Genomic DNA, 57,671 nt, shown 5'->3' on the forward strand with positions numbered 1-57,671 from the left:
TCCCAGCCTTGTGGTTTTAAATCATCATCAGCTAGATTTACGAAGCGAGAGAAACGGCCGTTTGTGCTTAGTGACACAGAATATGGGTCTGTAACAAGCAGCGTTTCTACATTCCCCGTAATAGGGTGATAGACGGTAACTTCATAACGGTAAAGCTGACGGTCAAGGGACATATCGCCTTCATGACGCCAGACACCAGACGTATCATCGCGAACCATATCAATACGTTGGCTTAATGTCTTGTTGTCGTTATAAATCAGAAGATCAACATTTGAAGCAGTAGGCGCCCACAATGCGGCAGTAATACCTGTATCAGAGTAGATACCACCAAGTTGAGCTTCGTCAGCATCGTCTTCACCGAGCGTATATAGTGCGTCTATTCCGTTAGCCAGTTGGATCCCGGTCGCAACAACAAGCGCACCGTCAGCATCGTAACCCCCTACTACGGCTTGTGTCGTCAACACGGTTTTAGCATCTTCAACCGACCAGTCGCCTTCCCAAGCCTGCATAGCAGATAAGTGCGGCGCACGGGCAGATTGCTCTTCGGTAAGTGTTGTACTCATTAACGTTACTTGAGTACCGTTAATACCCTCTTCCAGCGTACTCTCTAAGTCAGCCTCTGCTGAATAGTGAAGTTTCACCTCTGAAACGGTTTCAGGTACGTCCCATAAAATAGTGTTGGCATCTAACCAATGCGCGCCAAAACCCTCGATATCAACAGGCTGAGGACCAAGAGACATGATAGGAAACTCGAATATGGTTGCCTCGCCAGAGAGGGTAAAATTCATGCGTACAAATGTTTCATCATCTTGTACTAAAGAACCCTGGAAGTTTCCGCCCCCCATTTCTTTTCCGGCATCGTCAGTGCCTTTGTGGATGATGAAATTGTGACAGCTTCCATACCCTTCTTTAAGGTCTAGAATCCAATACGCACCATAGTTAGGATCGATACCGCTATGAATGCGACCGTTGGCCCAATCCGTGTCTGCGTCAGCATAAGCATCACACTCGTCATTGTTCCAAGTATGTAGTCTCCAGCCTTCATAAGCTGCATCGTTACTTGAGTTATCAGCGTCAACAGCAGCCCGATTATAATAAAGTACAGCTTGATTAGATGAAGGGGTAAATACAGGTGCAGGTAAACTTGGATCAGCACCGGCTTCACATGCATCGTTCGCTTCATTAGGTACGAGCGGCGCATCGCATTGAATAGGTGGTGGCGGTTCACAAGCCGTACCGGTTGAATTAGGTACATTTGGAACCTCACAGGTAAGCAGATCGTTCGTGCCCGACTCTACGCCCGAGCCACCGCAACCTGCAAGTGTATATGCGCCTACTACGAGTAACGCAGCGCGCACTACTCTTTTTTTAGTAAACATAGAATTCTCCTGAATTTTTTCGCTACTTTTGGCAACCGAATATTCCTTCGTGTTGCTAAATAAATTACCTAAGATGCTGTTTTTCATAGTTGATATGTCATCCCTAGGTAATATTGCGTACCAAAGTATTGGATAGTGCCGGTTTGCTCTTCTGATGAGAAATAGCTCTTCGTTGGCTCGTCTGTTAGGTTGTTAACTTGAAATAGTACGCTCCAATTGTCGTTAATCTCGTACGACGCTTGGTAATCAATAACCAATTCTTCATCAAAATTAACCACCTGATCGTTTACCGCTACTTGCTGCGAAACAAATGCGTCGCGATATCGGCTAGACAAGCGAGTTTCAAAACCTTCGTATTCCCAAAACACGGTTAGCGTAGCAACGTTTTCAGAAAGACCTGGTAAGTTAGCGGCATACACGTCATCACCTAGCGTGCGTTGAATTTCACTTTCGGTGTAAGAGTAACTTGCGCTAACGCCTAAGCCTGACCACATACCAGGCAGCATGCTATAAATTTGCGTATAGGCGATTTCTAAACCGCGAATATAGCCACCTTCGGCATTGTTTACGGCTGTGCTGTAGCTACCATTTTCAGTAGGGACGGTAATAAAGATAGGGTCGCCATTTTCATCAAGCGCTAGTTCGGCTTCCTGTCCTGCAAACTCTGGCGTCAAGTAAACCGGCACACTTACATTGTCAGGAATTACAATGCCGTTTGCTTCAAAATCATAAGGCTCTATTTCGATGTCTTCTACGAACGATTCAATGTCTTTATAAAAGCCAGCGACAACTAATGCGCCTTCCGTATCTGAGAAATAATACTCCCACGAAACGTCGTATTGAGTTGCATAGAATGGCTCTAAATACGGGCTGTTACGGGCGTTACCGCTAACCCTTGCCGTGGGGTTAGAAAGCGCAATTTCACCCGAGTCTCTGTCTTGGAAAGCGGTAACCGTTTCAATAGTGGTTGACGCATTTGCTGCAAAACGGTTTATTGGCGCTCTGCCCATCACCTTTGCAGCAGCTACACGAAGTTGCGTGTCATCTGAAAGTTTAAAGTTCAGGTTAATTGAAGGCAAAACGTCAGAATATTCATGACTTATCAAGGCTGGGCGATAAAAGTTATTAATCAACCCTACGTCGTCGATAATGTTTTGTGCACCAGCCGTAGGGTCACTAACTTCAACCGACGTTCCGGTCTCAAGGTCTTCAATTAACTGAGTAGCACGCTGTAGCGTCGTTGAACTTTGTTTACTTTTAACGTAACGAACACCAACATTACCTGTAACAGGAATACTGCCAATTTCTGTATTAATGTTTGCCATCAAGTAAGCAGAATTCACAGTTTCAAATACATCGCCACTTTCTTGTAGCGTCCACGCAGTAGCTGGCCCTGTACCTGGACCATTAATAACGCCGGCAGCGCCAGGTCCCCACGTTTGAACAGGGTGTGGCCTACCGTTTGGAAACCAAGCATTAAGTGCACTGTCTAGATCAACGGAAAGATAACTTGGAAAATAACCAAAATCACCGCTCCAATTTACCTCTTCGACCATATCAGAAGTTAACTGAAGTGGCGGTTCGCTGACTGAAAATGCACTGTCATTGCCGTATTCAAACACAGAGCGGTCATTGTTATATTCCCGGTCTGAATAACGATAGCCAAATTCAAAGCCTGAAATGATTGGCACATCGACATAATATTGGAAGTCTACGCGATAGGCGTCTAACTCATCTTTGTTTTCATACGGATAAATGCCGTATTTACTTACCATTACACGGTCTAAGTCTGTAAAAGCATCACTTTGATTAAAACCGATATCAGGTAAGTTTAGTCCGTTGAGCAAATAAGAAATTTGAACGTTTTCGTCGAACACGGGGTTTGCCGCTGTCGCGTCTTCGCCAACAAGCGACCACAGTAAGCCGTTTCTAAAGTCGCTTTCAGCACTTGAGCGGGAGACGTCAAACTGAACCGCTAAATCTGGCGATATCTCCCAACTAGCATTCACGCCCAAGTTGGTAACACTGTCGAAATCTTGATTGTCGTCGTTTACCAACTCAACACGGGTAAAGCTGTTGTCTGCACGAGAAAATGTGCCGCCAATTACGCTGTTGTTTACTACTACAGGATTAGTTATACCAGCGTTTATTCCACCTAGATTAACGCGAAACCCACGTGCAAAGGCTTCGGAGTCAAATTTCGAGATAAAAGCATCAGCTTTAAGTGTAAAGGTATCGATAGGTGCCCATTCAAACGCGGCAACGTAACCATCGCGAGTCTCTTCCCCGCCCTTGTGCTGCATTTCAAAGCCTTCTGAAATGAGTTCACAATTGGGGCAATCTGCTGGCCCGTCTATATCACCTTCAAGTCCGTCTACATCAACTTGACCGTTATAAGCTAAACCAATGAATTGAGTAGAAACGCTCGGTTGGAATAAACGAGCATAACCTAGTGATACACCTAGCGTATCGTCAAGGAATTTACCTTGATATGAAAAACTCAGTCTATGTCCATACTCTGTAGCATCACTCACCTCTGACGCTCTATCGTTGTACATGCCACGCATGTTGGCGCTGAATTTATGCTGCTCTTCAATGGCAAGTGGTGAGGCAGTTTTAAGTTCTACCGTACCCGCTATACCCCCCTCAATAAGCGATGCCTTGGGAGATTTATAAACCGCCGCCTCACTAATAAGCTCTGAAGGATACTGATCAAACTCAATTGCCCGGCTTCCGCTGGTCGATACCTGCTCTCTACCGTTTAATGTAGAAAACACAAAGTCACCGGATAGACCACGAATGTTTATCTGCGCGGCTTGCCCCCCGGTTCTTACCGCAGAGATACCCGGCAAGCGGGTCAGTGCATCCGCCATCGACACATCGGGAAGTCCGCCCAAATCGTCTGCAGATATTTGTTCAGAAACCGTATCGGAGAAGCGTTTCTGGTTTAGTGATTGGATCAAGCTGGTACTAAAACCACGTACTTCAATACGCTCTAGGGTATCTTCTTGTGGTCGTTCAACTTCGTCTAGTGAGGTGTCTGGTGACTCTTGGGCATAAAGAGGAGCTGCGCTAAACGCGACCCCACTACTTATCAAGGCCGCCATGATAGTGCTGGGTTTGAATGTTTTCATTGGTGTCCCATTCCTTGTTTATTATCGACACTTTTAGGACTACCACCCCCAAAAATGCCTCTTATGGTTCAACACCAAATACTACTGTTTTGTATAAAAAGGGAGCAATGCTATGCATACGTATTCATTTACATCGGCGCAACATATTTTTAATTTACCAGTAAAAAACCAGCATAATTGTAACAATTCATCCTTAAAAACGAATAAAGCAGCCTTTTGGCTGCTTTATCCTTTACCTGTTTAGTTAGCTAATGCGTTCGTTCGCAGCACTTCTAACCATATGAAATTATTCAACTCATTGCGCGTTTATACTTTGCAACCATCCCATTTATATACTCGTCATGTGTCGGCAGCTTAGCAATGGGCTCTTTTTTGATTTCCAATAACCTTGTTAACATTTGATTTAACTGAACTTCAGGCACACTGTCTACCAAACCGTGATAATCCTTAGGAGTGATCCCCTGACCGTACAATACCTGTAGCCATGAGCTTTCAAGGAATAGATCATTTTGTTCTCGTAGCAGATTTCCGCTTTCTTTAAACAACGCAATTTTATGTGCTAGGGAATCGGGCAAAGTAATATTTCGCATGTCATTGAAAAAGGCGCTATCGGTTCGCTCATTTACGGTGTAATGCAAAACAAGAAAATCTCTGATTTGTTCAAACTCTAATTCAGACTGCTTGTTATATTCCGTTTCCAAACTCGGTGCAAAGCCGTTGTGGGGAAACAACTGAATTAAGCGAACAATTGCAGATTGAATGAGGTGAATACTGGTAGATTCAAGTGGCTCTAAGAATCCACTTGATAGACCTACTGCTACTACGTTTTTGTACCACTGCTTACGTCGTCTGCCCGTCGTAAACTTTATCAGTTTAGGGTCGCCCAATGGTTTGGTATCTAAGTTTGACAACAAGGTGTCACAGGCCTGATCATCACTGATATAGCGTGAACTATATACGTGGCCATTACCATTTCTGTGTTGCAGTGGGATCCTCCATTGCCAACCCGCATCGTGGGCAATAGAGCGCGTGTAAGGCGCGGTTTTTTCATGTCGCTCAGACGGTACAGCAATGGCACTATCACAAGGAAGTAAGTGAGACCAATCGTCGTAGCCAGCGCCCAGCGCTTCCTCTATCAATAGCCCCTTAAAGCCCGTGCAATCAACAAATAAGTCCCCTTCAACCACGTCCCCCCTTTCTAAGTGAAGTGCTTGAATAAAACCGCTGTCGGTAAAACGTTGAACACGTGAAATTTTACCTTCTTTGCGTACAACCCCCATATTTTCACTCAGCTTTCGTAAATACTGAGCGTATAAACTGGCGTCAAAATGATAGGCGAAAGGTAGCTCAACGACTGGGTCTTTGGCATTTATCTGCGCAAATCGTCCCGATTCAGCGGCATGGTAATTTAGGTCAAAATCCCACAGGTCGTCTTTTAGGCCTTGCTGGCGCGCCTTTACCCAATAGTGATGAAAATGACAAAATGCCATGCTTTTGCCCGGCGCACCAAAGGTGTGATAGTAGCTTTCACCCTTCGTTTTCCAATTTTCGAACCGTATAGCAAGTTTTATCGTTGCTTTAGTATCATGAAGAAACTGTGCTTCGTCGATACCTAACACTTGGTTTACTAGGCGTATTGGGGGGATGGTAGCTTCGCCAACACCGACCGTACCAATCGCTTCAGATTCAACCAGAGTAATATCAACTGCTTTACCCAACACCTTTTTCATTAATGATGCAGCTAACCAACCAGCCGTTCCACCGCCGGCAATCACTACACGCTTTATCGGTTTATTATGAGGATCTTGCATAAACTTCTCGCAATTCGTACCAAAAATTTTGAAGGGTTCCTTTCATACAAAAAGAAAAGCCACCATTTGCTCTCTCTTTTAGCACAAGCTAAAACAAAAAGCAGCAGGTGGCTTTACACACACGAAGAAATTAGAACTTGTAGTTAAATCCTAGCAAGTAGTTCGTTCCATAAGTTTGGAACTGCGTGATTTGACGGCCGTCAGCCGCGGACGCTTGAATATCATCTTCATCGGTCAGGTTCTGTGCTTGTAAAGTAACACGTAGGCCTTCTAGATATTCGATACCAGACTCGCTAAAGTCATAGCCAATTTGTGCATCAACAAGCGTACCGCCTTGCTTTGTTGCATCAACAAGCGCAAGACTTGTACCTCTTTCCTCAGTCAGGAACTGATCGCGTTTTGTTGCAGCCAAACGGAACTCAAAGCCAGCATTTTCATAAAAGAAAGTCATACTGTACGACTCTTCAGACAAGCCAGGAATACGTGTTTCAGTTTGGCCAGGTGCCGCGTCAACTTCACCATCCATGAAGGTTGCACTCGCGAACAAGCCAAAACCTTCGAGTGAATTGTGGATCATGTCAAAGGGTAGTGAACCCTGAAGTTCGTAACCACGCACAAACCCCTCGAACCCATCCAATACTCGGTTAACTTGCCCCTCAAATAGCACTGGAGTTTGACCTTCAGAGCCTTTGTGCAAATCTGGAATATAAAATTCACTAAAATCTTCTACAATTGAAGTGTCGCGATGCCAGTTTTTTATATCCTTATAGAAGAAAGACACAGCCACATAGCCCGTATCCGCAAAGTAGTTTTCGTACGCCAAGTCAAATTGATTAGCCTCAAGTGGTCGCAGCTCAGGGTTGCCCGCACTACCACTCCATGGGCCATTTTCAAGTCTATCGCTAGTTATCTGTCCGTCATTGAAAGCAAATGTAACTTGTGTATTCGGACGCATATCATCCATACGAGGACGAGAAATTACTTTGCTTAAGCCCAAGCGTACAAATTGACCTTCAGCAACTTCTGCAGATAAATTAAGTGTTGGAAGCACATCTGTATAATCAGTGCCACCCGATATAGGGTTTGCAATCGTGTACCCTACTGTATCTGATGTAGTAGCAAAGCCTGTAGATTCTTGATCCGCACTTACTACTTGCAGGCCTACGTTACCGCGCACCCAAATATCACCAAATTCCATCTCTAGGTCTAGTTTGGTGTATAAAGTAAGTAGTTCTTCATCAACGGTGTAAGTATCACCTAGACGGTCATTTTGAACACGGCTCGCATCGTTTTCAATGTAATATCCACTTTCATATAACGCCAGTGAGTCATATGCAAGCACACCATTAATGCCGATAAAATTAAGGTTAGTTACACCAAGCACATCGGGAATTGCTGCATCATCTGGATAAGAAGGCGCTGTAAGATATGCACCATTGTTATCTTTAGATTTTGAGCGGTCAGAGTAAACAACACCTGCAGAAAGGCCTGTTACCACACCCCAATCTACATAACCCTTAACGTCGAAACGAAGGGTATCAAGCTCTTCTTCAAAAAACGGTTGGTTTACGAAGCCGTCTTGTCCGTCAGACTCTAGTAAAGGTGGTGCTCCCCAGGCTTGCGGACCTGCAAGGCTAATAAGTGTTGGGTCGGTAAGGTCAACCGGTGCAATGGTTGGGTGGTCAGAAAACAGTACGCCAGAAGACGTCATTTCCCAACTGCGTGCAGTAAGGGGACGTCCGTCAATACCGGCACGACCGACACCAGAATAGCTCTCTACCTCTATGATCTCTTTCTCTACTTTACCAGTGGAGTAGTCTAGCTCTACTGTCCATGAGTCATTAATTTGATACTCGACATTAACACCAACCGTTGTTAAGTCAGCATCTTGTTGACGCGCATCATTTCGAACGACACTATAAAAGCCATTTGTATAGCCACTCGTTACAAGCCCATTTTCAACACCGGTAATTACATACGGATTAGGGCCCCACTCAGGGCCACCTTCTTCAACGCCTCGGCGCACATCATTTTCAACAAAGTCGATGTAAAGAGCATCTAGCTGAATATTCAATTTATCAGTTGGAGCCCATTCAACTACTGCCGCTATTGAATCACGTTCAAGCATCGCTGAGCGCTGGAATGAGTCATGTCCACCAAGGACTACAGTTCCAGCAGGTACTTCCACTGAATCCAAATCACGTAGTTCACTATCAAAACCGACATCTGCATAACCCCAACCGCGGAAGTATTGCTCCTGGCGCGGCGACTCCATGCTCGCAACAGTTAACGCTAAACCAATGGTATCGTCGGCAAATTGATCGACAAAGTTTACAGAAATGCGGTGACCGTCGTTGTCAAAATCTGGGTTTGGAGAGTCTTCAGCATTCTTTTCGAACGTGCCGTTTACGGTAAACGTGCTTTCTGCCGTTAGAGGCTTAACCGTTTGAAGGTCAATTGAACCACCGATATTTTGGGTAGTCATGCCCGCTTCTGGTGTTTTGTATACCAGAATGTTTGAAATGATTTCCGTTGGATAAAGGTCAAACTCAACCCCACGGTTATCACCCATACCTAGAAGTTCACGACCGTTTAGTGACGTACCAACGTAGTTCTCGTTAAAACCACGAACAGAGATACCACTTGTACGACCGTTACGACGTTCACCAGTTACACCAGGAAGACGTGCGATTGATTCTGCAATACTGGTATCTGGTAGCTTACCAATATCTTCTGCTGATAACGCTTCAACAATTGAGGTGTTATCCATTTTGATTGCTTGAGCACGCTGTAAGCTGCCGCGAATACCGCTCACTTGAATTACTTCAAGATTTGCTTCATCAACAGCATCAGTGTTTGCATCTTGTGCAAATGCTGGTGCACTACCAAACGCCATACCGCCTGAAATAAGCGCAGCTTTAATTAGGTTGGGTTTAAATTGTTTCATAAAACGGGTGTCCCATACGGTTATAGTTGTTGTCTTTTTGTTGTTCTTATGACAATTAAATGACAATACATCTCGTCGGCATAATGCTATAGAGGACCTAGGGTTTACACAATTGCCTGCATACGTATTCAATAAAATTTGTGCAACACGCCGTTAACAAAGGATGCGCAGGCCTTTATGTAATTTAACAACACAATGTGGATTGACCGGGGCTTTTACGGCAGATAGTTGTAATTTTGTTACATGCATTTCTGCAGAGTTGTTAATAAGCGCGCACAAAAAAGCCCGCTTAAAGCGGGCTTTTATCACAAAATTGTTAAGCGTTAGCTTACCAACCTGTAGTCTCGCGAAGCGCCTTACCGATTTCAGCAAGTGAACGTACAGTTTTAACGCCAGCGTCTTCTAGTGCTTTGAATTTCTCATCAGCAGTACCTTTACCGCCTGCGATGATTGCACCAGCGTGACCCATACGCTTACCTGGAGGAGCAGTAACACCAGCAATGTAAGAAACAACAGGCTTTGTTACATTCGCTTTGATGAACGCCGCAGCTTCTTCTTCAGCAGTACCGCCGATCTCACCGATCATTACGATAGCTTCAGTTTGTGGATCGTCTTGGAACATCTGAAGGATGTCGATGAAGTTAGAACCAGGAATTGGGTCACCACCGATACCAACACAAGTAGACTGGCCGAAACCTTCGTCTGTAGTTTGCTTAACCGCTTCGTACGTAAGTGTACCAGAGCGAGAAACAATACCTACTTTACCAGGCTTGTGGATGTGACCAGGCATGATACCAATTTTACACTCTCCAGGAGTGATAACACCTGGGCAGTTTGGACCAATCATGCGTACGCCTTTAGCTTCAACGTATTCTTTAACGTAAAGCATGTCTAGCGTTGGAATACCTTCAGTGATACATACGATTAGCTCGATACCCGCATCTGCAGCTTCAACAATTGAATCTTTACAGAATGGCGCTGGTACGTAGATTACTGTTGCAGTTGCACCAGTTGCTTCTACCGCTTCACGTACAGTATTGAATACTGGAAGACCTAAGTGCTCAGTACCGCCTTTGCCTGGTGTTACACCACCAACCATTTGCGTACCGTAAGCAATTGCTTGCTCAGAGTGGAATGTACCCTGACCGCCAGTGAAACCCTGGCAAATTACTTTAGTATCTTTATTAATTAATACAGACATTATTTGCCCTCCGCTGCAGCAACAACTTTCTGTGCTGCATCAGTTAGCGATTCAGCAGCAATGATATCAAGACCTGAGTTCGCTAGAACTTCACGGCCAAGCTCTGCATTGGTACCTTCAAGACGTACAACTACTGGTACTTCTACGCCAACTTCTTTAACCGCACCGATAATACCTTCTGCGATCATGTCACAGCGTACGATACCACCGAAGATGTTAACCAATACCGCTTTAACATTGTCATCAGAAAGGATGATTTTGAATGCTTCAGCTACACGCTCTTTAGTCGCGCCGCCACCAACGTCTAGGAAGTTAGCTGGCTTGCCGCCGTGTAGGTTTACGATGTCCATAGTACCCATTGCAAGGCCAGCACCGTTAACCATACAACCTACGTTACCGTCTAGTGCAACATAGTTTAGTTCCCACTGAGCTGCGTGAGCTTCACGGGCGTCTTCTTGCGAAGGATCTTGCATATCTTTCAGCTTAGGCTGACGATATAGCGCGTTACCATCGATACCTACTTTTGCGTCTAGGCAGTGTAGGTTACCGTCAGTTTTGATAACTAACGGGTTAATTTCGATAAGTGCAACGTCAAGCTCTTCAAACATCTTAGCTAGGCCAAGGAAGATTTGAGTGAATTGCTTAATTTGAACGCCAGAAAGACCAAGAGCAAACGCCATTTCGCGTGCTTGGTAAGGCTGAGGACCTACGATTGGGTCGATTTCAGCTTTAAGGATCTTCTCTGGGGTTTCTTCTGCAACAGTTTCAATCTCAACGCCACCTTCAGTAGATGCCATAAATACAACGCGACGGGTTGTACGGTCAACTACTGCACCAAGGTAAAGCTCGTTAGCGATATCTGTGCAAGATTCAACTAGGATTTTGCTCACAGGCTGACCGTTTTCGTCAGTCTGGAAAGTCACCAAATTTCTGCCAAGCCAGTTTTCAGCGAAAGCGCGAATGTCGTCTTTGTTTTTAACTAGCTTTACACCGCCAGCTTTACCGCGACCGCCCGCGTGTACCTGACACTTAACTACCCACTCTTCTCCGCCGATTCGGTCAGCGGCTTCTACAGCACCTTGAGCAGTGTCTGCTGCGTATCCTTCAGAAACAGGCAAGCCGTATTCTTTGAATAGCTGCTTACCTTGGTATTCATGCAAATTCATGGTGTTTCTATCCGATTTTTAGTAAGACAAAAGCCGCAAATGCGACTTGATTAGTTTGACTGATATTATAGGGCAAATATCAGCGTTGCGTTAGGTGCTAAGCAAACTTACGCATGCGAAGCACCCAACCACAATTCCGCGAGATGAAAACCTTAAACGTCTAGTAATAGACGTGTTGGATCTTCTAGCATCTCTTTAACGGTTACCAAGAACCCTACCGATTCTTTACCATCGATAATACGGTGGTCATAAGAAAGCGCTAGGTACATCATTGGTAGAATTTCTACTTTGCCATTAACTGCCATTGGGCGATCTTGGATTTTGTGCATACCAAGAATTGCGCTTTGTGGCGGGTTAATGATTGGTGTAGACATTAGTGAACCAAACACACCACCGTTGGTGATTGTGAAATTACCACCTTGTAGTTCAGCGAGTGACAGCTTACCGTCACGGCCTTTAAGTGCTAGTTCCTTAATTCCTTTTTCAACACCCGCCATACCCAGTGTGTCAGTATCTTTAAGTACTGGTGTCACAAGGCCACGCGGTGTAGAAACAGCAATCGATACATCGAAATAGTTGTGATAAACAATATCATCACCGTCGATAGACGCGTTAACTTCAGGAAAACGCTTAAGCGCTTCAGTTACGGCTTTCACGTAGAAAGACATAAAGCCAAGACGAATACCGTGACGCTTCTCGAAGCTTTCTTGATACTGCTTACGAAGGTCCATAATAGGCTTCATGTTGACTTCGTTAAACGTAGTCAACATTGCTGTTGAGTTTTTCGCTTCAAGAAGACGATTAGCAATTGTTTTACGAAGACGCGTCATAGGTACACGCTTCTCAGTGCGGTTGCCCGTTGGCAATTCCGCTGGCGCTGACTCGGTTGATGCAGGCGCTGATTTTTGAGCACTGTCACCACCTTTTAGGTACTTTTCAACGTCTTCTTTAGTGATACGGCCATTTTTGCCCGTACCCTTAACTTTAGACGCATCTACGCCTTTCTCAGCTAGAAGACGACGTACAGATGGGCTAAGCGCATCGCTGCTTTCGTCGTTGTCATCGCTCTCTTCTGAAGCCGCTGGTGCTGATGCACCGCCTGCAGCGCCTTCAACAAACTTGGCAATAACTTCTTCAGCTGTCACTGTTGCGCCTTCTTCAGCGATGATTTCTGCAAGAGAACCATCTGCAGGCGCTACCACTTCAAGTACGACCTTGTCAGTTTCAATGTCAACCAAGTTTTGGTCACGAGACACCGCTTCGCCTACCGCAACATGCCAAGTAGCAATGGTTGCATCAGCAACAGATTCTGGAAGAACAGGTACTTTCACGTCAGATGCTTTGCCAGAAGCCGCTGGAGCAGCTTCTTCTTTAGACTCTTCTTTAGACTCACTCTTAGCTTTCGGCTCAGAAGCTGCAGCTGCGCCGCCCTTCTCTAGCTTTGCGATTACTTGCTCGCCTAAAACTGTTGCACCCTCTTCGTTTAGGATCTCACCAATTGTACCGTCCGCTGGCGCCACAACTTCTAAAACCACTTTATCAGTTTCAATATCAACCAGGTTCTGGTCTCGTTTAACTGCGTCACCGGCCTTAACGTGCCAGGTTGCAATGGTGGCATCGGCAACTGACTCAGGTAGAACCGGAACTTTTATCTCAATTGTCATTACTGTTCCTTATTTAATTGTGAGTGCGTTTTCAACCAGGGCTTTCTGTTGCTGGTTGTGAACGGATACATAACCTACTGCAGGTGACGAGGATGCATCACGGCCTGCATATGTTAATTTCGCACCATCTGGAATTGCTTGCCAGAAATGGTGTTGGCTACAGTACCAAGCGCCTTGGTTTTGAGGCTCTTCTTGACACCAAACCCAATCTTTGACATGGCTGTATTGTGCCACAACTTTAGCGCATTCTTCTTGTGGGAATGGATAAAGTTGCTCTAAACGGATGATTGCAACGTCTGTTTGCTCATTTTTACGGCGCTGGTCTAACAAATCGTAGTAAACCTTGCCCGAACACATAACAACACGCTTCACGTTCTTCGGATCAATGTCGTCAATTTCATCTATCACGTTGTGGAATTTACCTTCCGCTAGCTCTTCTAACGAAGATACCGCCATTGGGTGACGTAATAATGACTTAGGCGACATGACGATAAGCGGTTTACGCATTGGGCGAACCACTTGGCGACGAAGCATGTTGTATACCTGTGCAGGTGTAGACGGCACACACACTTGCCAGTTGTGATCAGCACACATCTGAAGGAAACGTTCAAGGCGTGCAGAACTATGCTCTGGGCCTTGACCTTCATAACCATGTGGAAGTAAAACGGTTAGACCACACAAACGGCCCCACTTTGCTTCACCTGAACTTAAGAATTGGTCGAATACAACCTGTGCGCCGTTAGCGAAGTCACCAAACTGGGCTTCCCAAATGGTCAGGCACGTTGGCTCTGCCGTCGCATAGCCGTATTCAAATGCCATTACTGCTTCTTCCGAAAGCACAGAGTCGTAAATTTCAATTTCACCCTGACCTTCGCGAATATGCTGCAGAGGCATATACGTCGATGCGTCTTTTTGATTGTGTAATACCGCGTGACGGTGGAAGAAAGTACCACGGCCAGAATCCTGACCCGTAATGCGAATATCTTCGCCGGCGTCAACGATAGTGGCATAGGCTAAGTTTTCAGCCATCCCCCAATCTAACTTCTTCTCGCCTGCAACCATAGCCTTACGGTCTTGGTACAGCTTATTTACACGAGACTGAAGCTTATGATCTTCAGGAATAGTAGTGATTGACTCACCTAGCTCTTTAAGCTTCTCAACTGAAAGTGCGCCATCGTAAGGCGTATCCCAGTCGTGTCCAAGATACGGAGACCAGTCAACACTGTGCTCGGTCATTGGACGCCACTCTTCTACAACACAAGCGCCGTGATCCAACGCTTCACGATACTCTTCAAGGTAGCGGTCTGCATCCCGTTGCTCAATTACGCCTTCAGCTATAAGTTGGTCAGCATATAGCACACGCGGTACAGGGTGTCTTTTTAAATTTTTGGTACATCAACGGCTGCGTTGCATTCGGCTCATCCGCTTCGTTGTGACCATGACGACGGTAACAAACAAGGTCAATTACCACGTCTTTCTTAAACTTGTTGCGATACTCAAGCGCAAGCTGTGTAACAAAGGCAACCGCTTCTGGGTCATCTGAGTTAACATGGAAAATTGGCGCCTGCACCATTTTCGCGATGTCGGTACAGTATTGCGTTGAACGGGTATCTTCTGTTTTCGACGTGGTAAAGCCAACTTGGTTGTTTACCACAATGCGAACGGTGCCACCCACAGCAAAACCGCGAGTTTGTGACATATTAAAGGTTTCTTGAACTACACCCTGACCCGCAATAGCAGAGTCACCGTGGATAGTTATTGGCAACACTGTGTTAGTGTCGTTATCACGACGTGCTAAACGAGCGCGTACCGACCCCATAACTACCGGGTTAACAATTTCAAGGTGAGACGGGTTAAACGCTAGCGCTAGGTGAACATTGCCACCTGGCGTTGCAAAGTCTGAAGAGAAACCGGCGTGGTATTTCACGTCACCCGCACCTAGCGAGTCGTCGTGTTTACCAGAGAATTCGTCAAACAGTACTGACGGGTTTTTACCCAGTACGTTTACCAATACGTTCAATCGACCACGGTGAGCCATGCCGATAACCACTTCTTTGGTACCCGCAGTGCCCGCTTTTGTGATCAAGCCTTTAAGCATAGGAATTAGCGCATCGCCGCCTTCTAGAGAGAAACGCTTTGCACCTGGGAATTTAGAACCCAAGTATTTTTCCATGCCGTCGGCCGCAGTAAGGCCTTTAAGAATACCTAACTTCTCATCACGAGAAATTTCAGGCTTGGCCTGAACAGATTCTATCTTTTGCTGTAACCAACGCTTTTGTTCAGTGTCGGTAATGTGCATGTACTCTGCACCGATAGACCCGCAGTAAGTTCTGTTAAGCGATTTAAACAGTTCTCCAAGTGGCATTGACTCTTTGCCGATAGCATAAGAACCCACGTTGAAAACCGAATCGAAATCTTGCTCAGATAGGCTGTGGTGAGAAAGTTCTAAGTCGCGCACACGCTCTTGCTGCCATAGACCAAGTGGGTCTAAGTTTGCGTGTTGGTGACCGCGGAAGCGGAACGCGTTAATTAACTGAAGGACTTTAACTTGCCTGTCGTCTGAGACATTAGCAGAAGGAGAAGACGGACTAGACATGCGGGCGGTTGGCCCTAACGCAGCAAGTTGCCTAAATTGATTCTTAATAGTTGTATGATTGGTTTCTAACTCTACGCCATCGACTTTGGGGAGGTTATCGAAGATTTGTCGCCAATTTTCATAGACACTTTGCGGGTCTTCTAAATAGGTTTCATACAACTCTTCAACATAGGCAGCGTTGGCACCTGCCATGTGCGAGGAATCCCACCACGCTTTCATCACGCTTTCTTGCATTTAATTTGCCTTGCTACGTTTTATAAAATCTAGTTAACAATCAAGATGTATTATAAGGTTATTCTCAGCATAACCAAGTGTTATAACGGAGAATATATAAAAAAATAGCCATCCTTATTGGATGGCTATTTAGCGTATCGCATCTATAACTTAGGAAGTTATCAGACTATAGTACTAAACAGCCCGTTGTAAAAGCATTGACTTGATTTGGCCAATAGCTTTTGTTGGGTTCAATCCTTTAGGACATACACTTACACAGTTCATGATACCGTGACAGCGGAATACGCTGAATGCATCGTCAAGCTCGTTAAGACGCTCTTCTGTCGCAGTGTCACGGCTATCAATTAAGAATCGATAAGCGTGAAGTAGACCGGCCGGACCGATAAACTTGTCAGGGTTCCACCAAAATGATGGGCAAGACGTCGAACAGCATGCACATAAGATACACTCATATAAACCATCTAACTTAGCGCGCTCTTCAGGTGACTGAAGGTGCTCACGAGCCGGCGGCTGCTTGCTGTCGTTAATTAAGAAAGGCTTAATCTTTTCGTACTGTGTATAGAACTGCGTCATATCAACAACAAGGTCACGTACAACAGGTAGACCTGGAAGTGGACGAACGACTATTTTGCCTTTGCCCAGCGCAGAAAGTGGAGTAATACATGCTAGGCCGTTTTTGCCGTTCATGTTTACACCGTCAGAACCACATACACCTTCGCGGCATGAGCGACGGAAAGAAAGCGTCGGATCCTGCTCTTTAAGTGCAAGTAGCGCATCTAGCACCATCATGTCTTGACCTTCCTCTACTTCTAGAGTGTAGTCTTGCATGCGAGGCTTCGCATCTACTTCTGGGTTATAACGATAAATCGAAAAAGTTAATTGCATGATCGTTGCCTCTCTTAATATGAACGCACTTTAGGCGGGAATGCTTCCCTAAGCTTAGGCGCCATATTCACTTCACGTTTAATCATTTTATCCGTGTTCGGATCATAAATGCTGTGACATAGCCAGTTATCATCATCTCGGTCCGGGAAGTCGAAGCGGCTGTGTGCACCACGGCTTTCCGTTCTGAAGTTCGCTGCTACTGCCGTGCTGTACGCGGTTTCCATAAGGTTATCAAGTTCTAAACACTCTATACGTTGGGTATTGAAGTCTGAACTCTTGTCGTCAAGGCGAGCATTCTTGAGGCGCTCACGAATTTCGCTAAGCTCTTTAAGTCCTTCCGCCATTGCGTCACCTTCACGGAATACCGAGAAGTTAAGCTGCATACATTCTTGCAAATCTTTCTTAATTTGGACTGGGTCTTCGCCCTTGCCTTTTTCTGAATTTTCCCAACGATTGAAACGAGCCATTGACGCTTCAAGATCAGATTCTGACGCGTCGCGCGTTGGGGCCATATCAGATAATGTCTTACCAAGGTGTAAGCCAGTCGCACGACCGAATACAACAAGGTCAAGTAGCGAGTTACCGCCAAGGCGGTTAGCGCCGTGTACCGATACACAAGCAATCTCACCACAAGCAAATAGACCATTAACAACCTTGTCGTTACCGTTTTCATCAACCGTTAGACATTGGCCATCAACGTTAGTTGGAATACCACCCATCATATAGTGACAAGTAGGAATTACTGGAATTGGCTCTTTTACTGGGTCAACGTGTGCAAACGTACGGGATAGCTCAAGGATACCAGGTAGACGCGATTCAAGAACGTCTTTACCAAGGTGATCAAGCTTAAGCTTAATGTGTGTACCCCATGGGCCTTCACAACCGCGACCTTCGCGAATCTCCGTCATCATTGAACGAGCAACAACGTCACGACCAGCAAGGTCTTTCGCGTTTGGCGCATAACGTTCCATGAAGCGCTCGCCGTCTTTGTTTAGAAGGTAACCACCTTCACCGCGACAACCTTCGGTAACCAATGTACCTGCGCCAGCAATACCCGTTGGGTGGAACTGCCACATTTCCATATCCTGAACTGCAACACCTGCACGAAGCGCCATACCCACACCGTCACCGGTATTGATGTGTGCGTTTGTGGTAGACGCATAGATACGCCCTGCACCACCCGTTGCAAGTACAACAGCGCGCGACTTGAAGTAAACTACTTCGCCAGATTCGATGTCGATTGCTGTACAACCTACTACGTCACCGTCTTGGTTTTTCACTAAATCTAGCGCGTACCACTCAGAAAATACTTTTGTTTTATTCTTTACGTTTTGTTGGTAAAGAAGGTGAAGAAGTGCGTGACCGGTACGGTCAGCCGCTGCTGCCGTACGAGCACCCTGCTCGCCACCAAAGTTCTTAGACTGACCACCAAAAGGACGCTGGTAAATTTTACCGTTTTCGAAGCGAGAGAAAGGAAGACCCATGTTCTCCATCTCAATGATTGCTTCAGGTCCTGTCTTACACATGTATTCGATAGCGTCTTGGTCACCGATATAATCTGACCCCTTTACGGTGTCATACATGTGCCATTCCCAGTTGTCTTCGTGTGAATTACCCAATGCTACGGTAATACCACCTTGTGCAGACACAGTGTGAGAACGGGTTGGAAATACTTTTGAAAGCAGAGCGCAAGATTTACCAGACTCTGAAATCTGGAGTGCTGCGCGCATACCTGCACCGCCGGCACCAATTACTACTGCATCAAACTCGTGAACGGGTAAACTCATTTTACACTCCCCACAATACGAATAGGCCCACAGCTACGTAGCCGAACGCGATGATATTTAATATATATTGTAGTACCGCACGTAGACCTGTCGCTTTAACATAGTCTGTAAGTACCTGCCAAAGGCCGATACGCACGTGGATCATCACTGCTACTAGTGCTGCCAATGTGAAAACTTTCATAGCTAGGCCAGAGAACAAACCTCGCCATTCGATAAACGTTAAGTTATCGGTGGTAATAAAAAACCACGCCATGAAAACCGAGTACGCGAAAATTATCGCTGCTGTTGCGCGAAGAGATACGTAGTCTTGTACGCCGTCACGCTTTATGCTTGCTTGGTTGGTTACCATAATGCAACTCCCAATACTACGGTCAGTACAACCCAAAGTGCGATAACTGCTTTAGCACTTGTATTGCCCGACTCTAGTTCTTCCCAGTGACCTAAATCCATAACAACGTGTCTTAGGCCGCCTAGAATGTGATACGTCAGCGCTGAGGCTGTGCCAATTGCGACAAATTTTCCAAGGAAACCGTCCATGATTGCTTGTACGTTCGCGAAACCTTCAGCCGAGTGAACAGAAACTGCCCAAGCCCAAATAACGAAAAGAAGCGCGAAGAACATTGCAACACCGGTTACACGGTGGAGAATTGACGAAATAGCAGAGGGCGGAAATTTAATAGTATTGAGTTCTAAATTTACTGGTCTTTGCTTTTTCACAATGTATGCCTGTTTAATCCGTAGGGGATAATGAATTTCTTACCTTTATTATGTCCTGAGTAAGTGAATTCGATTTTTAACCTGTTAATTGCCTCATCCATTGAGTTGTTAACAATTTGTGAATTATTCTTTAATGCTTGTAACAGAATGATTATTCCGATTCCAAAGCACCGCTGAGTATATCCAGCGTAGTATATAATTACAATTTTTTGTGCCGTAGTAAGACTTTAGTCTTTATCTGTACTTTTATAGTCATTATTTTGATTAAAAAGAGTTCAAAATTGAGCGCAACACGTCGAAACGCGCGCAATTACAGCGTTTTGAAGTTTACCAGCAGGCACTGGGAATAACTATGCATATCAATAAGAAATTAAGCACTTTTAATCTGTATGGGTAATTATTCCTCATCAAAAGGTTACTTTTTAAACTAACCTGTTAATATATTTATCGATCGGTGGTTTACCTTTGTCGAAAAGCCATTGATAATTGCACCGTATCGGGCAAAGTGAATTCCCAGCAAGTTAATTAATCGTTATCCGATTGCTAGTATTTTTTTAAGCAATTTGGAATATTTATTGTTCAAATATGCAATTAAATTGACTTGTTGGTGCATAATAAAGTACAAATACGCCCACTTTTCCCAACGAAGCGGATATTTTCGTCCGTTTTCGCTGCAAACAGAACCATTCTGAGGAGAGCATTTTATGGCAGATCAGAAAGCCATTCTTAAAGCCGGCGGTAAGGAAATCGAGCTTCCTATCTTGTCTGGCACTGAAGGACAAGATGTAATCGACGTCCGTACGGTAGGCCAACACGGTTATTTCACGTACGACCCAGGTTTTATGGCGACAGGATCTTGCGAGTCTTCAATTACCTACATTGATGGCGCTCAAGGTGTATTATTACACCGCGGTTTCCCTATTGAAGAACTAGCGCGTGACGCAGACTATCTTGAAGTTTGTCACATGCTTCTTCACGGTGATGCACCAACAAAAGAACAGTACGAAGAATTCAAAGAGACAATTACTCGTCACACCATGGTACATGAACAAATTAACATGTTCTTCCACGGTTTCCGCAACGACGCGCACCCTATGGCAATGCTATGTGGTACCGTTGGCGCTATGTCTTCGTTCTATCACAGTGATTTAGACGTTTCTAACGAAGAGCAGCGTATTCGCAGCGCTCACCGTCTAATTGCGAAAATGCCTACCCTTGTTGCTATGTGTTATAAATACAACATCGGTCAGCCTTTCGTATATCCACGTAACGACCTAAGCTATGCAGCTAACTTCCTGAACATGATGTTCTCTGTACCTGCAGAAGAATTTCAAATCAGCCCTGCTGTAGAGCGTGCGATGGACCGTATCTTTACTCTTCACGCTGACCACGAGCAAAACGCGTCTACCTCAACGGTACGTCTTGCTGGTTCGTCTGGCGCTAACCCTTACGCGTGTATTGCGGCAGGTGTTGCGTCACTTTGGGGGCCTGCTCACGGTGGTGCAAACGAAGCATGTCTTAACATGCTAGAAGAAATCGGTACAGTTGACCGCATTCCTGAGTTTATCGCTCGTGCTAAAGACAAGAACGACCCGTTCCGTCTGATGGGCTTCGGTCACCGTGTTTATAAAAACCACGACCCACGTGCTACAGTAATGCGTGAAAGCTGCCACGAAGTATTGAGCGAACTTAACGTGAAAGACCCGCTGCTAGAAGTAGCAATGGAACTTGAAAAAATTGCGTTGAGCGACCCTTACTTCGCAGAGAAGAAACTGTTCCCGAACGTAGACTTCTACTCAGGTATCGTACTAAAAGCTATTGGTATTCCTACAAACATGTTTACCTGTATCTTCGCCCTGTCTCGTACAGTAGGCTGGATTTCTCACTGGCATGAAATGATGAGCGACCCTAAGCAAAAAATTGGTCGTCCTCGTCAGTTATACACTGGTCACAGCCAGCGTAAGTACACGCCAATCAAGTAATACGGAACTAAGTATTACTCTTGATAGTAAAAATAGCGCCTCTATGGCGCTATTTTTGTTTTAGAAAATTGTATTAAAGGAACATCAATGCCCTATTCTGCCGTTTTGCTAGGTATTGCAGGTCTTATCCCCTTTGTCGCTATGCCATTAGCATACCAATTCAATTTATTGCCCCTTACTCAAAGTGCGGTTTATTTTGTACAGTACTCTGCCGTATTGTTGTCTTTTTTCGGTGGTATTCATTGGTGGGATGCAATTAGTAATCAGCGTTATGACAAACAGATGTTCATTGCCATGTTGCCTACCATTATCGGCTGGCTGTGCTTGGTATTTTCAAATGATGTCAAAGTGTTTGGTGTATTGTCATTAAGCTATGTGGCTGTGCTCATGTATGACAAGTTCACCCTTAGCCTACCTAAAGAGCAAGTGGTAAGCTACATTAGCCTTCGTATGGGGCTAACCAGCGTTGTGGTAATTTGCCACGCGTGGATGATTTATTTAATCGCTTAAAAAAGCCAACACGTTACGTGAATTATTTTCGCGTTAGACATCTTAAAAAAAATCACCTTGGTTACACGTAACCAGTGTAACTGTTTGAAGTTTTGCGTTTTTTTCAATTTAAAAAAAGGCGACAAACTTTTTAAAGTATTGTCGCCCTATCGCTTTTACATGACTTAAATGAACAGACTGCCGTTAATCGCGTTGATTACTCTTCGCGAATAAGTGTAAGCAGTGCTTCTGTCTTCTCTTCCATCAAGGCAATGTCGCCTTTACTTTCAACATTTAGACGAATAACTGGCTCAGTGTTCGATTTGCGCAAATTAAAGCGCCAGTTTCCAAATTCTAAACCTAAGCCATCCGTTTTATCTATAACGCTAGCCTGAGGTTTATATTTACTCGTTACACGCTCAAGTGCTGCGTCAGCATCTTTAAGCTTGCTATTGATTTCACCTGATGATGGAAACGCTTCAATACGCGCTTTTACCATGCTTGCTAGCGTTTGTTTTTTCACGCAAACAAGTTCAGCAATGAGTAGCCAAGGGATCATACCTGAATCACAGTACGCAAAATCTCTGAAATAGTGGTGCGCACTCATTTCTCCGCCATACACCGCATCTTCTTTGCGCATACGTTCTTTAATAAACGCATGACCGGTTTTTGATTTGATGGGGGTACCGCCGGCGTTCGCTACGATATCTTCTGTATTCCAATACACGCGTGGGTCGTAAATAATTTTGCTGTCGGTATTTTTCTCGATAAACGCTTCAGCCAGCAAGCCAACAATGTAGTATCCCTCAATAAATTCACCGTCTGCATCAAACAAGAAACAGCGGTCGAAGTCGCCATCCCACGCGATACCAAAATCAGCACCCGACGCTTTAACCGCATCAGCAGTATCGGCACGATTTTCTGGTAGTAATGGGTTAGGAATACCGTTTGGAAATGTACCATCCGCGTCGTGGTGTACTTTTATAAATTCAATGGGTACGCCCTGCGACTTCATTTCTTTCTCGATAGCGTCTAGTGCTGGGCCTGCGGCGCCATTACCAGCGTTCACCACAACTTTTAGCGGCGTAAAATTACTTAAATTCACATAAGACAGCATGTGAGAAACATAGTCAGACATACACGACTTAACCGCGTATTTACCAGTGTTAGAAAGCTTAACTTCGTTTACATGAGCAGTACCGTTAAAGAACGCGTCGGCATCGATCGTTACACCGTTAGTGTAGTGCGCTAACCGTTCTGACACGTAATCGTCGCCTAACGCTTCCGCTTTCTCTTTTATTGCGTTTAAGCCTGTGTCACCGCTAATAGGAACAGAACCCGCTTTTACCAGCTTCATGCCGTTGTAATTGATGGGGTTGTGGCTTGCTGTTACTTCAATACCGCCGTCCACACCAAGGTGCTTTGTAGCGAAATAAATTTCTTCGGTTCCTGCCATGCCAATGTCAGTAACTGTTGCACCAGCGTCTATGAGGCCTGCGCTTAACGCTAGTTTTAATGGCGTGGACGTAAGACGCACATCACTGCCAACGACAACGGTTTTCGCATTTAATTCTTGAGCAAAAGCATAGCCAATTCGGTACGCTACCTCTTCGGTTAGCTGTGAGTTAAGTTCGCCACGAATATCGTATGCTTTAAAGCAGGTAATTGGGGTTGCCATTTGGATCGAAATTCCCTGTGTTTTAACTATTTATGATTACTTTAATGCTTTTTACGACCTTAAAGCGCTAAGCGCCTTTTTGATGACATCGTAAAAGAGAAGAAAACATGTATTTAAACATAGTGATATTAAATCATTAGGGGGAGTGAATTACTATTTCAATTTGTGAAAAGGCAGCAATTGCCCACATACGGGCTCAAATGCGCGTACTTAGCGCGTTAACTCATAGTACACGCGGTTTTAAGAGGCACGTTAATGATGATTATTTTGAATAATAGGAAAGTGCCTGTTGTAAGCCAAGCGGTTCTAAAGTAAAAAAGCTTATGCCCTTACTTTGCTAATACACCGCTTTGATAATCATTAAACGCCTGAACAATTTCTTGCTGAGAGTTCATCACAAAAGGGCCATATTGAACCACAGGCTCGTTAATAGGCTTACCCGATACTACTATAAACTTACATTCCGTATCAGTCGAAACACAAAGCTGCGTTCCCTTCTGTGATAAAACGCCAAGCTCTCCTTGTTCCAGAATAGTTTCGTTGCCCTGATCACCTTTATTAATAACGACATCACCTTCGTAAACATAGATAAATGCAGATTCATCTGAACTCATGGTAATTTCAGAAGGCCCGCTTTTCAATGCCACGTCTAAAAAGGTGGGCGATACGGCGGTTGTCTTAACAGGCCCTTGTACTCCTTCAATCGCTCCTGCTAATACTTTTACGTCTGCATTTTGAATGTGCGCCATTGGAACACTATCCGGCTGAATATCTTGATAGTTGGGCGCTGACATCTTCTCAATTGCGGGTAGGTTTACCCACAACTGAAAGCCTTGCAATAAACCCTCTTCTTGCTCCGGCATTTCCTCATGAATAATGCCTCTGCCTGCGTTCATCCATTGAATTCCCCCTGCATCAATCACGCCCTCATTACCCACAGAGTCCTTGTGACGCATTTTACCTGCAAGCATATAGGTAACGGTCTGAAACCCTCGATGAGGATGAGGTGGAAAACCCGCTATATACTCACCAGGGTTATCTGAACCAAAAAAATCTAGCATGAGAAATGGATCTAATCGAGGCAGATCGGGTTGGCCGATGATACGTGTGAGTGACACGCCTGCACCGTCGCTGGTTGGCATACCCGTGACGACTTTTTCTATCGTTTTTTGCGCGTTAACTGTGAACGACATAGCTTGTACCTACCTTAAATTCTTACTAAAAAGCCATTACTCGATACTTTCGCGGCCATGGGCCGACATAAGGTCTTGCTCGGGCCCTACCGGGATGACTTGCGTTGGGTTTATCATGGTATGGCTGTAATAATAATGTCTCTTGATATGATCAAAATTCACCGTATCAGCAACACCCGGCACCTGATAGAGTTCTTTCATATAGCCGAATATATTCGGATAATCTGCAATTTGCTTCTTATTACATTTGAAGTGACCGTGATAAACCGCGTCAAAGCGAATTAGCGTGGTAAATAAACGCCAATCGGCTTCGGTGATTTGACTGCCAACCAAATAGCGTTGTTTACTCAGTCTTTCTTCAACCATATCTAAAGCATGGAACAAAGCATTCACCGCCTCTTCGTAAGCCTCTTGTGTTGTAGCAAACCCCGCCTTATACACACCATTATTGATGTCGTGATATACCATGTTGTTAATGGTATCGATTTCTTCGCGAAGGGCTTCAGGGTAATAGTCATCGTGGTTGTTAGTAAGTGCGTCAAATCCACTGTTGAAAATGCGAATGATCTCGGCCGATTCATTATTAACGATGGTTTCGGTTTGTTTGTCCCATAAAACGGGAACGGTAACACGACTCGTTATTTCGGGTTCGGCTTTCGTGTAGATCTGGTGGGCATAATCAAACCCGTAAAGCTTGTCTTCAGTTGACCCTGGATAGTCTTTAAACTCCCATCCGTTATCAAGCATTTCAGGGTGAACAACAGAGACATCTATATGCGCTTCCAGCCCCTTTAGCTTTCTAAAAATGAGTGCTCTATGCGCCCATGGACAGGCTAAAGATACGTATAGGTGATAACGGCCTGATTCAACTGTGAATGTCCCGTTGTCATCGCTGTTGACTGTGTCACGAAATTTGGATGCCTGGCGTTCAAATTTCCCACCGCTTTTACTGGTATCGTACCACTTATCTTGCCATTTTCCGTCAACGAGTAAGCCCATTTCCCTGCCCCTTTTTTCTATCTCATTAAAAAATGAGTTTATTAAAACATGTATTGTGTAGAACGTATGTTGCTTAAAATCGGATTTATTATTCGAAAAAACTGGAGTGTATTGATCTTTGGTATTCACTTTTGAGATGATGCGCGCCCTGCTAGTGTGTTTACGCGTTTTATCGCTAACCCACGTCCGTATTGTTTAATTGTTAAGTGAAGTAAAGCATGTCTGATGATCCTCGTTTAGGTGGTATTGTGCGTTTGTACGGCGCGCAACAAACCAATAATTTAGCCAATAGCCACGTCGCCGTTGTCGGTATTGGTGGCGTAGGAAGTTGGACTGCCGAAGCGCTAGCCCGTTCGGGCGTTGGCACAATCACACTTATTGATTTAGACGATGTCTGCGTTACTAACACAAACCGTCAGATTCACGCACTTTCAAATACGATAGGCGAACCAAAGGTCGAGGCCATTGCGTCGCGTATTGCGCTAATAAACCCTAATTGCAAAGTAAACTGTGTTGAAGATTTTGTCACGCCTGACAATACAGCTACGCTTTTGACCAAAGAAATGGATACAGTGGTTGATGCTACTGACAGCATACGTGCAAAAGCCGCTATGATTGCTCACTGTAAACGCAACAAAATCCCTATTGTTACGGTAGGTGGCGCTGGCGGCCAGATAGACCCCACACAGGTGACCAAAGGCGACCTAGCTAAGACGACGCAAGACCCGCTAGCTGCCAAATTGCGCAGTGAACTTCGCAGAAACTACAATTTTAGCAAGAACCCTAAGCGCCGCTTTGGTGTGGAATGCATTTATTCTACTGAGCAGTTGCGTTACCCGCAACCAGATGGCTCAGTGTGCTATAACAAGTCGGCAATGGAGGGAGGAACTCGACTCGATTGTGCAGGCGGTTTTGGGGCTGTTGTTACTGTTACTGCGACATTTGGTATGTTCGCAGCGGCGAGTGTGATTAACAGATTAACTGGACAAAAATAGACTTTGGCCGATAACTTACGCACAATAGCTACCAAACAGTAAGGGCTTGCTTAGTGCGCGTTTGCTCGATGTAGCGCGTTTTCTGTTAATGAAAACAAAACGCTTTCTATCAGCTAATTTTATGCGCAAGTTAATGTAATTTTGACTAGCAACCAGGTTTACTTATTCAATTATTGGTTACAATACCAATGCCATTCTCGTTGAGAAGGAGAACAAGATGTCACCAGATGAACTCAATAAATTAATGTCAGACTGCGCTAAAGACGCAGCAGTAACCGCAGCCGATGAGTTCAATATAGTACTCGACAACTCACCAGAGAGTGTTGCTTTAGTTGATGACGTTCTGCTTAGCTTTGTTGATAAATACCACGACTTAGCTCTAGAAGACGAAGCGGTCTTTACCATCTGCAATATTTTTGGCGCGTATATAGGTGAGATTTTGAAAGCGCAATTAGATGGTGAGTGGATTTACGATCAATCTAACCCTAAAGCGCCTTCAGTATTTTTAAAAGTGGGCGATAATACGTATGCACTCGCTGGAATCTGTTACGAGCGCCTTGTTAACGATAGTCAAATTAGTGTGTTTGCTTATTATGAACAGGCCCTTGCCAACCACAAAGCGCATCACTAAGGGCCAGCCCCTTTCATCTCGTTAAGCGCCTTTACCTTTAAGGGTTAGGCGCTTTCCAATCTTCTACCATCCACTTCAAGTGACGGCTTTTTGATATGGTATAAAGCGCAATGCTATAGAATGCCATTTTAACACCGGTAATGTATTCAAACCCCCAATGATGATGCATAGCATAATAGAGTTGTACACACAGCAATAATACCACGCCAATTTGTGCTAGCGGAATTACCCAACGGCGCCAGTTGAGGTAGCCTTTTTTCCACAGTCTCTCTCGCTGACTGACTAACACCAGTGCCAGAAAAACCGGTAGGCTTGCCAAAAGCCCAAGACCTAAACTTTCTTTTTGTGGGTAGAAAAACGCAAGTAACTCACTGGTTTGTGTTCGAGACGCTAAGGAAAAGATAAACGCTAGCCAATCGATGCATAAAAGAATAAATACGCTATACAGCCAACGAGGAGGAAGGATGCGCCCAGATTCGTCGTAATAAGAAAGTGGGAGTTTTAACATGGGTTCACTTTTTTCATTTCCACTTTTGAACAGCGCTTAATACGCTTCTTTATTGAAGTTTTGTATCAGGAAGATACTAAAGTGGGGATAACTTCAAAATTTTAAACAGGCAGGGTTTTAGTATTTCTTCTCATAGCCCTTTATTTAAAAGGTCGCAAAATGTCAGACCGTGCCTCTACCGCGCCGCGTTACCTTTTTTCATGAATAATAATGGCTTTTTTAAAAATATAGCGCTTAGCCTTTAATTAACGCGGTAACGTTGGTTGTACACCTGCTGAACTTTGTCTAGCTAAAAGCGCATTTGTAACCTAAAACTACTGCGCATTGGTATGACTTCCTGTATAATCCGCGGCCATTTTAAGCACAGTCATTTTTCGGGTGATATTTTAGATGACAGTAGAAACGTTTGATCCAAACAAAGTCGCAAACAAAACCACAACGCTTGAAACACCGGTCAAAGTACTGAGTGACAATCAATCTTCACAACAAGGTGTAGGTAGCAGAATTGGTTTTGTCAGCTTAGGGTGCCCTAAGAATTTGGTTGATTCTGAACGTATTCTTACTCAACTTCGCACCGAAGGTTATGACGTAGTGCCTACCTACAACGATGCTGATCTCGTTATCGTCAACACTTGTGGGTTCATTGACGCCGCAGTTGAAGAATCGTTAGATACCATTGGTGAAGCATTAAAAGAAAATGGCAAAGTTATTGTAACGGGTTGCTTAGGGGTAAAAGAAGACGAAATTCGAGAGCTACACCCAAATGTCTTGGCTATTACCGGCCCTCATGCATACGAGACGGTAGTAGAGCAAGTACACGAGCATTTACCGAAGCCTCAGCATAATCCGTTTGCAGATCTTATTCCTGATCACGGTGTGAAACTAACGCCCCGCCATTACGCATATTTAAAAATTTCAGAAGGCTGCAACCACCGCTGCACATTCTGCATTATCCCCTCAATGCGTGGAGATTTAGTTAGCCGCCCTGTAGGCAACGTGCTTGATGAGGCCAAACGATTAAAAGAGGCGGGCGTGAAAGAGCTATTGGTTATCTCTCAAGATACCAGTGCGTACGGTGTAGATGTAAAACACAGAACAGGGTTCTGGAACGGCATGCCGGTGAAGACTCACATGCAACAGCTTTGCGAGCAACTGGGTGAAATGGGAATTTGGGTACGCCTTCACTACGTTTACCCCTACCCCCATGTTGATGACCTCATTCCAGTGATGAATGATGGTAAAATTCTGCCTTATCTTGATATTCCATTCCAGCACGCCAATAAGCGCATTCTTAGACTTATGAAGCGCCCAGGTAGTGCAGAAAGAGTACTAGAGCGCGTTAAAAAATGGCGTGAACAATGCCCGTCATTGGTAATTCGCTCTACGTTTATCGTTGGATTTCCAGGAGAAACAGAAGAAGAGTTTGAAGAACTTTTAGACTTTCTACGGGAAGCCCAGCTTGATCGCGTTGGTGCATTCGCTTATTCACCTGTTGAAGGGGCAAGAGCAAACGACCTACCCGACCCAGTACCAGAAAATATAAAACAAGAACGCCTTGCGCGCTTCATGGAAGTTCAGGGTGAAATAAGCGCTGCGCGATTAAAAGCCAGAATTGGTAATGAGTATCAAGTGGTTATTGATAGCGTTGACGCCGAAGGTGCGGTAGGGCGAACGTATGCCGATGCGCCTGAAGTGGACGGCCTCGTTCATTTAAACGGGGTTTACGATGTAAAACCAGGCGATCGTGTATGGGCTGAAGTCATTCACGCTAACGAACACGATGTATGGGCTGTACTATCTGAAGACCAAGACGATGAAGAAGCGCATGCAACGGAGGGCGCAGAGTAGCCATACACTTTGCACTAGAGCCTAACAGCTAAAGCTAGTCTAGAAACCCTATCGATGGCGTATTCACGATAGGGTTTTATTTTATCTACTCTTTATACCTGATACCTCGGTTTTTATACCTCGGTTACTGGGTCATCAACGTGAAAACTACCAAGGTAGCTCGTCACCATTTGAATGGATAAAGCGCCCTGCATTATCCACGTTAAGCTCATCGATACGCTGCGACAAACGTTCGGCACACGTATCAGCATCAATATCGCCTGCACCATTAACCATTTCAGTTTGCACGAACCCAGGGTGAAAAATACCTACAGCAATCCCTTTTGGCTTTAGATCGTTTGCCAAAGATACGGAGGCTGCATTCAACGCAGCTTTAGACATGCGATAGCCATAATAACCACCAGAGCCATTATCAGCCATCGAGCCCATACGACTTGTGATCATCGCAATTTTACTGTTGTCTGCCATCGCTGGTAAGAGAGTCTGGGAAACAAGAAGCGGCCCCATGGCATTAACACGGAACTGATAATCTATGGTGTTTGGGTCCCAGTCATCTAGGCTTTCTTTGCCCAGAACCCCAGCGTTATTAATGAGCAAATCAATTTTCACATCCATTAAAGGTGCGAGTTTTTCTGCCAGCATTTCAGGTTGAGAGACATCAACGCCTTTGATGATGGTAACGCCTGCAGAGTTCAACTCATCACAACTATTGCGACACGTGGCATAGACTTTTGCGCCACGTGCTTTAAATTGCTTGGTAAGCGCAAGCCCTATACCGCGATTACCGCCCGTAATAACTACGTTCATAACGATTCCCTTGTTACTGTGTATATGCGTTATTTAGATTTCTTGCCTGTTCGGCAGGCTTGATTCTAGCGTTTTTTTATGGCGCCTTTTATGGCTTTTAACCGACAATACGCCGTGGTAAACCATTTTCCAAAAGCCATCTGGTTTTTATATAGTCTCTAAAAGGCGTTCCAGATCTTCCGGTGTATCAATTCCAACAGGTGGTGGCGCTACCGCTACTTCGCAGTGAATTTTATCACCGTACCAAATAGCCCGAAGTTGCTCGAGTGACTCGATTTGTTCTAAAGCACTGGGCGCGTAGTTAACGTACTGGTTTACATAGTTGGCGCGATACGCGTAAATACCTATATGACGATTATATAGGGCCGTATTCGCTTTGTTTGGGTTCGCCATCATGTAGTCTCGTTCAAATGGAATGGGCGAGCGTGAAAAGTAGATAGACTCCCCTTTTTCATTCACCAACACTTTCACTATGTTTGGGTTGAATACATCCTCGACATTCACAATAGGAGTGGAAAGCGTGGCCATTTGACACTGAGGCGCGTTAGCTAAATTAGTTGCAACCTGTTTAATATTTTCAGCGGGAATAAATGGCTCGTCCCCTTGGACGTTCACTACAATGGTATCCCCAGAGATATTCTGCGTTTGAATAACTTCTGCTATGCGCTCTGTGCCCGACTGGTGATCCACAGACGTCATGCATACTTGGGCAAACCCTTCGACAACGTTTTGAATACGTTCATCGTCTGTTGCCACTATTATGTTTTCCGCGCCCGCCTCTTTAGCCCGTTCTACTACGTGCTGAATCATGGGCTTTCCATCAATAAGCGCTAATGGCTTACCTGGAAAGCGGCTTGAACCGAAACGTGCGGGAATAACAACGGTGAATGACATATCTTTCCTGCCTTTAATCAAAGCTTTTAACTGACGCTGAAGACAAATACTGAATTAACGTGTAGCGTCGACTTCATCTAAAGATAAAGCGGTTGCTTTACTCTCAATAAGAACAGGTATGCCGTCCTTAATATCAAATGCTAAGCGGTCAAACCGACATACCAATTGCGTCATATCTTCGTTTAGTACTAACTTTCCCTTGCATACGGGGCAAGCCAAGACTTCTAAAAGCTTTTTATCAAATGCCATTGTTATTATTCCTGTCCGTTTTGTTAAACGTTAAACCCGCTTTTGCAAGTTTTACGTCTATTAAATTAAAAAAGTCTGGGGCGAGATGAGCGCTGACGGGTAAAAACCAACATGCTTCATGAGCGAATGACGCCGCCTTTACTGCATCTTTTTCGGTCATCAAGACTGTACCTTGAGGAATATCAGAAGGTGTCATCGCGTGATGATCGGCCAAAGGCTGCGTATGTGATAACGTTATTTGCATATCCCTTAGCTGATTAAAAAAGCGTTGGGGAGACCCAATTCCAGCAATCGCACTACACGGTACCTGTTTTCTTATTTCTTCAACCGTACAAGTTTTTACTCGGTTAGATACCGATGTAAAATCGCCAGGCACCAGTGTCATTAAAAATTGCGGGGCGACGGCGTGGTCAAACGTCGGCATGGAGCGGCTATTGTGAATTAACGCATCCACGGTGCTTAAACGCCATTGCCCCTCTCGCAAAGGGCCCATAGGAAGCAAATAACCGCTCCCTACTTTCCTATCGTCCATAACAACAAGCTCAATGTCTCGATGTAATGCATAGTGCTGCAGTCCGTCGTCGCAAATAATCAATTCACATTGTAATTCTTCAGTTAAATAGGCGGCGCCGCGAGCGCGATTTGGGTCAATAACCACATCACACTGGCTTCTAATAGCCAGTAGTCTAGGCTCATCCCCCACCTCTGCGGCATTGTCGTCGCCGTTTACTCGTCGGGGGTAAACCGCTGATTTAGCGCCATAACCTCGACTAAGAATGCCTACTTTTATGCCGTGACTTTGGTAATAATCGGCTAAAGCTAACACAACGGGTGTCTTGCCGTTTCCCCCCACCGAAATATTACCCACTACAATAACGGGTACTTCGGCTTTGAAAACTTTTTTCACACCCACTTTAAACAGTAAACGTCGAATTGCCGAAACAAAGTAAAATAGCAGAGCAAAAGGTGCGAGCAGCCATACTAATCCATGGCCAAAATACCAATTGTCGTGCAGGGTTTTACTTTGTGGTTGGCTCACTTAGTCTCACCAAATTGAAGTGCGTGGAGCTGCGCATAATGACCGCCTTTTTCAAGCAATTCATCATGCTTACCTTTTTCAATAATACGCCCCTGCTCAACTACCATAATACAGTCTGCATTCTCGATAGTTGAAAGACGGTGTGCCACCACAATACTAGTACAACGCTTTTGTAGCTTTTCCAAGGCATCTTGAATTAAGCGTTCCGACTCGGTGTCTAGCGCCGAGGTTGCTTCATCTAAAATAAGTATGGGCGCTTCTGCCAAAATAGCCCTTGCAATGGCAATACGCTGGCGCTGACCGCCGGAAAGCATTAGACCATTTTCACCAATCACCGTGTCTAACCCATCCGGTAAATTTGCAAGAAACTCTTCTACGTGGGCCATTCTAGCCGCATTTTCAATTTCTTTGCGAGACACGTTTTGGCGTGCACCGTACGCAATATTATTAGCAATGGTATCGTTAAACAGCGTGACATTTTGCGATACCACGGCGAATTGAGCGCGCAATGCTTTTAAGTCTACGTCGTTAAGCGGCATGTCGTCTAAACGTATCTGCCCCTCTTGCGGCACATAAAAACGCGTAAGCAGCGATGAAATTGTTGATTTTCCGCTTCCTGAACGCCCAACCAGTGCAACCGATTGTCCTGGGTTTGCCGTAAAGCTAACATTAGATAGTGCCGGCGTATGCTTGCCGGGGTATGAAAAGGTAACGTCATCAAATTCTATCTTGCCAGTTGCTCGCTCTATTTTTGTGCGGCCACTGTCCTCTTCGTCAGCTTCATCGAGTATTTCGAAGATGCTGGCGCAGGCAGCCATGCCCTTTTGAAATTGATTGTTAATGGTGGTGAGCTGTTTTAATGGTTTCAACAGCATTACCATACAAAACACCACATTGATAAACACACCCGCGGTTAATTTTTCGAGCATGCCCGGCGTACTGGCAATGTATAACACTACCGCCAGCGCTATCGACGCAATAACTTGAATAGACGAGACACTTAGGATTGATGTGACGGAAAGCTTCATGGTTTGCTGTCGATTGTGGTTGTTTTTCTGTTTAAAACGGTTTTGCTCTATTTCCTGACCGCCAAACATGATCACTACCTTATGCCCTTTCACCGCCTGCTCGACCGACGAGGTAAGGTTACCCATAGAGTGCTGTATGTTTTTGCTCACAACACGAAAACGCTTGCTAACGAAAGAGACAATAACAGCAACCACAGGGCCAATTAAAAGAAAAATTAACGACAATTGCCATGAGTAATAAAACATTACGCAAAGCAGACCGATAACAAGAGCGCCCTCTCGGACAAGGGTAAGCAACGCTTTGCCCGACGCATTAGCTACCTGCTCGGTATCGTAAGTAACCTTACTAATTAACCCACCCACAGAATGATTGTCGTGAAAAGACACAGGTAAATGAATATATTTGTCGAACAGCTGTTGTCGCATGCGCATGACAACCTGCGCACCAATCCAGCTAAGCGTGTAACTGCCCATAAAATTAAACGTACCGCGAAGCAAAAACAGCGGCACAATGGCGTAGGCAGCTAAACGAAGGTAATCGTGATCGTTCTTGCCTAGCGATTCATCAATCATTGGCTGGAGCTGAGCGAATACAAAGGTATCAACAGCGGAATAACCAATCATTCCGATAATGGCAAATACGAACGGGACTTTGTACGCTTTGAGATAATTCAAAAAGCGCTTTATTTGAAAATCCGAGTTGTCGGCTTGTTGCATGTAGTTTTTTTAACCTGTTTGAAACGTTAACTAAAACGCGTTACGGATATTGTACTCGTTCTCTCTCTAATTCACTAATATAGCGGCAAAATTGATTAATCTGCCAGCTAAGTGATTAATGTGTGGTCACTCATTTGCTATTTAAAGGCTAACGATAAAACCAACACAATGTTGTTATTTGGTCAGTGTTTCAATTAAGGATGAGCGGCATTGCAAAAATTACGGCTCAACGTACGTTTGCGTTAGAACACGCTAGCGGAACGAGGGTAAATGACGAGGCGGTCTGCCCTTTAAATACCAACGGCGTTTGTAATTACCGCGCTGGGTGTTAACTGTAACCCCTTTATCTTCAAAGGTAGCGCTGATATATCCATGAAAACTGCTTAGATAAGTTGCTACGCCGTTTTCTTGGTAACGTGCGAACACCACTGGAGCCGGAAACTGCCAGCGGTTTTCATACCCCTGCGTAAAAATAACAGCCGAAGGCGATACCTGTTCAATAAAAACGTTCGTAGAAGACGTTTTACTTCCGTGGTGCGGCGCAACCAGCACATCTGCGTGCAATGCGTTAGTTTGACTCTCTAGTTCACGCGTTATCAACGCATATTCGCTCTCTTTCTCAATATCCCCTGGTATAAGCACACTTCCTGCAATGTTAGCTATTCTCACTACGCAAGAAGTGGCGTTCGTATTTTGCTTATTTCCTTTAAGCGGCCAAAGAAAGGCGACGTGCAAACCCTGCCAGTTAAAGGTTTTGCCGCGCTCGCAGCCACGCGTAGGTGAGTACCATTTAGCGTGTTGCGCGTTAGGATGAGTATTAAAAGTATCTGCGCCTCCTGCGTGGTCGTTATCACTGTGTGTATGAATAATATGGTCAATATGACTTATGTGAAGCTTATCTAGCAAAGGCAGCATAGCGTGTGTGGCGGTAACGGCCTTACCGTTGTATTTCGCACCTGAATCAATAATTATAGCTCTATTGCCATTAGTCACCATTAGCGCGGTCGCTTGCCCTGCGTCGAGTACATGCAACGTCCAGGCACTATCATTTGGCGATACCCACCAACAGACTTCTACAATTAGAGGCAACGACAGTAACACAGCGCACACGTTTTTATAGCGCCACGTTGGCAAGAAAGTCACGACAATAGCCGTTAAAAAACATAGCGCTGTGCCACTTTCTATAGGCGCATATACAAGGCTGAGTTCATACTCGCTTAAATAGGCTAAAAATTCGAGTAAATAGCCAAACAAATAGTCACTTTGTTTAAGTATGAGCGATCCTAAGAACGCCACAACAGTGTTGTCATAAAAGTGAATCGCCAATAACGAGAGGAGGCCTATGGGAAGTATAAGTGTCACAAAAGGAAGGGCAATTAAGTTGGCGACAAGGGCGATGAAGCTAGCGCTACCGAACCAAATGAGCGTTAACGGCATCATAATGAAGGTAAGCGCCAGCTGAAGTTTTATCAAAACAACATACCAAGCATTACGCTGTAACCCAAAAACGGTGATAAGAAACCATATACACCCCACTGCCCCAACGCTAAGGTAAAAGCTAGCGCTTAACATGGATAAAGGAAATATCAACAGACTAAGGGCAAGCATAGCGACACCAATGTTCAACGGCCGCCATGCCAATTGGCAAACAGATAACAAGCAGCCTAAGGCTAGTAATATGAAAGCCCGCACCACAGGAAGCGCGTTACCGCTTAACCCTGCATACAACAAACACGCTAAGACAGTGCAGGATAATACTATTAACCTTACCGGTGCGATGAGTACTTGCCCCCCAATACGCGTGCTATCATTGCCTGTATTGTTTAGCAAGGCTGCCCTTTGTGGCGGGCTAAACAGGCTTAAAACACGCAATTTAAAGATTGCGCGAATGTTCCCTAACGCGCTAGCGACCATTGCTAGGGTAAGCACTATGGGGTTAATGATCAGCAGACAAACACCAGCAATAATCGATAAGTGCATGCCAGAAATGCTAAACAAGTGCCCAGTACCTGTGCGTTGTAATTGCTCCCAGTCGGTATCAGTTAATTCGGTTTTATTGCCAAGTAATAAGGCAAGCCACCACCTTTGATAATCAAGGCCTAAACCCACGAGGGTTTTCCCTAAACCAAATCGCTCATCATGACTATGCTGTGTTTTTTTATTATCTAATGATTTGATGTACCCGGTAACATGGATGAATTTACTCGCGAATTGTTGCTGCCTATTAAACCCAACCGGGTTAGCCGTGCCGTAAGCGGGCTTAAGCTTAACTACCGCAGTAAACCTGTCACCATTGTGCAAACAGGTAGCCGGTTTTTTTAGCGCCTTAATGTTATTTCTGCCCTTTTCACCGGCAACCGTTTTTATATCGTGCTGCAGGTTACCTTGGTCGTTCGAACGCAGATTTATCGACGCTCTTCCCTGTGGGTAGATGTAGCTTGGTTTTTGGTTTTGCGCGCCTGAATATACGGTATGCGAGAGCCGCGCGTTAAAACTCGTGTATTGACTAAAAAACGCTGAAAACGGAACCCTATTTAAAAACGCAGCGGTGCGCTCATTGTTAAGTAATTCAATGGTAACAAAGTATTGATAGTGAGCTTGAACCGCGTCTGTGTTCGAAGAAACACAGCCTCCTGACACAACTTGGCCTGAAATTGTGACATCTTGTTGAATTTTCCCTTCGGGCAGTTGCCAAGCGTAGTAAAAATGCCCTACACTCGCCACCCAAAGTACACCTGTAAGCAGACCACTTATAATCCAACACAGCAGTTCTTCGAAAGCGGTGTGTTGGCACGCACGACTTTTACGTCGATAAAGCATAGGGATGGTGCTTGCTACAACGTTTATGGCAATCATCACTGCCATGGTGTTTGCGCTGGGAAGTCGGTACCAAAAAACCGCACTTATTGCGCCAGCGCAAAAACAGCTTAACCAAATTGTGATACGATTGACCATGTTATCACGTAGCAATTGACAATTAGTGAACGTGACATGTGCACAAAGCACGTTGCAATAACCCACGTTTTGTCATTTTTGATTTTATTTTCGAGATGCATTGATATTTATGCCTAAGAAATTTATTCGACGTTTTTTGCCAGACCACCAAAGTATTAAGCAAAACAAAGCTTTAAAGATATTCGGTAGCGTTCTGCACGAACCAAATTTGTGGCATTTAAACCGTCGTTCAGCATCTGGTGCTTTTGGTATTGGCTTATTTTTCGCTTTTTGGCCTGTGCCGTTTCAAATGTGGTTATCTGCCGGTTTAGCCATTCCCTTTCGGGCTAATTTACCTTTATCAGTGGCCACCGTTTGGGTAACAAACCCTTTCACCATTCCTCCTATATTCTATGGGGCGTACAAGGTCGGCACTACTGTACTTGGGACCAAACCTGAGCATTTTGAGTTTCAATTTAGTTGGCAATGGGTGGTTGAAAGCATAAACACCATAGGCCCAGCGTTCCTTGTCGGCTGTGGTATTTGCTCGGTGGTCTTCGGCTTAGCGGGTTACTTTTCGCTAAATTGGGTATGGCGCTTTCAAGTCAAAAAAGCGTGGGAGAGACGTCGTCAGTTGCGTAACCAACAAGCCTAAAGGCGATATGTTACAAGCGTGCGGAATGCACTTTTTTAAATGTAACCGAGTGCTTTTTCTTTAATGTCATTCGTAAAAATAAAAACGCCACTTTTGAAGTGGCGTTTTTTGATTCATGGTGCTTTTTAGTTCTTGGTGCTAGCTAAGACACGTCATTTCTCATTTTCTGCGAGAAAAGCAATAAGTTTGGCTTCATCCCACACCTCAACGTCTAACTCTTGGGCCTTCGTCAATTTAGAGCCTGCCTTTTCTCCAGCAACCAGAAAATCGGTATTTTTACTTACCGAACCCGCCACTTTAGCCCCTAAGAGTTGTAAGCGCGCTTTAGCATCCGAGCGGCCCATTTCGCTAAGCGTTCCGGTGATCACACAGGTTTTACCCTCAAGCGGTAAGTTATCCGCGTCAGGTTTTTCAATCGCAGGCCAGTTAATGCCTTCTTTTAACAACGCATCAATCACATCAGTATTGTGTGACTCATTAAAGAAGTTAAATATATGTGTTGCTACTATCTCGCCCACATCCTGTACTTCAACCAGCGCCTCTATCGACGCGTGGCGAATTGCATCGAGGGTTTCAAAGTGCGTCGCTAAATTAGCTGCTGTCGCTTCCCCTACTTCTCGAATACCAAGTGCGTATAGAAACTTCGCTAAGGTAGTTTGTTTAGATGCCTCTAAAGAGGATAACAACTTACTCGCTGATTTTTCAGCCATGCGTTCTAAACCAACCACATCACCAAGTGATAGAGTAAAGAAGTCAGCAGGGCTATGTACTAAATCGGCATCAACTAGCTGATCGACCAATTTATCCCCTAAACCGTCAATATCAAATGCCTTTCGAGAAGCAAAATGTTTAAGCGCCTGTTTGCGCTGCGCTGCACAGATTAACCCACCCGTACAACGAGCAACTGCCTCATCTTCAAGCTTTTCTACTTGTGAGCCGCACACAGGGCACTGACTGGGAAAAGCTATGTCGGTTTCGCTGCCTGTACGTTTTGTGTCAACCACAGATACCACCTGCGGAATAACATCACCCGCACGACGGATAACCACAGTGTCACCCACCTTAACGCCTAAACGAGTAATCTCATCTTGGTTGTGCAAGGTCGCATTTGACACGGTTACACCGCCTACAAAAACGGGCTCAAGCCTTGCGACAGGGGTAATTGCACCGGTACGGCCAACCTGAAACTCTACATCAAGCAGTTTGGTCACTTCTTCTTGGGCAGGAAACTTTTGTGCAATTGCCCACCTTGGGGCACGTGCTACAAACCCTAGCGCAGCCTGTAAATCAATACGGTTAACTTTAAAGACAACGCCGTCTATGTCGTAAGGTAAGCTGTCACGCTTTTCTAATATATGATGATAGTAATCGAGACAGCCTCGCCCATCTTCAGCTGTATCAATATCGGGGCACAAGGGCAGCCCCCATTTACCTAATTGTGAGAGACGTTCGCTATGGGTGCTAGGTAGCGTAAAGTTATCAGGTTGTACTACGCCTAGCGAGTATGCATAAAACATCAACGGGCGTTTAGCGGTTATTTTTGAATCAAGCTGACGTAAACTTCCCGCTGCGGCATTCCGTGGATTGGCAAACACCTTACCACCGACGTTTTTCTGATGTTCGTTTAACTTGGCAAAGCCCTCGCGAGGCATAAATACTTCACCGCGAACTTCTACGCGATCGGGGTGAGCTTCTCCTCGCAACGTTAACGGCACGTTAGAAATAGTGCGTACATTCGCCGTAATATTCTCACCGACTTGACCGTCACCTCGTGTGGCTGCACGAACAAGTTCACCGTTCTCATAAAGGATACTTACGGCAAGGCCATCTAACTTAGGCTCGCAGCTGAAATGCAAACTTGATGTGTCTTTTAATCTATCTTTGAGACGCTTTTCAAAAGCAAGAAGGGATTCCTCATCGAAAGCATTATCAAGCGAAAGCATAGGCACGTCGTGGGTGACTTGCTCAAATGCCGATAATGCCTCCCCCCCTACTTTTTGACTTGGGGAATTAGGGCTTTGTAAAGAAGGATACTGTTTTTCAAGCGCAATAAGTGATTGCATATCCCTATCGTATACCGCGTCGGGTATTGAGGGATCGTCCAATACATAATACTGGTAGTTATATTCGTTTAAGGTGTTGCGCAGTTCGGCAACTTTTTTTCGAGCTTGTTCTAAAGTGTCAGACATGGAATTGTGGTCACGCCATTTAAATAATTAAAAGTTTAACAATGTATAGCAAAGGTCAACAAACCAATGGTTACTGTATACTGAACGTGGCTTTAAAGTACTCAGCCAAAATGCCCATTGATAAGCATGTCCAAACTTCGCTTATTAACAGAAAAGGACTTGGGTATAAGCCAAGTCCTTTATAACAACGCTGCCAACTATTAAAGCCAAAGAAGGCTAAACGCGTTTAGCTGCTTAATGGTGGCTAGCTACGCGCAATCATGCGTTTGCGTTCAAATTCGCGAATTTTCTCAACATATTGCTGCAGGCCCTGTTTGGTTAATACGCTTCTACGCCCATCTAAAACCTGAGCGCCGAATTCATCAGCCAGTTTTCGCGCTGCATTGTGCATCATGTTAAACACTTGATGCGGGTCACCCTCTATGGGCAATATCATAAACAGTGAGATACCTTGTGTTTCAAAATTCTCAAGGTTGTCGATATCAAAAACACCGGGCTTAAACATGTTAGCAAGGCTGAATAATACCGGGCCTTTGCCGTTAGAGTTGACGTGTCGATGGAATATATCCTGATCGCCAAACTTGAAGCCAAGAGTAAGCAACATAGGCAGTAGCGCGGCACCTAAAATTGGTTCACCTTCTGGCGTTCTTACGTTCAACACTAACACTTCCTGTTCAGGTTGAGGTGTATTCGCCTCGCCTTTAGCACTTGATCGCTCAGTATTTTGCGAACGGCTTGCATCATGATCTGCGCTAAAGCTTTCACGTTCATAATCAGATGCACTTGCCTCACTGGTGTCAAAATCAATGCGCATTTGATCATCACCAAAATTTGGCTCTTCTCGCTTTTTAATACCTGGTTTGTTTCGCTTTGAACGAGAAAAACGCTTAGGCTGTCTGCTTTCTTCTTGCTTGTTGTTTGAGGCAAAAGACTCTTGCGGCGCGTCTAAACTAAAGTCGGCAACGTCGCGCTGACTACTCGATTCAGCGTGGGGTTGGTGTTCTTCCTCTTCTTGCGTGGGATCTACGTAGAATTTTTGCGCCGCGCGTTTTGTTTCTGTACGCGGCGGCTCATCGGCAGCCGTTACTCGAGTAGTGTTTTGCGCTTCAGATGAAACGGCTTGTTCATTATCCGAATGCACGCTTTCCCCAGAGTGCGCCGAATCAGTTCTACTACTTTCATGTATGTGCGCTGACTGTGTATTCTCGGAATGCCCTTCACCCGCAGCGTCATCACTCTCTCCTTCACGAAGCAGAAAACCCGGTGGTTCAGGGAAGTCATTATCTCCAGCCTTTTTAGACCCGCTCTGTGCAGGCGTCTCATGGGCGCGAGCTTGCCCTGACATATGCGGTTTCGGGTTGGTAACCACTGAACCGTAAAGCTTTGGCTCTTCTGGTTGCGCTTCTGGCGCATCGAGCTCTTCATTGGTATCACTACTACTAGCTTTAGATAAGCCCGAGGTGTCTACTTCACTGTCTTGACTATTAGCGTTTATATGGTGAGCAGCAGCAATATCGTCTTCCTTAGTATCAAACACATTATCAGTCTCTTCTATAGCGCGCTTGTCACGAGGCGTAGCCGGCTCGTCGGAAGCGCTTTTAGCATGACTAACCACTCTTACAGCGCCTACCCCTAACTCGTCGAAGCCTTCTTGTTCGTTATTCAATTCATTTTCAACGTCATCGTCCATGTCGCTCCACTGGCGTGGCTCAACACGCGCTTTTTCTGAAGGCTTGCTGTTCTTACGAATTTTCCAAATACCATGTGCTAACACGGCAATAATGAAAACCGTGCCCCCAAGGAGTAAAAATAGACGTAATTGATCTTCCATTTAATTTCTTTCGCCCTTTGTTATGCTTCTGCGAAGGCTACTGCCTCGTCTACATCTACCGCTACCATACGTGAAACCCCAGGTTCCGCCATGGTAACACCGGTAAGGTGACTGGCCATTTCCATCGCTATTTTATTGTGGGTGATATAAATAAACTGCACTGTTTGTGACATTTCTGACACTAAATTACAAAAGCGCCCTACATTTGCATCATCCAATGGTGCATCTACTTCATCCAGCAAACAAAATGGTGCTGGATTCAATCTGAAAATAGCAAACACCAATGATAAAGCGGTTAATGCTTTTTCTCCACCGCTTAAGAGGTGAATCGTACTATTTTTCTTGCCAGGAGGACGAGCCATAATCGTCACCCCTGTTTCTAACAAATCATCGTCGGTAAGTGCAAGGTACGCTGAACCGCCCCCAAAGACTTTAGGGAATAGCATTTTTAAATCTTCGTTAACTTGCTCGAAGGTATTTGAGAATCGCGTGCGCGTTTCTTTATCAATTTTTCTTATGGCACTTTGCAGTGTCTCTAGCGCGTCCGTTAAGTCCTGATGCTGTGTATCTAAATGCTGTTTGCGCTGAGACTGGGTTTCGTATTCTTCAACGGCCGCAAGGTTAACCGCTCCTAGACGCTGCAAACTTGCTTGGGTTTTCTCAAGTTCATCTTGCCATCCCGTTTCATTCGCCTCGTCTGGCAAAGTTTCCAAAATCGTTTTTAAAGACTGTTTGGTTTCATCAAGCTGCTCGAGTATGGTATTTGCCCGAACGCGGTAGCCCTCAATATCTATAGCTAATTTATCAATATTGGTCTGCCGGGCTTGAATATCCTTGCCAAGGGACTGGTGGCCCTTCTCTGCTTCTCGCAGCCATTGCTCGATATCTTCCAAAGCCCGTTGCTTAGAGGCTTTTAATTGCTCTAACTCTGCTTTAGTTTCTAATAGTGTTTGAAGCTCGGCTTCCTGTATTTCTTGAGGCGACGTTAGCTGAGCAAGTTCCTTTGTTAGCCTGTCTTTGTTTTTAATGTATTCGTCACGCTGTTGAAGGTTCCGAGACACCTGTTGGCTGTATAAATTCTGATGGTTCTCTAGCTGTTGCTTCTTTAATGCAAGCTCATGATTTTGTGATGTTAAGTTATCAACTCGGGCTCTTAACTCGGTGGTATTTCGCTCGTTAGACTCTCGCTTACTGTTGACCTCATCACTATGAACTTCATGCTCTAAAATCTGCGCTTCTTGAAGCTCTAATTTTTCAGATAGCTGGGAGAGTTGTTCTTCTTCTTTCGCTAGCATTTGCTTTTGCTTACTCAGTTCTTGATTGAGCTTTTCCGCGCGTGTGGACTGCTGCGCTTGCTGCATTTCAAGTAGAGATAGCTTATTTTTAAATTGTGTAAGCTGATTTTCTTTTTCGCTCAAGGCGCTTTGTAACGCCTGTTTTTGCGCTTTTGTAGCGGTTAACGCATGCTGGGCAGTGTTTAGAGACATGTTTACTTCATCCAGCACGCTTTCGCTAAACAATATTGATTCGCTCAATGCCTGAATTTTGTTGGCGCGCTGCAGTGCACCGTCATTTGCTTTACCCGGTTTTACCACCCATTGACTGCTTGCCCACAAGCCAGTTGGCGAGATGACGCTGGCGCAACCATTAACGCGCGAATTATGCCAACCCTGGCTCTCCTTACCTCGCAGTTCACCGGTCCCATTATGAGCCTTCCCTGCCTGATTTCCCTCTTTATGTAACGCACAATTACCAATAAGCTGTATAAGTTCATCGTCATCGTCGCAAAGGTAAATATCGTTGAAAATAGCAGGAACGCGACGATTTGGTGTGGGCGCACCTTCTTCACGCAACAGTGCGTCTGCTAGCGTGCCGGGCTTGGCGTTAGTTACAAACGCTTCACCAGTAAACACTTTCACACCACTTGGTACGCTTTCTATTTGCGATAGCAAGTCATAAATACCGTGGGATTTAGCGACAACGGGGTCTTTTACGTGCTGTAAAATAGACTCAACGCACGGTGCCAGTGCAGCCCCTGAACTAAATTGCTGCCATAATTTTTCAACACCTTCTAAAACAATATCTTCGCTGCTCATGGCATCTTGTTGAAGTGCTTCTAAGGCAGACTTGGTTGATTGGGCGGTTTGCAGTTCACCTTGTACTGTGCGAAGTTTTGATTGCTGTGCTTGAACAAGGCTTTCTTGTTCGTTTTCCAATTCGCTAATACTGATAATTTTGTCGCTATCTTCGTCAATCTGAGCACTAATTTCTTCGCTTTGCCCAACAACAAGCGCTATCTGAGACGCGTAGTCCTCATCATCTAATTGGGTTAGTTCATCGTTTAATTCACTAATGCGCTGAGAGGTGCGAAGCTGCATGCTCATCGTTGACTGAATCTGACTGTGGCATTGCTGCACGTTTTGGCGAAGCTGATTGTAGGTTTGCTCTTGCTCTCGAGCTTTTATATTAAACTCTCTAAGCGCTTGCTCGGCATCCTCGAAGCGCTCTTTTGCTTGTTCAAGTTCGGCTTCTTTTAACGCTATTTCAGGCTCGATAGTATCAAGCGCGTCGTTTGACACGGCTAAGGCTTCTTGCGCCTCGGCGATAGAGTGATTTAGCAATTCATGCTGTTCATTTATACGAGATAACTCTTGCTCAACTTGGGCTTTGCGCTGTTTAGCGTGAAGTGCATTTTGTTCTAGCCGAGTTATCGCATTGCTTGTTGAAAACAACTGCTGTTGCAAGTCGTCAATTGCCTGCTTGGTTTCGCCTTGCTTATTCTTGTATGACACTAGCCCTGCTTCATCGCCCTGAAGCCGAGCTGTTAAATCATCAACCTCGACCTGCAAAGCTTGCTGTTGTTTTTGCAAGGTCTCTATGTGTTCACTGTTCTTTAAAAAGCGAATAGCAGCAAGCTGACCTTTTAATTCTCTTGCCTGTGCACGAAGCGTTTTATAACGTGTTGCGGCGGCAGCTTGGCGTTGTAGCTTTTCCAACTGCTTACCTAACTCGTCGCGCACATCATTCAAGCGCTCAAGATTATCCTGGGTGTGTCTAATACGGTTTTCGGTTTCTCGCCGGCGCTCTTTGTACTTCGATATGCCCGCAGCCTCTTCAATAAACACTCGAAGCTCTTGAGGCTTAGACTCAATGAGCCGCGAGATCATACCTTGCTCTATAATGGCGTACGAGCGCGGCCCAAGTCCTGTACCTAAAAATAAGTCAGTTACATCCCGTCTTCGACACTTAGTGCCATTTAAAAAGTAGGTAGAGGTAGCATCTCGAGTCACGAGGCGCTTAACCGACAACTCGTTATAATTGGCGAATTCGCCCGCAATGCGCCCCGCACTATTGTCGAAAACTAATTCAACACTACACTGGCCAACCGGTTTACGCGAAGAAGAACCATTAAAAACTGACGTCTGTCATGGCATCACCACGAAGGTTCTTGGCAGAGCTTTCACCAAGCACCCAACGTACCGCGTCTATAACATTGGACTTACCGCAGCCGTTGGGACCTACAATCGCCGTCATTTCACCTGGAAACGGGATAGTGGTTGGCTCTACGAAGGACTTAAACCCAGCTAGCTTTATCTTTTTAAGCCGCACGCATCAACCCTCTGAGAGACAGAGCTGGCAGGCGATATCGCACAAAAACCGGCCGAAAAAGCTGATGGGTTAGAAATGATACAATCACACGTAAGATTCTTTTGTTATTATTCATCGACTCTACCAAATCTAACAGCTTGTAACAATTACCATTTCGGCAAGTTAGGCATACGCAACCCAGTAAGCGTATGATAGAGCATGTAAATACTTAAAACGCAAAAGGAGTCCTAATGAGTTCAGGTGGTGTACATTATTTCTTTGAAGGCTTTTCGCTTATCAAAACGAAAGGGCTAAAGCGTTTCGTATTTGTGCCCCTTACTATAAATCTAGTGCTATTTTCAGTGGCCTTTTATTTTCTGTTTGGTCAAATTGAAATGGGCATTGCCTATGTCATCGACCTTGTCCCAGAGTGGCTCGGTTGGATTAAAACAGCCATTAGCTTCTTTTTGTGGCCTTTGGCGGTTATAAGTGTTTTGTTAATATTCGCGCTTATTTTCGGCACACTCGCGAACTGGATTGCCGCACCGTTTAACGGCGTACTCTCTGAAAAAGTTGAGCGCCATCTTACCGGTCAAGATTTAGGTGATGAAGGTGTCATGTCGCTTGTAAAGGACATCCCTCGTACCGTAGGCAGAGAACTCACTAAGCTTATTTGGTACATCCCCCGGGCAATCGGTTTCCTTCTGCTTTTCATCTTTTTACCCATCATTGGGCAAGTGCTGTGGTTTTTGTTCAATGCGTGGATGATGGCTATACAGTATTGCGACTACCCTTACGACAATCATAAGGTCGACTTCACTCGCACGCGATTGCACCTAGGCGAACACAAAGGTAAAGCACTGACTTTTGGTATGATGGTGAATGTCTTTTCGCTTATTCCTGTCGTCAACTTTATTATCATGCCGGTTGCGATTTGCGGTGCTACGTCTATGTGGGTTCGAGAACTTAAACACACGCTCAATAAGTAGACTGCGTTGTATCTGATATGCTCTGCACTCACCTGTATTAGGTAAGTGCAGAGTAATTTTGAGCTTTGTTAGGTACAAATTTACGGCTACTGCCCGTTAAAGGTTTCATATTCCGCCAACCAATGCGCCGCTTCTTTCTGATTGCCATTGCGATGAAATGCTTGGAAGAAGTTCATAGAAATTGGTCGCTGTGCGTTTTCTTTTTCTAACTGCTGCTGCCACAACACTAGATAGAGAGGCGGTATGACACCGCTATCGTGATGCTCCATAAACGTTATTCTGCGACTGGGTTTATAGCTGTTTTTCCCCAGTACCGAGCAGGTTTTGGCCCGCGCAATGATCGTATTAGGGTCTATTGCTAACCAACCCTCTACCGTTTTATGAGGTGCGTACCAATACTCAGAGTCTACGATCAGGTTCGGTGGCATAAAATCGCTAATGCCATCCTCGTCACAAAGCTTATTCGCCATGCTGCGCCCAATAGGATATTCATCAGCAAAACCGGCAAAGTGTGCCAACTCATGGACAAACACAGAATAGGCATCGCTAATATCTAAATACATTACACCATTTTGAACGTTGGCTTTCCCCTGCTCTGAAACCACAACAGCGTGACTAAATTTATGCTTTTTAGCAATGTTCGATAAAGGAGTAATATTGCATCCTAAAACCCCCGTATTTTGGTAATTCGGGTGGCAGTTAAGGGCATCGGCTTGAAGCCAGATAGGCTTAGCTAAACATATTGAAAGCGCTTGAAGCCGTGTATCCGCTTTGAACGAGCTATAAAGGCTGTGAGCACGCATAATGGTAGCTAAGCTAGTGGCAAATGGCTGTATACGCTGGAGACAGTCAGGGTTATCTAACCACGTTGGCGGTGTGGGCTGACTTGCCAACTGACCTAAAGTGTACGGCGTGTAAAGTTGCACAGCTTCTAACGCCTTTTCAGCCTGCGCATGCCCTTGTTTAGCAGCAAACGTAAAATGTTCTTTCGCTTGTTGATGTTCACCTTCATCCCACAACAATCGCGCATATTTAAACGCGCTTTGCATATCTAATGTCGCTGTGGCCGCTAGAAGTGGCTTGGCCAAATGTTGTTGGCCGTGTAGCAAGTACCAGTCTGCCAATGCAGCTTGCGCAGGTAAGTATTGCTGCGACGCCGCTCGAACCAGCCACTTCTCGCGCTTTTCTGGCGACTCAGTAGACATTGCAAAAGCAAGCTGGGCTTCGGCCACATCACCTAGCGCCGCCAAACGCATAAAGCGCTGCGATGCTCCCTCTTCGCCAAGTATTTGGTAAAGCAGCCAGGCAGCATCTGCATTTTCAAGATTTACCAACTTTTCTAAGTAATACGTAGCGGTAGCTTGCTCGATGCCGCGAGTTGAGGAAAATTTGGCATTATATGCTGCTTCAAACTGCTGGAGTAATGTAGCCTGAGCGTCTTTGCTGCCTTGTTTGGCCGCAAGCCAAAGTAGCGCTAGTGCTTCATCAGTTTGAGTGGCTAAAGGGGTTGATACACTTGGGGCTTCGTTATTGGATGAGCTGGCAGGTGTTAGCCCTTCGCTATCGTTTATCGGCTGGATCACGCTCAGGGCGTTTGCTATTAACTGAGGAATGTAACGTCCACTGTCGCCCGCAACAATAAGCAGTGCGAACACTGCTAAAAATAAGCCTCGCATAACCTTGGTCGATTACTCTTCGCTTACCGGCGCGCTCGATGCTCTATCGCGCAAGCGGTTTAGCTCCATTCGAGCGTATCGGTGTTCAACGTAATCAAACACGTTGGTGCTTAGCGCAAGTTTAAAGTAGTTAGATGCCACGCCACTGTTGCCTTGTTGCATATGAAACTTACCCAGATAAAAATACGCTTCGCAAAGCCTATCTGTGAGTGCTTTTTGGCTTTTCACGCCGTCTAACAGAGAATTCAGTACGTCATTTTCGGTAACAGTACCTAGAAACAAGTCGACTAATGTCGTGGCCCAATGCTCGTTATCTAACGTTGGTCGAATTGAAGCTAGGTAAGTCTGCCCTTCTAACGCAGACACATCGTGGTGAGCGAAATAGGCCCACAATGCACGAAACGGGTCACTATCATCTTTTTCCAAAAAAAAACGGTTTAAGTCGTTAGTTGCAAGCTCAGCACGGCCCCCGTAGTACAACGCAATCCCGCGATTTAAGAACGCAAAATCATATTCTGGGTTAATTTCAAGGGTTGAGTCGAACGCGTCGTACGCTTGAATAAAGTCACTTTGTTGAATGTAGTGTATACCCATAGAATTATAGGCTTCGGCCAAGTCTGGCTTAAAGTTGATGGCCTGGGTGTAATCGAACTGAGCGAGACCCGGTAGGCCAACGCTGTCGTAAAGCATGCCACGCTGGAAGTGCAATTCTGCTTTATCTTCGTCGGAAAGCGCAGGGCTGGTAAGCACTTGGTTGTAGCGAACAATGGCCATTTCAGAACGTGGATTAACGGGTGCAGGCTCTGCTAAAAGTAGATTTCCCATTTGAGGTCTTTCAGAAACAGGAGGTGTTTGCGCGCAACCGGTTAAAATAGCAGCGAATAAAGAAAAAAAGATGAGACTAACGTTTCTGCACATGGTAAAAAAGCATTCTATAAAAAAAAGAAAAAACCGCCTGAGTATAAAGTATACGCTTGTCGCGGCGCTAATGCCGCCAACCTTCTCGCATTTGATGATAAAAGTAAAGCGTAATGGGCGGTTAACACAGGTAGCTATGAAGAAAAATAATATAGAAAAACTATCACAACTTGCTTTTGACGCACAGAAAAACTCTCACTCTCCTTACTCTAACTTTAAAGTGGGTGCAGCAGTGTTAACGCCTAGTGGAGAAACCTTCGCGGGCTGTAATGTAGAAAGTGCGGCTTTTCCGTTAGGCCAGTGCGCCGAGGCCACCGCCATTGGCAATATGGTTACACAAGGCCAGAAGCGTATAACACACATCGTTATTGCCAGCCCTAACAATGAATTTTGTTTTCCCTGCGGCGGTTGCAGACAAAAAATCGCTGAGTTCGCGCCAGATGAAACCCCGGTAACCATGGTTAGTCAAAGTGGAGATAAGTTTGAAACCACTATCGGTGAGTTACTTCCAAATGCCTTTAGGGCGCACGATTTAGACAAATAAATTTAATAACTATACCTTGCAACAAACGAGGCTCACACAGTTTCCAAATCTGCCAGCCTCGTTTTTGCGCTCTTGTAGGTCAATACAACGTATTTATATATCAGCACATCAACGGCTTGGTAGACTGCTTAATAGACAGTATCCTTCCCTGACCATCGAATGCTAGCGCTACCTGAGTACCCACGTTGATATCCCCTTCTATACGGCCATTAATATCTAACGATGCAATAAGGCTCTCAGAAACGATAACTTGCTGATTTTCACAATTCACCAATAGCCAATACCCATTTTGCGACTGCAATGTAGCTGGCTGCTCGGTGACTGCTTTAGCCACTAAACTACTCTCTACATATTGGCGAGTATAGGCATTGAAACGCGCTTGATAGTCGTTATTGGCGTTGTTAGCCAACAATTTATCTTCACCTTCAAAGCCGTGGTAGTGAACTATATCTACACTGTGTGCAGCAGTTTGCATACCCTGTGAGTGGCGGCTTTGGAATATTCCAATGTTGTACACCCCCAGCATGGCAACAATAGCAAAAGCCACAGCTGTAAATCGAAGGGTTGATGACGCGAAATAGGTACGAAGGTGCGAAGCCACCGAAGCGAACATACGTTCTGTGGCACTTCCATTTGCTTTAGCCTTGTTGTGCTTAAGCACGTTGGCGCGTACCCGTGCGTTTGCCTTTTGGATTGATGAATCATTTTGCTTGTGGACCTGCTGGCTGCGTCTGAAGGCTTCTTGTAGTTCTTTATCTGAGATAGACATGATTACAATTTCTCCAGCATAGTTTTAAGACTGTCTTTGGCATATCGAATTCGTGTTTTAACCGTTTCTTTTTGAGCGCCGCAGATACTCGCTATTTGTGATAAATTAAAACCTTCTAGCTGTAGCGAGAGCGCCTCTTTCTGTTTGTAAGGCAATTGCTCTAAACAGGCTTTAAACAGATCTTTTTCTAACCCATTAGCCACATCATCTTCTACTGATGACTGTACGCACTTAACCAACTCAGAAGGAGGAAATGTCTCTACAGCTTCATTGCTATATTCGAGCTTGGCGTTCTTACGGAATTCATCAATAAGCGCTCTCCTTCCGATGGTGAACAGCCAAGCTTGGAAATTGTCGCCACTTTTGAATAAATGGCGATGTTCAATCACTTTTATCCATGTACGCTGGCATATATCTTCAGCTATGGTGCTATCACTTAACACCTTAAGAAAATAAAATAGTTTTATGCTGTGTAAGTCAAAAAGTGCGGCTAACGATGCTTCATCACTTTTTGCGCTGTATTGCAGCATTAGCCTTTCACTCACTCCCAGCGCTTTTTCGCGCTTACCTTGAAACAGGCTTTGCAAGCTTGCGCCTATACTCATAGGCTATCCTTATTGTTCTAGTTTGAAATCTAATACTACAACCATACCTGGTTGACTAACAGGTTTACCGTAGTTCAGCTTAGGCTTGTACTTCCATCTTTTAAGCGCTCTGCGTGCCGCTCTATCAAACACACGCTTGGGCTCAGAATCTAATACCTTTATATCAGATACAGCGCCGCTAGCACTTACCGTAAACCCGAGCTTTACCCAACCTTCAACACCATCTCGGCTCGCCTCTGGCGGGTACGTAGGATCAACCCTAAATTGAGGCGTAGCCTGCATATCACCTTGAGCACTATTTAGATTTATTGATAAATCTAACGCAGTATTGGGAACTTGTGTGTTTATGTCGAAATTACCTGGGCCTTCATTTGGCTCGGGGTCAATCTCGACTACTTTTTGCGGTGGCGTTTTAATGACTTGCTCAATTGGCGCAATGGGCTTTTTAGTAATAGTTCGTTCATCTTCAGGCTGGTAAATGATGGGCTCAAAAAACACAGGCGGCGCTTCGCTTATATTCACCTTATCTTGCCTGATAAGCTCTGCCATTAAAACGAATAGCCCGGCAGTTACCGCTCCACCAGCAAGCGCAATAGTGGCAGCGTTTATAGCCCGTTTGTGAAAAGGCGCTTTTGCGAAAGGTACTAGGCTAGGTTGTACCAGACCTTGTGAATTAGCGCGTGGTAGAATTGTTGTTTGCATATTGTTCCCCCTTTTTTCACTAAACGGAGGAACTAAAGAAAAGGGGTGAAAATATTTATTACTTTCCTGCAATTGGCCTTACAGCTTTTAAAGCAAGCTTGGCAGGCCTTTAATCATTATTTTCATCTTGGCGCTTATTTAGCTTCGCTGCTGCCATAAAGCCAATAATAAAAATAGCGAAGATAACCACGCCTACCCAAATCAATACGTTAAAAAGAAAGTCCATGTCATTCCCTAATCACATTTTTATGATTTAACTTTAACACTTATTTGATTGTGTAGGCGAATTAGATCATCCAGCGTATTTACTTCATAAACCATGTTATTCAGATTTTTCTACACCAATAGCCATGACAGACTGATCGTCTTTAATGGCTGGCATTTGATTAACCATCATAACCGTGCCATCAACAGGCGATGTGAGGGTTTCAACAAGATTACCAAAATAGTCGGTGACCGTACCTATCTCCTGCCCAGTTGACACTTTCTCGCCTATCACCACTGAGGCCTTAAAAAAACCGGTTTTTGAGCTTTTAGGGTATTTGATGGTTTCGTAGATAATTGGCTCGGGGTGCGGCTTTGGCTTTTCTGGCAACATCTTTAGAAAATACATAGCGTTTTTTGCCACTTTACCAAGCTTATTCCTCTGCTTTTATCGAGGCTATTGTGTATTTCTATTATTCGATATCTATTTTTCTATATCGAGTGCCGCTCTGTCGAACAAAGTAAAGTAGTCTTCGTTTGCGTATAGCTTTAAAAAGATAGACATAGTAACCGTGTTCAATTCACTCTCAGATTCTTTAAACCCTGTACTTACGTGAAGATCAAAGCCTGTGGGTGACGCAGATTTCATGAATTCTTGAAGTTGAGTGAATTCTTTTATCGCCTTGGGGCTAAGCCCAAGTATATATTCGGTTCGCGAGGGAATATCACTTAACCAACCTGACTCTGCTGGTAGTGTTTTTTCAGATATAACTTCAAGATTGTACTTAAAACTTCTTTCATCTTGCGCTGAACTGACGCCCAAAGTAAGCCAGGTTTTGTCAGGTTTTATTTCCGCGGGTTTGTCTAAGTGAATTTTGGTAAGCAAATGATTAGGGTCGAGTTGGACGAATTTGGCCTCATCAAAAGAACGAAACTCAAGCATCGTCGAAATAGGGATATTAGCGCAACCTGCTACAAAGAATGTGAAAGAAACGAAGATTAATTTTTTAATACTTAACACTAACGGCTACTCTTTGAGGAAACAGCAAAATATTCATTGTCAGACTTACAAAGCTTTTTCTTTTTCGTAAGTTTTCTCAGATTTGTTCCACATTAAGTGGCCAAAAGCGATGCCTGCAATGGGAAAGATGATCAAAGCAATGATTGGGCGTACCCAAATATTTTCTGATGGCTCAATAAACTCCATTAACACGGCCCAAAAGATTGCCGTAGTGACGCCCCACCCTAAAACACCGTTAACTAAAACAAAACGCTGTTTGCCCTTCTCTCGTATTTGGGCCCACTTTTCCATGTTCATATAGATATCCTTTTTTAATATTAAGCAATCAGTACAAGGCAAACAAAAACAACTATTAAGCTAACAAAACCAACAGCTATGGTCCTCCCTCCATCTCTTCCCGTTCGCGGATAATTGCCAAAGGTTAAAAGCTTAAGTACCACATGACCTGTACCTTTTAAAACAAATTCAATGATAGCCTCTACGACTATCCACTTGAGTATTCGAAGTATAAACCGGCCCAGAGGTTCTAAAACGTCTTCCATAACTTTAATGCTCTTTGTTGCTTTTGTTGAATAGTGGCTGTCTTTTAATTTTGTCGCTAACGACGCCCTTTACTCGGTATTCTCGTTCGTCTAACGGCGGGACTATAAGCCAATTTCACCAATAAAAATCAAGGTCCACATAGCCAACACTGCAATAAAATTGATGGTAAACACCATACCACGCAACCTGATGTTATCTGTAAATATTTGAACAATACTGTGCAGCACTCTGCCAATCACAAACACCCAAGCCAAGTAGATTTGCATACCATCTATTGCTTCATCCGTTGCGACAAGCAACACGCAGGCAATGTGAAAAAATATCGGCCATTCAAATTGGTTGCTTAAGTTCGCGCTGATTTTAGGCTTGATAGTGTGAAAAGGGTTTGAGCCGTTTTTGCTTTGCCCTACTCCCCATACGGCCGGTGCGCGAGTTACGGTTAATAACGCATAAAGCAGGACACACCAAACGATGTGAAGAAAAACGGGAGTAAGGAGTGTGTTCATAACTGCTGCTTAGCACCGGTATGTTCTATAATTCTATAAAGAAACTGCTTTAACACGCCGTTCACTGTCTATGTAGTAAAGTGAGTATCCCTTAGCTTTTAATTGTTCTCGCAGCGTTAAAAGGTGCTCTATATCTCTTTCAATCACTATTAGTTTTTTAAAACCTGTTGCATCTATCGCAGAAAGGAAAGCTTCACCATTGGTTTTATCAATCTGCTTACCGTCAACAATATAGCTAGTATCTGTAGACATTAACAACATGCCTTTCCCAGCTGACTTCGGTGGCTTATTAGTAGCGGCACAGCCAATCACAAGAAAACAGATGACAAAGATAAAAATCCAGTTTTTCATAAATGCTAATTACGCCTAAAATCTCGTTGAAACAAAAAAGTAACATTAAGCTTAACGTCTTACCACTACTCCTCATACTTTCTTATCACTGCCACTTTACCACCTTTAATTTCTAACACTTCTAATGTTTTATACTGCAGTTCAATTAGCGCTTTAGTTTGCGGGTGAATGCCCGTACTCGTTGTAGTATATGAAATAGCTATCGCATTGTGTGCGGTTATAACGTGGTTTATGCTTTTAAGTCTGAGGTATTTTGCGTAACCATTCTCTTACTGCCGCTATAGTTTTCATAAAACTGCTTGTGTGCAGTATAAGAGAACGTATCGTCTCTTTTTGTATATTGGCCAATCCAGTCTATTAACATGGATAAATTATCATCTTGAGCTTGTTTGGTCTTGTATTTATGGGGTTCCCAAGGCCGTGCTCTCGCGTTACCAATACACAACTCAACGGGTAAATTCATAAATATTATTTCAGTAGACTGCGCCTCTACAAGCTTAAGCAGGTCTGTGTAACACCCTTCAATTACCCAGGTTTTATTAGAAGCGGTAAAAGCCTGTATCTCTTGAGCCGATTCTTTAATCGACTTCCTTTCTGGCGGGCTTGTAGGTTTCCATGCAAGGGTATCGAGGTCTAAATGTGCTAAACCGTGTGTTTCACACAAACGTCTCGCCAACGTAGATTTACCAGAACCGGAATTTCCGAATATTAAAATTTTAGTCAAATCTCTGTTCCTACTTAAAGCTCTTTAGTATTTGCGATAAGAAAGTGATTAAGCATTTATTTCCCATACTTCTCTTTTATTAACTCGTCAAAGTATTGAGTATCGTTCGGGCATGCTTGGTTGTTTTTCGCAAAATCGCTACTACACCCTGGGTTACAGAAGCCAACCGTATAGCCCCTGTACTCGGTAAGCGAATCGGGCTTTACGGGTTTGCTAGATCTAGGGCAGAACTTATTGATGGATTCCACAGCTTTTCCCTTAAAAGTGCTTAAAACAATGGCTCTACATTGCAAATAAAAAAGCGTAAGCTTCAGTGTTCTCTCGGCATTGAACAAAAAAGTTCGCCGATTGCCCATCCAATTGAAATAGCGCCGATATATGCGATTGGGCTATAAATAATAATTAAGCCGGCACCAATATTTGCTCCACCACCAATATACACAAAAGCCTGCCCGTAAATTACTAGTGTTACTAGCAAAGCAGCTAATGACATAAAGAGTAAACTTCGCTGGCTCAGCTTTTGTTACTGGCCCCTAGAAAAGCTAAAACTAGAAAAGGTAAGCCCGGCAATATCCCCCAATATAGTAGAACAACGGGTGATGCGGACCCGCTGCCAGCAATGAAAGCAGTGAATGAAAGTATGGCACCACCTAGAATATTAAACGCTAACAAAGCGATTCTACTGTTCATATATCAACCTAAATCCTTTTGCACTTGCCGATCAGAAATTAGAAGTAAAGCATGCGCTTATTTAACGCTTTTCTTGTGAATCACCCTTACACAAAAAAAGCCTTATTTTTGATTTACGTCGCTGTGGTTTAAATCGTTACACAACTGGCAATCGATATTCTTTTTAAAATTGTATGCGCGACGAGTGGCAAATATGGCTGTGGAAATAAAAGCCCAGGTTAGTCCAAATGTTACAGAGTAAGAAACCTGTTGACCTTTAATATATCGAACGCTAAAAAACAAAGCAAACAATACGGGCAGAGCAATACTGTATTGAAAAATCCATTTCCGAATTGGCATACATATCCTTTTCAATTATTACTAAGTTAAATTTTTAAGCTAGGCTTGTCGACTAATCAGGATTTCAGGTTTAGTTAGCGGTTCATTGCGAGCGCTTATTGCTAAGCATATAACGTTTCCACGAAGTACGTTACACCTAGCGACAATAAAATAAACGATACATTAATTAATGCTCTAAAAGGCCAACTAATTTTCCCGAACGTTACCCCTGCCCTTTTAGAAACAATAACCACCATCCCCATTAATCCAAACCACGGCGTAAAGAATAAGACGGCTTTCCATTTAACAATTGATACTGCGATATCGTGAAGTGCGCCGCTAACAAGAAATGTAATAAGGGTAGCTAAAGAAATGGGCAGAAAACTCGCAAGTGGACGCATGACATTGCGCGATAAGTAGTAGCCCCAAATTGGGTTCCAATAGTGCCAAAACACCGGAAAAGACGACGCGCCGAAAGCGCGGGAAAGCATGTTCTTCATGGAGCCATTTCCACCTAGTGGAACCCCATTTCGTTTCTTAACATATTGCGCAAGAGACACTGTTCTTTGCATGGTGAGTCAGACCCTAATTGAGTACCGGTTTACGAACGAGTTTAACACTAAAAATCACTAAAAATGACAGGCATAGTTCGAAGATAAAGTGCCTGTCTCCTTTAATAATTAGTTTTGTGGAATACTAATTTCTGCGATCATATAATCCACGTTGTTCCCTGATAGGAATACTCGATCACCTTTGACTTCACATTCCACGCTGCCCGACCGTTTTGACAACTGTCGAGCCCTAAGCTTGTTGCGACCGAGGCGGCTAGCCCAGTATGGCGCAAGTTCACAATGGGCAGAGCCTGTAACCGGATCTTCGTTCACCCGAAGCTTAGGAAAGAAACAGCGGCTGACAAAATCGAACTCGTGTCCTGGCGCAGTAACAACCACACCCCGTAACCCAAGTTCTTTGAGCTTTTCAAAATCCGGCTTTAGTGATTTAATTTCTTCTTCAGAATCAAAAACAACGAGATAGTCGAACCCGGATAGTACTTCCTTCGGGGCTTTGCCGAGCGCATTAACTAGCGTTGAAGGTGCTTCAGTGTTGATAAGCGATGCAGCCGGAAAATCCATACAAAAACCCGTGCCACTTCGCGTAACAGTAAGTGGCCCACTGCGGGTATGGAAAACTACTTCCTGTTTGGTGTAATGCAAATGGGTGTAAAGTACATGAGCCGCGGCAAGCGTCGCATGCCCACAAAGATCAACTTCATCTGCTGGCGTGAACCATCTCAACTCATAGGCATTTCCCATCGGTACGAAAAATGCGGTTTCAG

46 protein-coding genes and 2 pseudogenes (2 of these 48 cut by a window edge) are annotated in these 57,671 nt (G+C 44.6%); 8 read left to right on the forward strand and 40 right to left on the reverse strand.

Going from position 1 to position 57,671, the window contains the following annotated elements:
• From ACX5J7_RS05865 to sdhC, 12 genes and pseudogenes are all read right to left on the reverse strand, one after another.
• On the reverse strand, window positions 1-1,379 hold the 5' portion of the coding sequence (locus ACX5J7_RS05865; protein WP_498706425.1) for an alpha-1,6-glucosidase domain-containing protein. Its footprint begins 2,953 nt before the window's first position; only the first 1,379 of its 4,332 coding nucleotides appear in the window; its start codon is at window positions 1,377-1,379; its stop codon lies off the left edge, out of view.
• 83 nt (window positions 1,380-1,462) lie between these two features.
• Complete coding sequence (locus ACX5J7_RS05870; protein ID WP_498706427.1) at window positions 1,463-4,513, reverse strand: TonB-dependent receptor; 3,051 nt, start codon at window positions 4,511-4,513, stop codon at window positions 1,463-1,465.
• 290 nt (window positions 4,514-4,803) lie between these two features.
• Window positions 4,804-6,324, reverse strand: a complete 1,521-nt coding sequence (locus tag ACX5J7_RS05875) for a tryptophan halogenase family protein (protein ID WP_239241611.1) — start codon at window positions 6,322-6,324, stop codon at window positions 4,804-4,806.
• Window positions 6,325-6,454: 130 nt separating this feature from the next.
• Window positions 6,455-9,271 (reverse strand): TonB-dependent receptor, encoded by a 2,817-nt coding sequence (locus tag ACX5J7_RS05880; RefSeq protein ID WP_278384200.1) that lies wholly within the window; start codon window positions 9,269-9,271, stop codon window positions 6,455-6,457.
• Window positions 9,272-9,599: 328 nt separating this feature from the next.
• Entirely contained in the window at window positions 9,600-10,472 is an 873-nt protein-coding gene (sucD, locus tag ACX5J7_RS05885; RefSeq protein WP_012518366.1) for a succinate--CoA ligase subunit alpha, read from the reverse strand.
• Window positions 10,472-11,638, reverse strand: a complete 1,167-nt coding sequence (gene sucC, locus ACX5J7_RS05890; RefSeq protein ID WP_498706429.1) for an ADP-forming succinate--CoA ligase subunit beta — start codon at window positions 11,636-11,638, stop codon at window positions 10,472-10,474. The genes sucD and sucC overlap by 1 nt, the downstream gene beginning before the upstream one ends.
• 152 nt (window positions 11,639-11,790) lie before the next feature.
• Window positions 11,791-13,302 (reverse strand): 2-oxoglutarate dehydrogenase complex dihydrolipoyllysine-residue succinyltransferase, encoded by a 1,512-nt coding sequence (gene odhB / locus ACX5J7_RS05895; protein ID WP_015067210.1) that lies wholly within the window; start codon window positions 13,300-13,302, stop codon window positions 11,791-11,793.
• Window positions 13,303-13,311: 9 nt separating this feature from the next.
• Window positions 13,312-16,132, reverse strand: a pseudogene (locus tag ACX5J7_RS05900) (2-oxoglutarate dehydrogenase E1 component).
• Window positions 16,133-16,306: 174 nt separating this feature from the next.
• Window positions 16,307-17,017, reverse strand: coding sequence for a succinate dehydrogenase iron-sulfur subunit (locus ACX5J7_RS05905; protein WP_020743551.1), 711 nt, complete (start codon window positions 17,015-17,017; stop codon window positions 16,307-16,309).
• 14 nt (window positions 17,018-17,031) lie between these two features.
• Window positions 17,032-18,804, reverse strand: coding sequence for a succinate dehydrogenase flavoprotein subunit (gene sdhA, locus ACX5J7_RS05910; protein ID WP_015067208.1), 1,773 nt, complete (start codon window positions 18,802-18,804; stop codon window positions 17,032-17,034).
• 1 nt (window position 18,805) lies between these two features.
• Entirely contained in the window at window positions 18,806-19,153 is a 348-nt protein-coding gene (gene sdhD / locus ACX5J7_RS05915; protein WP_012518360.1) for a succinate dehydrogenase, hydrophobic membrane anchor protein, read from the reverse strand.
• Window positions 19,147-19,521, reverse strand: coding sequence for a succinate dehydrogenase, cytochrome b556 subunit (gene sdhC, locus ACX5J7_RS05920; protein ID WP_015067207.1), 375 nt, complete (start codon window positions 19,519-19,521; stop codon window positions 19,147-19,149). Before sdhC ends, sdhD begins: the two co-directional genes overlap by 7 nt.
• A 704-nt stretch (window positions 19,522-20,225) precedes the next feature.
• Between sdhC and ACX5J7_RS05925 the strand changes: the two genes are divergently transcribed.
• The gene (locus tag ACX5J7_RS05925; RefSeq protein WP_012518358.1) at window positions 20,226-21,503 is read left to right on the forward strand and encodes a citrate synthase; all 1,278 of its coding nucleotides are present in this window, start codon (window positions 20,226-20,228) and stop codon (window positions 21,501-21,503) included.
• Window positions 21,504-21,590: 87 nt separating this feature from the next.
• Window positions 21,591-22,013, forward strand: coding sequence for a DUF3429 domain-containing protein (locus tag ACX5J7_RS05930; RefSeq protein ID WP_498706434.1), 423 nt, complete (start codon window positions 21,591-21,593; stop codon window positions 22,011-22,013).
• 196 nt (window positions 22,014-22,209) lie between these two features.
• Here ACX5J7_RS05930 and ACX5J7_RS05935 read toward each other — a convergent pair whose 3' ends face one another.
• The 3 genes from ACX5J7_RS05935 to ACX5J7_RS05945 form a co-directional block, all read right to left on the reverse strand.
• Window positions 22,210-23,670 carry a phosphohexomutase domain-containing protein gene (locus ACX5J7_RS05935; RefSeq protein WP_287149146.1) on the reverse strand — a complete coding sequence of 487 codons (1,461 nt, stop codon included), beginning with the start codon at window positions 23,668-23,670 and terminating at the stop codon, window positions 22,210-22,212.
• 329 nt (window positions 23,671-23,999) lie between these two features.
• Window positions 24,000-24,863 (reverse strand): pirin family protein, encoded by an 864-nt coding sequence (locus tag ACX5J7_RS05940; protein WP_287149148.1) that lies wholly within the window; start codon window positions 24,861-24,863, stop codon window positions 24,000-24,002.
• Window positions 24,864-24,899: 36 nt separating this feature from the next.
• Complete coding sequence (locus ACX5J7_RS05945) at window positions 24,900-25,862, reverse strand: glutathione S-transferase family protein (protein ID WP_498706435.1); 963 nt, start codon at window positions 25,860-25,862, stop codon at window positions 24,900-24,902.
• Between the two features lie 218 nt (window positions 25,863-26,080).
• On the opposite strand from ACX5J7_RS05945, the gene tcdA reads away from it, so the two are divergent.
• The gene (gene tcdA / locus ACX5J7_RS05950; protein WP_012518353.1) at window positions 26,081-26,857 is read left to right on the forward strand and encodes a tRNA cyclic N6-threonylcarbamoyladenosine(37) synthase TcdA; all 777 of its coding nucleotides are present in this window, start codon (window positions 26,081-26,083) and stop codon (window positions 26,855-26,857) included.
• 217 nt (window positions 26,858-27,074) lie between these two features.
• Window positions 27,075-27,488 (forward strand): hypothetical protein, encoded by a 414-nt coding sequence (locus ACX5J7_RS05955; protein ID WP_015067202.1) that lies wholly within the window; start codon window positions 27,075-27,077, stop codon window positions 27,486-27,488.
• Window positions 27,489-27,525: 37 nt separating this feature from the next.
• Here the strand turns inward: ACX5J7_RS05955 and ACX5J7_RS05960 are convergent, their stop codons facing one another.
• Window positions 27,526-27,996: a DUF2919 family protein gene (locus ACX5J7_RS05960; RefSeq protein ID WP_498706438.1), complete on the reverse strand. Its 471-nt coding sequence runs from the start codon at window positions 27,994-27,996 to the stop codon at window positions 27,526-27,528.
• Window positions 27,997-28,386: 390 nt separating this feature from the next.
• On the opposite strand from ACX5J7_RS05960, the gene rimO reads away from it, so the two are divergent.
• The gene (rimO, locus tag ACX5J7_RS05965; protein ID WP_498706440.1) at window positions 28,387-29,844 is read left to right on the forward strand and encodes a 30S ribosomal protein S12 methylthiotransferase RimO; all 1,458 of its coding nucleotides are present in this window, start codon (window positions 28,387-28,389) and stop codon (window positions 29,842-29,844) included.
• A gap of 147 nt (window positions 29,845-29,991) precedes the next feature.
• On the opposite strand, the gene ACX5J7_RS05970 is transcribed toward rimO, so the two are convergent.
• From ACX5J7_RS05970 to ACX5J7_RS05995, 6 genes are all read right to left on the reverse strand, one after another.
• Window positions 29,992-30,651, reverse strand: coding sequence for an SDR family oxidoreductase (locus tag ACX5J7_RS05970; RefSeq protein WP_278384017.1), 660 nt, complete (start codon window positions 30,649-30,651; stop codon window positions 29,992-29,994).
• A gap of 147 nt (window positions 30,652-30,798) precedes the next feature.
• Window positions 30,799-31,545 (reverse strand): 3-deoxy-manno-octulosonate cytidylyltransferase, encoded by a 747-nt coding sequence (gene kdsB, locus ACX5J7_RS05975; RefSeq protein ID WP_498706441.1) that lies wholly within the window; start codon window positions 31,543-31,545, stop codon window positions 30,799-30,801.
• Between the two features lie 54 nt (window positions 31,546-31,599).
• Window positions 31,600-31,794: a Trm112 family protein gene (locus ACX5J7_RS05980; protein ID WP_012518347.1), complete on the reverse strand. Its 195-nt coding sequence runs from the start codon at window positions 31,792-31,794 to the stop codon at window positions 31,600-31,602.
• Window positions 31,784-32,833 carry a tetraacyldisaccharide 4'-kinase gene (gene lpxK / locus ACX5J7_RS05985; RefSeq protein ID WP_015067199.1) on the reverse strand — a complete coding sequence of 350 codons (1,050 nt, stop codon included), beginning with the start codon at window positions 32,831-32,833 and terminating at the stop codon, window positions 31,784-31,786. The genes ACX5J7_RS05980 and lpxK overlap by 11 nt, the downstream gene beginning before the upstream one ends.
• The gene (msbA, locus tag ACX5J7_RS05990; protein ID WP_015067198.1) at window positions 32,830-34,578 is read right to left on the reverse strand and encodes a lipid A export permease/ATP-binding protein MsbA; all 1,749 of its coding nucleotides are present in this window, start codon (window positions 34,576-34,578) and stop codon (window positions 32,830-32,832) included. The genes lpxK and msbA overlap by 4 nt, the downstream gene beginning before the upstream one ends.
• 252 nt (window positions 34,579-34,830) lie before the next feature.
• Window positions 34,831-37,533 (reverse strand): DNA internalization-related competence protein ComEC/Rec2, encoded by a 2,703-nt coding sequence (locus ACX5J7_RS05995; protein WP_498706444.1) that lies wholly within the window; start codon window positions 37,531-37,533, stop codon window positions 34,831-34,833.
• Window positions 37,534-37,642: 109 nt separating this feature from the next.
• On the opposite strand from ACX5J7_RS05995, the gene ACX5J7_RS06000 reads away from it, so the two are divergent.
• A complete protein-coding gene (locus ACX5J7_RS06000) occupies window positions 37,643-38,167 on the forward strand; it encodes a DUF2062 domain-containing protein (protein WP_012518341.1) in 525 nt (174 codons plus the stop codon).
• Between the two features lie 152 nt (window positions 38,168-38,319).
• Here ACX5J7_RS06000 and ligA read toward each other — a convergent pair whose 3' ends face one another.
• From ligA to ACX5J7_RS06015, 3 genes and pseudogenes are all read right to left on the reverse strand, one after another.
• A complete protein-coding gene (gene ligA / locus ACX5J7_RS06005) occupies window positions 38,320-40,356 on the reverse strand; it encodes an NAD-dependent DNA ligase LigA (RefSeq protein ID WP_498706445.1) in 2,037 nt (678 codons plus the stop codon).
• Between the two features lie 244 nt (window positions 40,357-40,600).
• Window positions 40,601-42,187, reverse strand: coding sequence for a cell division protein ZipA (gene zipA, locus ACX5J7_RS06010; protein WP_498706446.1), 1,587 nt, complete (start codon window positions 42,185-42,187; stop codon window positions 40,601-40,603).
• A gap of 20 nt (window positions 42,188-42,207) precedes the next feature.
• A pseudogene (locus tag ACX5J7_RS06015) lies at window positions 42,208-45,796 on the reverse strand (chromosome segregation protein SMC).
• Window positions 45,797-46,026: 230 nt separating this feature from the next.
• On the opposite strand from ACX5J7_RS06015, the gene cysZ reads away from it, so the two are divergent.
• Entirely contained in the window at window positions 46,027-46,764 is a 738-nt protein-coding gene (cysZ, locus tag ACX5J7_RS06020) for a sulfate transporter CysZ (RefSeq protein ID WP_498706448.1), read from the forward strand.
• A gap of 86 nt (window positions 46,765-46,850) precedes the next feature.
• On the opposite strand, the gene ACX5J7_RS06025 is transcribed toward cysZ, so the two are convergent.
• Together ACX5J7_RS06025 and nlpI are read right to left on the reverse strand one after the other, a co-directional pair.
• The gene (locus ACX5J7_RS06025; RefSeq protein ID WP_024016288.1) at window positions 46,851-48,440 is read right to left on the reverse strand and encodes an SEL1-like repeat protein; all 1,590 of its coding nucleotides are present in this window, start codon (window positions 48,438-48,440) and stop codon (window positions 46,851-46,853) included.
• Between the two features lie 12 nt (window positions 48,441-48,452).
• Window positions 48,453-49,358 carry a lipoprotein NlpI gene (gene nlpI, locus ACX5J7_RS06030; RefSeq protein WP_498706449.1) on the reverse strand — a complete coding sequence of 302 codons (906 nt, stop codon included), beginning with the start codon at window positions 49,356-49,358 and terminating at the stop codon, window positions 48,453-48,455.
• Between the two features lie 94 nt (window positions 49,359-49,452).
• Between nlpI and cdd the strand changes: the two genes are divergently transcribed.
• Entirely contained in the window at window positions 49,453-49,902 is a 450-nt protein-coding gene (gene cdd / locus ACX5J7_RS06035) for a cytidine deaminase (RefSeq protein ID WP_341456325.1), read from the forward strand.
• A 100-nt stretch (window positions 49,903-50,002) separates the two neighbouring features.
• Here the strand turns inward: cdd and ACX5J7_RS06040 are convergent, their stop codons facing one another.
• From ACX5J7_RS06040 to ACX5J7_RS06100, 13 genes are all read right to left on the reverse strand, one after another.
• The gene (locus ACX5J7_RS06040) at window positions 50,003-50,671 is read right to left on the reverse strand and encodes a hypothetical protein (RefSeq protein WP_141153933.1); all 669 of its coding nucleotides are present in this window, start codon (window positions 50,669-50,671) and stop codon (window positions 50,003-50,005) included.
• 2 nt (window positions 50,672-50,673) lie between these two features.
• Complete coding sequence (locus ACX5J7_RS06045) at window positions 50,674-51,276, reverse strand: RNA polymerase sigma factor (RefSeq protein WP_498706451.1); 603 nt, start codon at window positions 51,274-51,276, stop codon at window positions 50,674-50,676.
• A 9-nt stretch (window positions 51,277-51,285) separates the two neighbouring features.
• A complete protein-coding gene (locus ACX5J7_RS06050; protein WP_498706452.1) occupies window positions 51,286-51,978 on the reverse strand; it encodes a TonB family protein in 693 nt (230 codons plus the stop codon).
• Between the two features lie 322 nt (window positions 51,979-52,300).
• Window positions 52,301-52,606 carry a hypothetical protein gene (locus ACX5J7_RS06055; RefSeq protein ID WP_474116147.1) on the reverse strand — a complete coding sequence of 102 codons (306 nt, stop codon included), beginning with the start codon at window positions 52,604-52,606 and terminating at the stop codon, window positions 52,301-52,303.
• Between the two features lie 60 nt (window positions 52,607-52,666).
• The gene (locus tag ACX5J7_RS06060; RefSeq protein ID WP_474116148.1) at window positions 52,667-53,203 is read right to left on the reverse strand and encodes a hypothetical protein; all 537 of its coding nucleotides are present in this window, start codon (window positions 53,201-53,203) and stop codon (window positions 52,667-52,669) included.
• Between the two features lie 45 nt (window positions 53,204-53,248).
• Complete coding sequence (locus tag ACX5J7_RS06065) at window positions 53,249-53,500, reverse strand: hypothetical protein (RefSeq protein ID WP_012518328.1); 252 nt, start codon at window positions 53,498-53,500, stop codon at window positions 53,249-53,251.
• Between the two features lie 20 nt (window positions 53,501-53,520).
• Window positions 53,521-53,745, reverse strand: coding sequence for a hypothetical protein (locus ACX5J7_RS06070; protein ID WP_498706454.1), 225 nt, complete (start codon window positions 53,743-53,745; stop codon window positions 53,521-53,523).
• A gap of 102 nt (window positions 53,746-53,847) precedes the next feature.
• Window positions 53,848-54,252, reverse strand: coding sequence for an MAPEG family protein (locus tag ACX5J7_RS06075; protein WP_474116150.1), 405 nt, complete (start codon window positions 54,250-54,252; stop codon window positions 53,848-53,850).
• Window positions 54,253-54,285: 33 nt separating this feature from the next.
• Entirely contained in the window at window positions 54,286-54,603 is a 318-nt protein-coding gene (locus tag ACX5J7_RS06080; RefSeq protein WP_474116151.1) for a hypothetical protein, read from the reverse strand.
• A gap of 229 nt (window positions 54,604-54,832) precedes the next feature.
• Entirely contained in the window at window positions 54,833-55,327 is a 495-nt protein-coding gene (locus ACX5J7_RS06085; RefSeq protein WP_474116152.1) for an AAA family ATPase, read from the reverse strand.
• 56 nt (window positions 55,328-55,383) lie between these two features.
• Window positions 55,384-55,575, reverse strand: a complete 192-nt coding sequence (locus ACX5J7_RS06090; RefSeq protein WP_333973620.1) for a YHS domain-containing protein — start codon at window positions 55,573-55,575, stop codon at window positions 55,384-55,386.
• An 882-nt stretch (window positions 55,576-56,457) separates the two neighbouring features.
• Complete coding sequence (locus tag ACX5J7_RS06095) at window positions 56,458-56,907, reverse strand: acyltransferase (RefSeq protein ID WP_474116154.1); 450 nt, start codon at window positions 56,905-56,907, stop codon at window positions 56,458-56,460.
• 108 nt (window positions 56,908-57,015) lie between these two features.
• Window positions 57,016-57,671: the 3' portion of a PhzF family phenazine biosynthesis protein gene (locus tag ACX5J7_RS06100; protein WP_498706456.1), read on the reverse strand. It continues 133 nt past the right edge of the window; only the last 656 of its 789 coding nucleotides appear in the window; its start codon lies beyond the right edge, outside the window — the gene reads right to left on this strand; its stop codon occupies window positions 57,016-57,018.

It is taken from the genome of Alteromonas infernus, from assembly GCF_902705815.1.

Bases quoted from the DNA above. Each gene is read 5' to 3' on its own strand.
- sdhD (WP_012518360.1), bottom strand. From the start codon at position 19,153: ATGGTAACCAACCAAGCAAGCATAAAGCGTGACGGCGTACAAGACTAC.
- ACX5J7_RS05930 (WP_498706434.1), top strand. From the start codon at position 21,591: ATGCCCTATTCTGCCGTTTTGCTAGGTATTGCAGGTCTTATCCCCTTT.
- ACX5J7_RS06040 (WP_141153933.1), bottom strand. From the start codon at position 50,671: ATGTCTATCTCAGATAAAGAACTACAAGAAGCCTTCAGACGCAGCCAG.
- ACX5J7_RS05905 (WP_020743551.1), bottom strand. From the start codon at position 17,017: ATGCAATTAACTTTTTCGATTTATCGTTATAACCCAGAAGTAGATGCG.
- ACX5J7_RS05935 (WP_287149146.1), bottom strand. From the start codon at position 23,670: ATGGCAACCCCAATTACCTGCTTTAAAGCATACGATATTCGTGGCGAA.
- ACX5J7_RS05980 (WP_012518347.1), bottom strand. From the start codon at position 31,794: ATGGCATTTGATAAAAAGCTTTTAGAAGTCTTGGCTTGCCCCGTATGC.
- cdd (WP_341456325.1), top strand. From the start codon at position 49,453: ATGATAAAAGTAAAGCGTAATGGGCGGTTAACACAGGTAGCTATGAAG.
- sucD (WP_012518366.1), bottom strand. From the start codon at position 10,472: ATGTCTGTATTAATTAATAAAGATACTAAAGTAATTTGCCAGGGTTTC.
- ACX5J7_RS05955 (WP_015067202.1), top strand. From the start codon at position 27,075: ATGTCACCAGATGAACTCAATAAATTAATGTCAGACTGCGCTAAAGAC.
- kdsB (WP_498706441.1), bottom strand. From the start codon at position 31,545: ATGTCATTCACCGTTGTTATTCCCGCACGTTTCGGTTCAAGCCGCTTT.
- ACX5J7_RS06050 (WP_498706452.1), bottom strand. From the start codon at position 51,978: ATGCAAACAACAATTCTACCACGCGCTAATTCACAAGGTCTGGTACAA.
- zipA (WP_498706446.1), bottom strand. From the start codon at position 42,187: ATGGAAGATCAATTACGTCTATTTTTACTCCTTGGGGGCACGGTTTTC.
- ACX5J7_RS06080 (WP_474116151.1), bottom strand. From the start codon at position 54,603: ATGAAAAACTGGATTTTTATCTTTGTCATCTGTTTTCTTGTGATTGGC.
- ACX5J7_RS05925 (WP_012518358.1), top strand. From the start codon at position 20,226: ATGGCAGATCAGAAAGCCATTCTTAAAGCCGGCGGTAAGGAAATCGAG.
- tcdA (WP_012518353.1), top strand. From the start codon at position 26,081: ATGTCTGATGATCCTCGTTTAGGTGGTATTGTGCGTTTGTACGGCGCG.
- sucC (WP_498706429.1), bottom strand. From the start codon at position 11,638: ATGAATTTGCATGAATACCAAGGTAAGCAGCTATTCAAAGAATACGGC.
- ACX5J7_RS05970 (WP_278384017.1), bottom strand. From the start codon at position 30,651: ATGAACGTAGTTATTACGGGCGGTAATCGCGGTATAGGGCTTGCGCTT.
- ACX5J7_RS06095 (WP_474116154.1), bottom strand. From the start codon at position 56,907: ATGCAAAGAACAGTGTCTCTTGCGCAATATGTTAAGAAACGAAATGGG.
- ACX5J7_RS06070 (WP_498706454.1), bottom strand. From the start codon at position 53,745: ATGGAAGACGTTTTAGAACCTCTGGGCCGGTTTATACTTCGAATACTC.
- ACX5J7_RS06075 (WP_474116150.1), bottom strand. From the start codon at position 54,252: ATGAACACACTCCTTACTCCCGTTTTTCTTCACATCGTTTGGTGTGTC.
- ACX5J7_RS06025 (WP_024016288.1), bottom strand. From the start codon at position 48,440: ATGCGAGGCTTATTTTTAGCAGTGTTCGCACTGCTTATTGTTGCGGGC.
- ACX5J7_RS06000 (WP_012518341.1), top strand. From the start codon at position 37,643: ATGCCTAAGAAATTTATTCGACGTTTTTTGCCAGACCACCAAAGTATT.
- ACX5J7_RS05945 (WP_498706435.1), bottom strand. From the start codon at position 25,862: ATGGGCTTACTCGTTGACGGAAAATGGCAAGATAAGTGGTACGATACC.
- ACX5J7_RS05870 (WP_498706427.1), bottom strand. From the start codon at position 4,513: ATGAAAACATTCAAACCCAGCACTATCATGGCGGCCTTGATAAGTAGT.
- sdhA (WP_015067208.1), bottom strand. From the start codon at position 18,804: ATGAGTTTACCCGTTCACGAGTTTGATGCAGTAGTAATTGGTGCCGGC.
- rimO (WP_498706440.1), top strand. From the start codon at position 28,387: ATGACAGTAGAAACGTTTGATCCAAACAAAGTCGCAAACAAAACCACA.
- ACX5J7_RS05940 (WP_287149148.1), bottom strand. From the start codon at position 24,863: ATGTCGTTCACAGTTAACGCGCAAAAAACGATAGAAAAAGTCGTCACG.
- msbA (WP_015067198.1), bottom strand. From the start codon at position 34,578: ATGCAACAAGCCGACAACTCGGATTTTCAAATAAAGCGCTTTTTGAAT.
- ACX5J7_RS05875 (WP_239241611.1), bottom strand. From the start codon at position 6,324: ATGCAAGATCCTCATAATAAACCGATAAAGCGTGTAGTGATTGCCGGC.
- ACX5J7_RS05880 (WP_278384200.1), bottom strand. From the start codon at position 9,271: ATGAAACAATTTAAACCCAACCTAATTAAAGCTGCGCTTATTTCAGGC.
- nlpI (WP_498706449.1), bottom strand. From the start codon at position 49,358: ATGTGCAGAAACGTTAGTCTCATCTTTTTTTCTTTATTCGCTGCTATT.
- ACX5J7_RS06065 (WP_012518328.1), bottom strand. From the start codon at position 53,500: ATGAACATGGAAAAGTGGGCCCAAATACGAGAGAAGGGCAAACAGCGT.
- cysZ (WP_498706448.1), top strand. From the start codon at position 46,027: ATGAGTTCAGGTGGTGTACATTATTTCTTTGAAGGCTTTTCGCTTATC.
- ACX5J7_RS06045 (WP_498706451.1), bottom strand. From the start codon at position 51,276: ATGAGTATAGGCGCAAGCTTGCAAAGCCTGTTTCAAGGTAAGCGCGAA.
- ligA (WP_498706445.1), bottom strand. From the start codon at position 40,356: ATGTCTGACACTTTAGAACAAGCTCGAAAAAAAGTTGCCGAACTGCGC.
- ACX5J7_RS05960 (WP_498706438.1), bottom strand. From the start codon at position 27,996: ATGTTAAAACTCCCACTTTCTTATTACGACGAATCTGGGCGCATCCTT.
- odhB (WP_015067210.1), bottom strand. From the start codon at position 13,302: ATGACAATTGAGATAAAAGTTCCGGTTCTACCTGAGTCAGTTGCCGAT.
- ACX5J7_RS05995 (WP_498706444.1), bottom strand. From the start codon at position 37,533: ATGGTCAATCGTATCACAATTTGGTTAAGCTGTTTTTGCGCTGGCGCA.